The sequence below is a fragment of the Citrobacter sp. Cc139 genome (genome assembly GCF_030334645.1).
Classification (GTDB): Bacteria; Pseudomonadota; Gammaproteobacteria; order Enterobacterales; family Enterobacteriaceae; genus Citrobacter; species Citrobacter werkmanii.
Genome location: NZ_JAOWDM010000095.1, coordinates 144,464 through 202,134 on the forward strand (window position 1 = coordinate 144,464; position 57,671 = coordinate 202,134).

Annotated in this window: 49 protein-coding genes (2 of these 49 running past the window's edge); 35 read left to right on the plus strand and 14 right to left on the minus strand. The window is 52.9% G+C overall.

From position 1 onward, the window contains the following. Both acnB and OGV69_RS24035 read left to right on the plus strand, forming a co-directional pair. Positions 1-1,253, plus strand: partial view of a bifunctional aconitate hydratase 2/2-methylisocitrate dehydratase gene (gene acnB, locus OGV69_RS24030; protein WP_069324827.1) — the final stretch only. Its footprint begins 1,342 nt before the window's first position; the window shows 1,253 of its 2,595 coding nt (coding positions 1,343-2,595); its start codon lies off the left edge, out of view; it ends in the stop codon at positions 1,251-1,253. Between the two features lie 95 nt (positions 1,254-1,348). Beyond that, positions 1,349-2,788: an anion permease gene (locus tag OGV69_RS24035; RefSeq protein WP_038633412.1), complete on the plus strand. Its 1,440-nt coding sequence runs from the start codon at positions 1,349-1,351 to the stop codon at positions 2,786-2,788. Positions 2,789-2,971: 183 nt separating this feature from the next. Here OGV69_RS24035 and OGV69_RS24040 read toward each other — a convergent pair whose 3' ends face one another. Then, the gene (locus tag OGV69_RS24040; RefSeq protein WP_038633410.1) at positions 2,972-3,508 is read right to left on the minus strand and encodes a GNAT family N-acetyltransferase; all 537 of its coding nucleotides are present in this window, start codon (positions 3,506-3,508) and stop codon (positions 2,972-2,974) included. A gap of 808 nt (positions 3,509-4,316) precedes the next feature. Here OGV69_RS24040 and pgaA point away from each other — a divergent pair. The 6 genes from pgaA (at position 4,317) to OGV69_RS24070 (ending at position 11,239) form a co-directional block, all read left to right on the plus strand. Next, positions 4,317-6,779, plus strand: a complete 2,463-nt coding sequence (gene pgaA / locus OGV69_RS24045; RefSeq protein WP_069324828.1) for a poly-beta-1,6 N-acetyl-D-glucosamine export porin PgaA — start codon at positions 4,317-4,319, stop codon at positions 6,777-6,779. Between the two features lie 9 nt (positions 6,780-6,788). Next, on the plus strand, positions 6,789-8,810 hold the full coding sequence (gene pgaB / locus OGV69_RS24050) for a poly-beta-1,6-N-acetyl-D-glucosamine N-deacetylase PgaB (RefSeq protein ID WP_034167706.1): 2,022 nt from the start codon (positions 6,789-6,791) through the stop codon (positions 8,808-8,810). Beyond that, complete coding sequence (pgaC, locus tag OGV69_RS24055) at positions 8,807-10,141, plus strand: poly-beta-1,6-N-acetyl-D-glucosamine synthase (RefSeq protein WP_069324829.1); 1,335 nt, start codon at positions 8,807-8,809, stop codon at positions 10,139-10,141. Before pgaB ends, pgaC begins: the two co-directional genes overlap by 4 nt. Next, entirely contained in the window at positions 10,138-10,644 is a 507-nt protein-coding gene (gene pgaD / locus OGV69_RS24060) for a poly-beta-1,6-N-acetyl-D-glucosamine biosynthesis protein PgaD (RefSeq protein WP_034167704.1), read from the plus strand. The genes pgaC and pgaD overlap by 4 nt, the downstream gene beginning before the upstream one ends. 65 nt (positions 10,645-10,709) lie before the next feature. After that, the gene (yjdI, locus tag OGV69_RS24065; protein WP_160955400.1) at positions 10,710-10,955 is read left to right on the plus strand and encodes a 4Fe-4S mono-cluster protein YjdI; all 246 of its coding nucleotides are present in this window, start codon (positions 10,710-10,712) and stop codon (positions 10,953-10,955) included. 11 nt (positions 10,956-10,966) lie between these two features. After that, positions 10,967-11,239, plus strand: coding sequence for a GNAT family N-acetyltransferase (locus OGV69_RS24070; protein ID WP_003033869.1), 273 nt, complete (start codon positions 10,967-10,969; stop codon positions 11,237-11,239). Between the two features lie 35 nt (positions 11,240-11,274). Here OGV69_RS24070 and OGV69_RS24075 read toward each other — a convergent pair whose 3' ends face one another. Next, the gene (locus OGV69_RS24075) at positions 11,275-12,204 is read right to left on the minus strand and encodes a LysR substrate-binding domain-containing protein (protein WP_038633395.1); all 930 of its coding nucleotides are present in this window, start codon (positions 12,202-12,204) and stop codon (positions 11,275-11,277) included. A gap of 391 nt (positions 12,205-12,595) precedes the next feature. Between OGV69_RS24075 and OGV69_RS24080 the strand changes: the two genes are divergently transcribed. From OGV69_RS24080 to OGV69_RS24110, 7 genes are all read left to right on the plus strand, one after another. Continuing rightward, positions 12,596-13,201 carry an ankyrin repeat domain-containing protein gene (locus tag OGV69_RS24080; RefSeq protein ID WP_069324830.1) on the plus strand — a complete coding sequence of 202 codons (606 nt, stop codon included), beginning with the start codon at positions 12,596-12,598 and terminating at the stop codon, positions 13,199-13,201. A 15-nt stretch (positions 13,202-13,216) separates the two neighbouring features. Next, a complete protein-coding gene (locus OGV69_RS24085) occupies positions 13,217-14,116 on the plus strand; it encodes an oxamate carbamoyltransferase subunit AllH family protein (protein ID WP_074458533.1) in 900 nt (299 codons plus the stop codon). After that, the gene (fdrA, locus tag OGV69_RS24090; RefSeq protein ID WP_069324831.1) at positions 14,094-15,641 is read left to right on the plus strand and encodes an acyl-CoA synthetase FdrA; all 1,548 of its coding nucleotides are present in this window, start codon (positions 14,094-14,096) and stop codon (positions 15,639-15,641) included. Before OGV69_RS24085 ends, fdrA begins: the two co-directional genes overlap by 23 nt. After that, positions 15,641-17,056: a YlbE family protein gene (locus tag OGV69_RS24095; RefSeq protein WP_038633386.1), complete on the plus strand. Its 1,416-nt coding sequence runs from the start codon at positions 15,641-15,643 to the stop codon at positions 17,054-17,056. Before fdrA ends, OGV69_RS24095 begins: the two co-directional genes overlap by 1 nt. 120 nt (positions 17,057-17,176) lie before the next feature. After that, entirely contained in the window at positions 17,177-18,727 is a 1,551-nt protein-coding gene (locus OGV69_RS24100) for a hypothetical protein (protein WP_038633383.1), read from the plus strand. A 26-nt stretch (positions 18,728-18,753) separates the two neighbouring features. Next, positions 18,754-19,704 (plus strand): carbamate kinase family protein, encoded by a 951-nt coding sequence (locus OGV69_RS24105; protein WP_069324833.1) that lies wholly within the window; start codon positions 18,754-18,756, stop codon positions 19,702-19,704. Positions 19,705-19,716: 12 nt separating this feature from the next. Beyond that, positions 19,717-21,099 (plus strand): amidohydrolase family protein, encoded by a 1,383-nt coding sequence (locus OGV69_RS24110; protein WP_069324834.1) that lies wholly within the window; start codon positions 19,717-19,719, stop codon positions 21,097-21,099. A gap of 45 nt (positions 21,100-21,144) precedes the next feature. Here the strand turns inward: OGV69_RS24110 and OGV69_RS24115 are convergent, their stop codons facing one another. Beyond that, complete coding sequence (locus tag OGV69_RS24115; RefSeq protein ID WP_069324835.1) at positions 21,145-22,026, minus strand: nickel/cobalt efflux protein RcnA; 882 nt, start codon at positions 22,024-22,026, stop codon at positions 21,145-21,147. A 120-nt stretch (positions 22,027-22,146) separates the two neighbouring features. Between OGV69_RS24115 and rcnR the strand changes: the two genes are divergently transcribed. Further along, positions 22,147-22,419, plus strand: a complete 273-nt coding sequence (gene rcnR / locus OGV69_RS24120; protein WP_069324836.1) for a Ni(II)/Co(II)-binding transcriptional repressor RcnR — start codon at positions 22,147-22,149, stop codon at positions 22,417-22,419. A gap of 859 nt (positions 22,420-23,278) precedes the next feature. On the opposite strand, the gene OGV69_RS24125 is transcribed toward rcnR, so the two are convergent. Together OGV69_RS24125 and OGV69_RS24130 are read right to left on the minus strand one after the other, a co-directional pair. Continuing rightward, positions 23,279-24,508 (minus strand): amino acid permease, encoded by a 1,230-nt coding sequence (locus OGV69_RS24125; protein WP_069324838.1) that lies wholly within the window; start codon positions 24,506-24,508, stop codon positions 23,279-23,281. Positions 24,509-24,650: 142 nt separating this feature from the next. Continuing rightward, positions 24,651-25,106 (minus strand): multidrug/biocide efflux PACE transporter, encoded by a 456-nt coding sequence (locus OGV69_RS24130; RefSeq protein ID WP_038633369.1) that lies wholly within the window; start codon positions 25,104-25,106, stop codon positions 24,651-24,653. 101 nt (positions 25,107-25,207) lie between these two features. Between OGV69_RS24130 and OGV69_RS24135 the strand changes: the two genes are divergently transcribed. The 5 genes from OGV69_RS24135 (at position 25,208) to araE (ending at position 31,244) form a co-directional block, all read left to right on the plus strand. Beyond that, complete coding sequence (locus OGV69_RS24135; protein WP_069324839.1) at positions 25,208-26,092, plus strand: LysR family transcriptional regulator; 885 nt, start codon at positions 25,208-25,210, stop codon at positions 26,090-26,092. A 102-nt stretch (positions 26,093-26,194) separates the two neighbouring features. Continuing rightward, the gene (locus OGV69_RS24140; RefSeq protein WP_006686936.1) at positions 26,195-27,373 is read left to right on the plus strand and encodes an acetyl-CoA C-acetyltransferase; all 1,179 of its coding nucleotides are present in this window, start codon (positions 26,195-26,197) and stop codon (positions 27,371-27,373) included. A 480-nt stretch (positions 27,374-27,853) separates the two neighbouring features. Next, positions 27,854-28,690 carry a 5-dehydro-4-deoxy-D-glucuronate isomerase gene (gene kduI / locus OGV69_RS24145; protein ID WP_042310807.1) on the plus strand — a complete coding sequence of 279 codons (837 nt, stop codon included), beginning with the start codon at positions 27,854-27,856 and terminating at the stop codon, positions 28,688-28,690. Between the two features lie 58 nt (positions 28,691-28,748). Beyond that, positions 28,749-29,510: a 2-dehydro-3-deoxy-D-gluconate 5-dehydrogenase KduD gene (gene kduD / locus OGV69_RS24150; protein WP_003033923.1), complete on the plus strand. Its 762-nt coding sequence runs from the start codon at positions 28,749-28,751 to the stop codon at positions 29,508-29,510. Positions 29,511-29,825: 315 nt separating this feature from the next. Continuing rightward, positions 29,826-31,244, plus strand: coding sequence for an arabinose-proton symporter AraE (gene araE / locus OGV69_RS24155; RefSeq protein ID WP_038633360.1), 1,419 nt, complete (start codon positions 29,826-29,828; stop codon positions 31,242-31,244). 55 nt (positions 31,245-31,299) lie between these two features. Here the strand turns inward: araE and OGV69_RS24160 are convergent, their stop codons facing one another. Beyond that, the gene (locus tag OGV69_RS24160) at positions 31,300-32,187 is read right to left on the minus strand and encodes an Rpn family recombination-promoting nuclease/putative transposase (RefSeq protein WP_038633357.1); all 888 of its coding nucleotides are present in this window, start codon (positions 32,185-32,187) and stop codon (positions 31,300-31,302) included. A 196-nt stretch (positions 32,188-32,383) separates the two neighbouring features. After that, positions 32,384-32,710, minus strand: coding sequence for a cupin domain-containing protein (locus tag OGV69_RS24165; RefSeq protein ID WP_038633354.1), 327 nt, complete (start codon positions 32,708-32,710; stop codon positions 32,384-32,386). Positions 32,711-32,851: 141 nt separating this feature from the next. Between OGV69_RS24165 and OGV69_RS24170 the strand changes: the two genes are divergently transcribed. Then, positions 32,852-33,559: an aspartate/glutamate racemase gene (locus OGV69_RS24170; protein ID WP_069324840.1), complete on the plus strand. Its 708-nt coding sequence runs from the start codon at positions 32,852-32,854 to the stop codon at positions 33,557-33,559. Here the strand turns inward: OGV69_RS24170 and OGV69_RS24175 are convergent. Continuing rightward, positions 33,531-34,466, minus strand: a complete 936-nt coding sequence (locus tag OGV69_RS24175) for a LysR family transcriptional regulator (RefSeq protein ID WP_110498789.1) — start codon at positions 34,464-34,466, stop codon at positions 33,531-33,533. The two genes, OGV69_RS24170 and OGV69_RS24175, sit on opposite strands and share 29 nt — an antisense overlap. A gap of 118 nt (positions 34,467-34,584) precedes the next feature. On the opposite strand from OGV69_RS24175, the gene lysA reads away from it, so the two are divergent. Continuing rightward, positions 34,585-35,841 carry a diaminopimelate decarboxylase gene (lysA, locus tag OGV69_RS24180; RefSeq protein WP_069324841.1) on the plus strand — a complete coding sequence of 419 codons (1,257 nt, stop codon included), beginning with the start codon at positions 34,585-34,587 and terminating at the stop codon, positions 35,839-35,841. A gap of 101 nt (positions 35,842-35,942) precedes the next feature. Here the strand turns inward: lysA and OGV69_RS24185 are convergent, their stop codons facing one another. Together OGV69_RS24185 and galR are read right to left on the minus strand one after the other, a co-directional pair. Next, complete coding sequence (locus tag OGV69_RS24185) at positions 35,943-36,953, minus strand: LacI family DNA-binding transcriptional regulator (RefSeq protein ID WP_069324842.1); 1,011 nt, start codon at positions 36,951-36,953, stop codon at positions 35,943-35,945. 13 nt (positions 36,954-36,966) lie between these two features. Then, positions 36,967-37,995: an HTH-type transcriptional regulator GalR gene (galR, locus tag OGV69_RS24190; protein ID WP_038633343.1), complete on the minus strand. Its 1,029-nt coding sequence runs from the start codon at positions 37,993-37,995 to the stop codon at positions 36,967-36,969. A 596-nt stretch (positions 37,996-38,591) separates the two neighbouring features. On the opposite strand from galR, the gene aas reads away from it, so the two are divergent. Together aas and lplT are read left to right on the plus strand one after the other, a co-directional pair. Continuing rightward, positions 38,592-40,751 carry a bifunctional acyl-ACP--phospholipid O-acyltransferase/long-chain-fatty-acid--ACP ligase gene (gene aas, locus OGV69_RS24195; RefSeq protein WP_069324519.1) on the plus strand — a complete coding sequence of 720 codons (2,160 nt, stop codon included), beginning with the start codon at positions 38,592-38,594 and terminating at the stop codon, positions 40,749-40,751. Continuing rightward, positions 40,744-41,937 carry a lysophospholipid transporter LplT gene (lplT, locus tag OGV69_RS24200; protein ID WP_110496955.1) on the plus strand — a complete coding sequence of 398 codons (1,194 nt, stop codon included), beginning with the start codon at positions 40,744-40,746 and terminating at the stop codon, positions 41,935-41,937. The genes aas and lplT overlap by 8 nt, the downstream gene beginning before the upstream one ends. An 84-nt stretch (positions 41,938-42,021) precedes the next feature. Here the strand turns inward: lplT and OGV69_RS24205 are convergent, their stop codons facing one another. From OGV69_RS24205 to mutH, 4 genes are all read right to left on the minus strand, one after another. Beyond that, positions 42,022-43,062, minus strand: coding sequence for an NADP(H)-dependent aldo-keto reductase (locus tag OGV69_RS24205; protein WP_038633335.1), 1,041 nt, complete (start codon positions 43,060-43,062; stop codon positions 42,022-42,024). A gap of 106 nt (positions 43,063-43,168) precedes the next feature. Next, positions 43,169-43,387 (minus strand): lipoprotein YgdR, encoded by a 219-nt coding sequence (gene ygdR, locus OGV69_RS24210; RefSeq protein ID WP_038633333.1) that lies wholly within the window; start codon positions 43,385-43,387, stop codon positions 43,169-43,171. Positions 43,388-43,532: 145 nt separating this feature from the next. Further along, entirely contained in the window at positions 43,533-44,246 is a 714-nt protein-coding gene (locus OGV69_RS24215) for a TerC family protein (protein WP_038633330.1), read from the minus strand. 75 nt (positions 44,247-44,321) lie between these two features. Then, positions 44,322-45,017, minus strand: coding sequence for a DNA mismatch repair endonuclease MutH (gene mutH, locus OGV69_RS24220; RefSeq protein ID WP_038633327.1), 696 nt, complete (start codon positions 45,015-45,017; stop codon positions 44,322-44,324). A 684-nt stretch (positions 45,018-45,701) separates the two neighbouring features. Here mutH and rppH point away from each other — a divergent pair. From rppH to ptrA, 10 genes are all read left to right on the plus strand, one after another. Continuing rightward, positions 45,702-46,232, plus strand: coding sequence for an RNA pyrophosphohydrolase (gene rppH, locus OGV69_RS24225; RefSeq protein ID WP_003825602.1), 531 nt, complete (start codon positions 45,702-45,704; stop codon positions 46,230-46,232). A 12-nt stretch (positions 46,233-46,244) separates the two neighbouring features. Next, positions 46,245-48,491, plus strand: coding sequence for a phosphoenolpyruvate--protein phosphotransferase (gene ptsP, locus OGV69_RS24230; RefSeq protein WP_038633322.1), 2,247 nt, complete (start codon positions 46,245-46,247; stop codon positions 48,489-48,491). A gap of 188 nt (positions 48,492-48,679) precedes the next feature. After that, positions 48,680-49,555: a prolipoprotein diacylglyceryl transferase gene (gene lgt, locus OGV69_RS24235; protein WP_038633319.1), complete on the plus strand. Its 876-nt coding sequence runs from the start codon at positions 48,680-48,682 to the stop codon at positions 49,553-49,555. Between the two features lie 6 nt (positions 49,556-49,561). After that, the gene (thyA, locus tag OGV69_RS24240) at positions 49,562-50,356 is read left to right on the plus strand and encodes a thymidylate synthase (protein ID WP_038633316.1); all 795 of its coding nucleotides are present in this window, start codon (positions 49,562-49,564) and stop codon (positions 50,354-50,356) included. A 184-nt stretch (positions 50,357-50,540) separates the two neighbouring features. Continuing rightward, on the plus strand, positions 50,541-51,011 hold the full coding sequence (locus OGV69_RS24245) for a prepilin peptidase-dependent protein (RefSeq protein WP_038633313.1): 471 nt from the start codon (positions 50,541-50,543) through the stop codon (positions 51,009-51,011). Then, positions 51,002-51,565, plus strand: coding sequence for a prepilin peptidase-dependent protein (locus tag OGV69_RS24250; protein WP_069324521.1), 564 nt, complete (start codon positions 51,002-51,004; stop codon positions 51,563-51,565). Before OGV69_RS24245 ends, OGV69_RS24250 begins: the two co-directional genes overlap by 10 nt. Further along, the gene (locus OGV69_RS24255) at positions 51,562-51,969 is read left to right on the plus strand and encodes a DUF2509 family protein (protein WP_069324522.1); all 408 of its coding nucleotides are present in this window, start codon (positions 51,562-51,564) and stop codon (positions 51,967-51,969) included. Before OGV69_RS24250 ends, OGV69_RS24255 begins: the two co-directional genes overlap by 4 nt. Beyond that, complete coding sequence (locus tag OGV69_RS24260; protein WP_069324523.1) at positions 51,954-52,277, plus strand: prepilin-type N-terminal cleavage/methylation domain-containing protein; 324 nt, start codon at positions 51,954-51,956, stop codon at positions 52,275-52,277. Before OGV69_RS24255 ends, OGV69_RS24260 begins: the two co-directional genes overlap by 16 nt. 12 nt (positions 52,278-52,289) lie before the next feature. Further along, entirely contained in the window at positions 52,290-55,658 is a 3,369-nt protein-coding gene (gene recC / locus OGV69_RS24265) for an exodeoxyribonuclease V subunit gamma (RefSeq protein WP_227408997.1), read from the plus strand. A 179-nt stretch (positions 55,659-55,837) separates the two neighbouring features. Then, positions 55,838-57,671 carry the 5' portion of a pitrilysin gene (ptrA, locus tag OGV69_RS24270; protein WP_038633297.1) on the plus strand. It continues 1,055 nt past the right edge of the window, so only the first 1,834 of its 2,889 coding nucleotides appear in the window; it begins with the start codon at positions 55,838-55,840; its stop codon lies beyond the right edge, outside the window.

The following is a 57,671-nucleotide window of genomic DNA, read 5'->3' on the forward strand; positions in this document are numbered from 1 at the left end:
ATCCTAAGCCAGTAGATGTTCAACTCCATGAAACCCTGCCGCAGTTTATCACCAGCCGTAACGGGGTTGCGCTGAAACCGGGCGACGGCATTATCCACTCATGGCTTAACCGCATGCTGCTGCCGGACACGGTTGGTACAGGCGCTGACTCCCATACTCGCTTCCCGCTGGGGATCTCCTTCCCTGGTGGTTCTGGGCTGGTGGCGTTCGCTGCCGCGACGGGCATTATGCCGCTGGATATGCCTGAATCAGTACTGGTGCGCTTTAAGGGCGAGATGCAGAAAGGGATCACCCTGCGCGATCTGGTGCATGCCATTCCGCTGTATGCCAAAAAGCAGGGGCTGTTAACGGTCGAGAAAAAGAATAAGCGCAATATTTTCTCGGGCCGGATCCTCGAAATTGAAGGGCTGGAAATGTTGAGTGCAGAGCAGGCGTTTGAACTGGCTGATGCCTCTGCCGAGCGCTCCGCTGCGGCCTGCGTTATGCGTCTGGCGGAAGACAATGTCGCGCAATATTTGCGCTCCAATGCGGCCCTGCTGCGCTGGATGGTTAAGCAGGGTTATGAGAACGCCGCTACGCTTGAACGCCGTATTGCTGAGATGGAGGCATGGCTGGCTAGCCCGTCGCTGCTGTCTGCCGATCCTGACGCGGAATATGCTGCTGTCATTGATATTGATCTTAATGAAATCACCGAACCGGTAGTCTGTGCCCCGAACGATCCGGACGATGCCCGGTTACTTACTGAGGTTGCCAGCACGCCCATTGAAGAGGTCTTCATTGGTTCCTGCATGACAAACATTGGTCATTTCCGCGCTGCGGGTAAAATCATGGCCGGTGGCAGCGAAAACCAGGCGCGCTTGTGGCTGGCGCCGCCGACTAAAATGGATGCCCAACAACTCTCCCGTGAAGGCTATTTTAGTCAGTTTATTAAATCAGGGGTGAGAATCGAGCCTGCGGGCTGTTCCCTGTGCATGGGAAACCAGGCGAGGGTTCGCGAAGGGAGTAACGTGGTATCGACCTCGACGCGAAATTTCCCGAATCGTCTGGGAACGAATGCTAAAGTATTTCTTGCCTCCGCAGAATTAAGCACCGTCGCGGCCATGTTGGGTAAAATGCCCACCGTTGAAGAATATTTTAGCTATACCGATAAGCTTTATGACGCACATGAGGATATCTATCGCTATCTCAGTTTTGATACCTTAGGTGAATATCAAATCACGGAAGGCGATAATATCAAGGTTGTGAATCTGTAATATTTATCATTTGTTTAATAAATGTATTTAGTGTGTGGAGGCTCCTCTGCGGAGCGGCCTCTGCTATTCAGGGACCCTTTTCTCATGGGTGAGATATGCTTAAATCGAATATTTTAAAAACAATCTTGCTTGCCGTGATAATATTATTATCAATATTTATTCCTCCGCCTGATGGATTAACTAAAGAGGCGTGGATACTGGCAGGAATATATTTATCCGCTATCGTTGGGCTGGTTATTAAACCCTATCCTGAACCCGTCATTATGCTGGTTGCGGTTGCGTTAACCTGTTTTACCGTGACAAAATTTCCGGATTCACCCGTCAAATCACTGGATGTGCTGAGCGGGTACGCGTCAGGCACCACCTGGCTGGTGTTTAGTGCCTTTACGCTGAGTGCGGCATTTGTCACTACAGGCCTCGGGAAACGGCTTGCATACTGGTTTATCCTTAAATTTGGCAGTACGACGCTGAGACTGGGGTATGTTACCGCCTTGCTGGATTTGGTGTTGGCGCCTGCGACGCCCTCAAATACCGCGCGGGCAGGTGGGGTGGTTTTCCCTATTATTAACAGCATCGCGACAGTATTGGGCTCAACGCCAAAAGAGTCACCCAGCAAAGCTGGCCGTTATTTAATGGTCAACGTCTATATGGTCACGAAAACGACCAGCTATATGTTTTTAACGGGCTTTGCCGGTAACGCGTTAGCGCTACAGCTCATTTCAGATATCTTTCATATTCATATTAGCTGGATCGGCTGGATGCTGGCGGCAGCACCGTTGGGGTTATTGATGCTGTGTATCATTCCCTATATCTGCTACCGGGTTGCTTCCCCGGAAATTAAAAAAATTGATAATGTCGCTATTGCGACCAACGGACTTCAAAGTCTTGGGGCAATGAGCCTCAAAGAGAAAGGGCTGGTGGTCATTTTTGTCGCTGCATTATTGGGCTGGATCTTCTCACGTAAACTTGGACTCAATGAATCTGCGGTCGCCATTATCGCAATGGGAGCGGCACTGCTGTTTAATATTATTGGCTGGAGTGATGTCCAGAAAAATAAAGGTGGCTGGAATACCCTGATGTGGTACGGGGGCATCATTGGTCTGAGCGCAACCCTGAGCAAGGAGGGATTTTTCCGCTGGCTGGCCGATTTCATGTCAGCACATCTGGATTTTCTCAGTGCCGGGAATATGACTATTGTGATTATTGTGTTTCTCAGCGTGCTGGTGCGCTATTTCTTTGCTTCCGGCGGGGCATACGTCGCAGCAATGGTACCGGTCTTTGCCACTGTAGGTCTGGTCACCGGAACGGCACCTGTTTTGCTGGCGCTTGCCATCCTATTTTCCAACTCCTACGGCGGTTGCATCACTCACTATGGTGGCGCGGCGGGGCCGATTATCTTTGCCGCAGGGTATAATGACATTAAGTCGTGGTGGACAATCGGTACTATCGTGGCATTGTGCACGTTTGTGCTTCACATGCTCGTCGGTATTCCCTGGTGGGGGTTCCTGATACAGCACGGTATGCTGCAGTCTTAATCGCCCGGTGGCGGCTACGCCTAATCTTGCCTGGAAAGGCTAAAACTGTAGGTCGGGTCAAGCGTAGCCGCCACCCGACCACATCACTATTGTGACGTATTCGTAAACAATAAATTACGTGGCTTGCTCTCAGCCCTTCGCCCGCTCCAGATTTCCTTTTCCTGAAGTCATCCCTTAGAAAAGTTAAATAGCAGCATCGACATCCGCTGGTAGTGTACTGTTCCCTTCCCCCAGAGCGCGTTGCAGCAAAACAGTATCCAGCCAGCGACCATGCTTGAAGCCAACGTTTTTCAGCGTGCCTATTTCTGTAAATCCGACCTGCTGATGAACTTTTAACGATCCCTGATTATTGCTGTCGCCGACCATGGCAATTAATTGTCGATAGCCGTGCGTTTCGGCCCAGTCAATAACATGGCGCAGTAACGCACTTCCCGCCCCTTGACGCTGTGCCGCCGGGTCAATGTAAATCGAATCTTCGAGGGTATAGCGGTAAGCGTAGCGTTCACGATAACGAGTGAGATAACAATATCCGATGACCTTGTCTTCCTGCAGGGCGACAACCCACGGCAGCCCCAGACTATGAATTTTTTCCAGACGAGCCAGCATTTCGTGGGTATCCGGTGGGGTGGTTTCAAAGCTGCCAGTACCGTGAATAACGTGGTGTGCATAGATATCGCGTATGGCGGGGATGTGTTTTTCTTCTGCATTAACGATTTTCATTAGACCTGCTCCCATTGGCGTCTTTTTTCAGATTACCTGAAAGTCTGAAGGGAAGGTAAGCGCAAAAAGTTATGCTTCAATCAGCTGTTCATAATGAAATTAGGCTTGTTAATTGTAAGGGTAAGGAATTGATTATGGCTGATGCTGACGATAGCAAGTCAGGGTGATAAATAAAAATATTAAATAGGAAAACTGATAATTTCCCACACCGACATTGGCGGATGGGAAAATACTAACGTTCAATCATAAATTAATAAAGTACTTTAATATCATAATATTATCACTGTACCTAATTATTATTGCGGCTGTACCCTTAATTTTATTTCATCAACACTGCCTGCAACCTAAAAATACGTTATAGTGCTTATCTTGTTATCTGAGTACCTGTTATCAGAACTTTCTCTATTCATACCAAATAGTTACCATGCAAACAGTTACAGAGGGTAGTTATGTCATCCGGCAATAGTTAACATCGTCACATGACTTCTCCACGGGAAATTAATCTAAATCCAGAATTCAATCCCAAGAGTATTAGAATAACTTAGTCTAAAATTCTTTTTTTGCCTAAGCATTATCTTATTACATAGCCACGAACTACGCTGAGTGATAAAATTCTCGAGTTTATGCCTTCTTTCCAATGATTAGAGGACGAGGCACGGGTAGTCAATAAGACGAAAGAATTAATTGCTTCATAACCCTATTACGAAATAAGCGGCAGTGCGTCTTACATGGTCGGCAACCGTCAGGGATTGACTGTAACTTATTGAAAACGCTTATTTTCACTATGATGTAAGATATAAGGGCAGATATGTTAAGTATGCGTCGACATGCCAACTTCATTAAACGTTTTAAGTCTGTAAGCTGTTTATTTACGGCAAGCATTCTTTTCCCGATGCCAATCTCTGCGGCGGTATCAGATTATGACGCTTTGGTTATTGAAGCGCGGGGAGGTAATAGCGCACCGCTATTACGTTTCCTTGAGGATCAGGGAAAGAAAAGCGCGCTAACGCCAAATCAGGTTGCCGACTGGCTGCAAGTTTCCAGTTGGGTCGATAACAACGATAAAACCACAATTGAAATCTGGCAGCAGTATCGTGGACAGATGAATGTACCTGCCCGGGGCAAAGTCGCCGCTGCACGAGCATATCGCAACCAGAAGAACTGGAATGATTCTTTAGCCATCTGGGAAAGCGTTTTACAGGAAGAGCCTGATAACGTAGATGTACGTACCGGCTGGATAATGACGTTGGCGGATGCTCGCTACAATCAGCAAGCCCTTACTGAAGCGAATAAATGGGCGCAGGCGCATCCCGGGGCTGATTCTGATGCGCTACTTGCCTATGTCTACCATTCGCAGGGAAAAAACTGGGATGCATTGTTAGTTGCCAGCCAGGCGGATGACGTCGATCCAGGCAACAAAAATGCAAAATCCACATTGCTGTCTGCGCTGTCAGCAAACCGCGTTTCCGGGCCCGCCTTAAATATGGCAGAGGTGGTACCAACTGCCGATCCGGTGAAGCGTCGCCTTGAGCTTGATGCGGCGGCTGAAATGGTACGTTCCTCTTATACCTCTGCGCGTAATGAAGAAGAGCGTTTTATCGTGGCTGATAAAGCGCTAGCCCGTTATGACCAGTTGCTGACTGCCTGGAAAGATGAGCCTTCTGCGCAGAATGATGTCCGTCGGGCCAGAATTGACCGCATGGGCGCCTTGCTGGTCCGTAAACGCACTTCTGAAGTGATTAGTGAATACGAATCGCTGTCTGCGAGCGGCGAGGTGCCAAACTACGCAAAACGCTGGGTAGCATCGGCATGGTTAAGCGAACGGCAGCCGGAAAAAACCGAAGCGATGCTGATGAGCATCTACTATCCGAACGGACCGATTCCGGTTACGCCGCTCGGTCCTGAGGATCAACAGGATCTGTTCTACGCGCACATCGATAATGAAAACTTTGATGCAGCTAAAAAACAGGTCGATGCGTTAATTAAAGACAGCCCATATCTGCGACGCATCTATGGTTCGCCAACGCCGCAGCCAAACGATAACTGGCTGCTGGGACAGTCGCTGCTGACGCAATATCATATCGCTGCCAATGAACTGCCGGAGGCAGAAAAACTCGCAGAGCATCTGGCGCGAACAGGCTCGGGTAACCAAGGGCTGCGCATATCCTATGCTTCTGTTCTTGAAGCCCGTGGACTGCCGCATGCGGCGGAGAAAGAGCTTAAACTGGCGGAAGTGATTGAGCCCAGTAACCTGGAACTGGAGCGTCAGCAGGCCTATGTGGCGCTGGATCTCCAGGAGTGGAAGCAGGCCGATGAACTGACGGATGACGTTATTGCTCGCAGTCCGGATGATGAAGCGACCCTGCGCCTCGCACGCATACGTGATGTGCATAAAATGTCGGAAGTACGTATTAGCGGCACGCAGGGGATCTCGTCCGATAGCCCGGTCAGCGGTAAGAATGATTTCAACATCAACACGGCCATTTACAGCCCGCCAATTAATGACAACTGGCGACTGTTTACCGGATTCAACTTCGCGACCGGCGAGTTTGAGGAAGGGAAAGGGATTAGCCGCGATCTGGCGGCAGGTGCGGAATGGACTTCCCGTGATTACTGGGCCGAAATGGAAGTATCTGGCCGAAATTATGGCGATGGGCAGAAAATCGGCGGTCGTCTTTCCGCCTGGCATGATTTCAACGATAACTGGCGCGTGGGCGGTTCGGCCGAGCGTCTTTCGCGCAACACGCCACTGCGCGCGCTGCGTAGCGGCGTGTATGCCAACAGCGGCGATTTGTTTGTTCGCTGGTATCAAAACGAACGACGTGAATACCAATTGTCGTTTGCCGCATCACATTTCTCGGATGGTAACGATCGCATCGAATATGGGCTGAGCGGAAAAGAGCGCATGTGGACCACGCCGCGCTTTACGCTGGACTTTACCCCGGGTATCGGTGGGAGCACCAACACTAAAGAGAATGTGCCGTATTACAACCCTAAGAGTGATTTTTCCGTTGTGCCAGGCCTGAGCGCGGAACAGGTTCTCTACCGCCATTATGACACCGTGTGGACCCAGCAAGGCATAGCCGGAGTGGGTGGCTACTGGCAGCAAGGGGAAGACGTTGGCGCTATCGTTCAGGTGGGATATGGACAACGGCTCAAATGGAACAACGTCGTAGATGGCGGGGTGATGCTGGTTTGGGATAAACGCCCCTATGACGGTAAACGTGAGCGGAATATCTCCCTCGCTTTCGATTTAAATGTCAGGTTTTAAGGATTGTTCATGCTGAAAAGATGCCTGTGGCTTAGCGCATTAATCGCTGGCTGGTTGATGATTACCGCGTGCAGTAGCGCGCACAATACAACGCCTCGCTATGTTCCTCCCGCAGAGAGAACGCCGTTGACGGCAGATCATCCATGGCCGAAAAACAGCTTCCTGGTGCTCGGCTATCATGATGTTGAGGATGGCGCCGCCGACCAGCGCTACCTCTCCGTGCGCACCAGCGCGTTGAGCGACCAAATGGCTTGGTTGCGTGATAATGGCTATAACCCGATTAGCGTGCAGCAAATTCTGGACGCTCATGACGGTAAAATTGTGTTGCCGGAAAAAGCGGTCTTACTCACCTTTGACGACGGATACAGCAGTTTTTATACCCGCGTCTGGCCGCTGCTGAAAGCCTACAACTGGCCTGCGCTCTGGGCTCCTGTGGGCAGTTGGGTTGATTCTCCAGCCAATAAAAAAGTCGATTTTGGCGGCTTAATGACGGCGCGAGATAAATTTGCCACCTGGAAGATGGTCGAGGAAATGGGCAAATCGCCGTTGGTGGAAGTGGGGGCGCACACCTGGAACTCGCATTTCGGCGCTGAGGCGAACCCGCAAGGAAGCAAAGAACCTGCGGTGGCGAATCGCCTTTTCGATAAGAAAACAGGGACTTACGAAACCGACGAACAGTACAATCGTCGCATTAATACTGATATCTCGCTGATCACCAATAAGATTAAATCGGTAACCGGGAAATCGCCGCGCGCGTGGGTGTGGCCTTATGGTGCGGCTAACGGCACCACCTTAAAGCTGGCCAAAGAACATGGCTATAAGATGGCCTTTACGCTCAATGAAGGGCTGGCGAACGCTGCGTTTCTTGATGATATCCCGCGCGTACTGATCTCTGATAACCCGTCTCTCAAGCGCTTTGCCAGTCAGGTCGCTCAGGTACGTGAACCACAAACGATGCGTGTGATGCACGTCGATCTGGATTACGTGTATGACAAAGATCCTGCCCAGCAGAAGCGAAACATCGACAAGCTGATCCAGCGTGTTTATGACATGCGCATTTCTCATGTCTTCCTGCAGGCGTACGCCGATCCTAAAGGCGACGGGAATATTCGCGAACTCTATTTCCCTAACCGCTGGCTGCCGATGCGTGCCGATCTCTTTAACTATATCTCCTGGCAGTTACAAACGCGGGCCGGGGTGACGGTATATGCCTGGATGCCGGTACTGGCTTTCGACCTCGATGCTTCCATTCCACGCGTGACGGCATGGGATCCGAAAACAGGACGCACTGCGATCAATCACGAGAACTATGTGCGTCTGTCTCCCTGGGACAGCGAAGCGCGTAAACGTATCACTGAAATCTATGAAGACCTGGCGAAGCATGCCAGCTTCAAAGGGATTTTGTTCCACGACGATGCTTTCCTGACGGACTTTGAAGATGCGTCACCGGAGGCGTTAGCCGCCTACCGCGCCGCAGGGCTTCCGGGAAGTATTGAGCAAATCCGTAGCAACCCTCAAACCTTCGAACGCTGGACGCGCCTGAAAAGTAAGATGCTGATCGACTTTACTAAGCAACTGACGCAATCGGTACGCAATATTCGCGGTCCGCAGGTGCAAACTGCCCGCAATATATACGCCATGCCGGTACTGGAGCCTGAAAGCGAAGCCTGGTTTGCGCAAAACCTGAATGATTTCCTCAATACCTATGACTGGACGGCACCCATGGCGATGCCATTCATGGAGCAGATCCCGGCTAATGATGCCAATGCCTGGCTCGACAGATTAGTCAATGCCGTTGCACAAACGCCCGGCGCGCTGGACAAAACCGTGTTTGAACTGCAGGCACGAGACTGGCGTAAATCCGGGGACGAGGCAGAAATCAGTGGAAAACAAATAGCCGAATGGATGCGCCAACTGAAACTAAGTGGTGCAGGTAACTACGGCTATTATCCGGATGATTTCATCAGCGACAAACCTGAGATGTCAGAGATTCGCTCGACGTTCTCCTCATACTGGTACCCGCAAAAATGACCGATCGCATTATTGCTTTCCTGATACTTTGCCTGATGTTCAGCCTGCCGTTTGGCGTGGCTGTCATCTTTACAGGTGAAGTCATGTTGAACTTCGTCTTCTTCTGGCCTTTATTCATGTCTGCATTATGGATAAGCGGCGGGGTCTATTTCTGGTTTTATCGTGAGCGTCACTGGAAATGGGGAGACGATACACCGCCACCGATGCTGGAGGGAAATCCGCTGGTTTCCATTTTGATCCCCTGCTTTAACGAAGGGATCAACGCGCGGGAAACCATCGGCGCTGCGATGGCACAGCGCTACAAGAATATCGAAGTGATTGCCATTAACGACGGTTCAACGGACGATACGCACGATGTTCTGGAACAGTTGGCGATTGAGTACCCCAGCCTGCGCGTCATTCATCTGGCTGAAAACCAGGGCAAAGCGCTGGCGCTCAAAACGGGCGCGGCCGCTGCGCGCAGCGATTACCTGGTGTGTATTGATGGCGATGCGTTACTGGATCGCGATGCCGTGGCGTATCTGGTCGCTCCGCTGATCCAGTTCCCACGCGTTGGGGCGGTAACCGGCAACCCGCGTATTCGCACCCGTTCCACGCTAATCGGTCGTGTGCAGGTCGGTGAGTTCTCTTCCATTATCGGCTTAATTAAGCGTACTCAACGAGTCTATGGTCAGATCTTTAGCGTCTCTGGCGTAGTTGCGGCGTTTCGTCGTCGCGCGCTGGCCGAGGTGGGGTACTGGAGCCCGGACATGATCACCGAAGACATCGATATCAGTTGGAAGCTGCAATTGCGCCATTGGTCGATATTCTTTGAGCCGCGCGCGCTGTGCTGGATCCTGATGCCTGAAACGTTAAGAGGGCTGTGGAAGCAGCGCCTGCGCTGGGCGCAAGGCGGGGCGGAGGTGTTTATTGTTAACATGCGCCGTCTGTGGTCGTGGGAGTTCCGCCGCATGTGGCCGCTATTTTTCGAGTTCTGCTTTTCTACCACGTGGGCATTTGCCTATGCGATCAGTATCGTGCTGTTCCTGCTGGGACTGATGATCCCGATGCCGGACTCGCTGTATGTTCAACATCTGTTCCCGCCAGCCTTTACCGGACTTATTCTCGGCGTGGTCTGCTTAATACAGTTTGCGATAAGCCTGATGATTGAACGACGCTATGAAAAAGGCATTGGCGCTTCATTGTTCTGGATAATCTGGTTCCCGGTGGTGTACTGGCTGTTGAGCCTGTTTACCACGTTGGTGTCATTCCCGAAAGTGATGCTCAAACGCAAACGCGGCAGGGCGCGCTGGGTGAGTCCTGACCGTGGAATAGGGAGGATCGAATCATGAGTCAGCCGCTGATCTTTACGGAGCGGCGTCTGCTGCCGCGCATCATTGACGTTCTGTTAACGATTTTTGCCTGGGTTGGATTTTTATACTTAATCTACAAAGGGCTGATTACGGCCCTGGCGCATTCACCGTATATGGGCGTGCGTCCCTTTTTCACCACGCTGGATACGGTCACGTTTTACATCCTTGTCGCGCTGGTCAACGGACTGGTGCTGATCGGCTGGGCGAAATACAACCAGTTTCGTTTTCGGGTGGAGCGTCGCAGTCGCAGACCAGGACTGGAAGACCATGAGCTGGCGGAAAGTTTACGTATTACCCGTGAACTGGTTACAGAGTTGAACAAAGCGAGGGTGCTGACGGTCCATCACCATGAGAATGGCGAAATCAGTCATATCGATGTGGACAAGCACATCGCCGATAACCGCCTGCCGCCGCCGACGCCTGCAATGCTGGAATATTTGCCGCCGGAGCGGGAGCCATTGTTACAGAAAAGGCCCGAGTGATATTTCTGCTACCCGCCACTTCCTTCAGCCTCGCATCGGTCTATGATTAGACTCAGACAATAAAAATGCGAGGTAATGTCGTGGAAAAGGAACTACTGGAGGCAGGTTACCGGGCCTATACCGGCGAGAAGATTGACGTCTACTTCAACACGGCGATATGTCAGCATTCAGGAAACTGCGTGCGGGGAAGCGCGAAGCTTTTTAATCTGAAACGCAAACCCTGGATAATCCCCGATGAAGTGGATGTCGCGACGGTTATTAAGGTCATCGATACCTGTCCAAGCGGTGCGCTGAAATATCGCCAGAAATAAATGAGGGAACCATGGAAATTCTTGCAGGCCACAACAAATTTTATGTCAACGATGCTGAAGGCAATCAGGTTGCCGAGATTGTCTTTGTGCCGACGGGCGAGCACCTGAGCATCATTGAACATACCGATGTTGACCCCAGTCTGAAAGGTCAGGGCGTCGGCAAACAACTGGTGGCGAAGGTGGTGGAGAAAATGCGCGCTGAAAATCGCAAAGTGATTCCGCTGTGTCCGTTTGCCAAACATGAATTTGATAAAACCCGCGAGTACGACGATATTCGCGCCTGAAGTCTGATTTCCGCCGGATAGCCTTATCCGGCATATCACTCCCGATGCAACAAATCCTGATAAATGCCCGTCAGTACCCCTTGCGGGCCAAACTCTTTTTTAATCCACTGTGTGACTCGACCGGTTGCCGAATGCTGGGTTGCCAGCAGCATCCGTGAATCCTGACGCGGATTGTGGATCTGTCGCGTGACCAGCAGCGACTTTTCCATCGCTTCGCGCACCATATAATCCGGTAAAAAACCGATGCCTTCGCCCAGAATTTGGCACTGACATTTGGTATTAAAATCTGGAACCAGAATCGACTCCTGACCGTGTAATAGCCACCCGACCTTTTTGTTAATGGTGTGGGCGGTGTCTTCCACCATAATGTTCGGATACAAACGCAACTGGCTCTCAGAAATCGGTTCAGGCATAAAAGCCAACGGATGATCCGGGGCAATGGCAAACGACCAGCGAATCGCGCCGATCTCGGTATAATCAATCCCGCCGCCGTCCAGTAACGTATCGGGCGCGCCAATGGCGATATTGGCAAGATTGTTGATAATCGAATCCCAGACGCCGTTATAGACCTCGGTGGTGACGGTTATCTGGCAGGTAGGGAACTGTTTCTTGAGTACCTGCAGCAGCCGCGCCGTATGCTGTGGGGTGTACAACAACTGGTTAATACAGATGCGCACCCGGGCTTCAATGCCCTGAGCGATGGTATCAATGCTGCGCTTAATCGCGTGGAAGTCGTTGAGCAGGTCGGAGGCCTTGCGAAACAGATAGCGACCAGACTCGGTCAACTCAATGCTTCGGGTGCTACGCGTAAACAGCACTACGTCGAGCCCCATCTCCATGCGCTTAATGGTGTAGCTAATAGCCGATGTGGTTAAGCCCAGCTCCTCCGCAGCTTTGCTGAAGCTGCTGTAGCGGGCTGCCATAGTAAATGCCAGCAGATTTTCCTCGGTAAAAATGGAATTCATCTTTTCTCCCCTCAGGCTACCAACACGCCCCGCCACATAATGATTGTTGAATGTATTTGTAATCCTTATACAGAGCAATCAGTTTTGAACAGAATTTAACACTAGTTTTACATTTGATTTGAAGGCAATCACACTTCTGCATATTAATTGCAGGCCGCTATCCGCGCAGCATACCGCTTGTTTTACCCGACTATTCATGAGTGGCAAAAAACGCCCCAGCCATAAGGGAAAGATTGCACTACAGCACGCTTTGCTCTCATTGTTAAATTTTATTCAATAATTGACGCGCTTACGATGAATGAAATTTAAGCGGATGTTATTCTCTACACTCTGTTGCTATTCTCAGCTTATCGGATATTTAGAAAGTCTAAAAAACTGCAGGAGAGCAATTATGTCAGAGAACGAACTCATTACTGAATTTCTGCTGGCGGCAGAACAAGGTAATGCCGATGGATTAAAATCCTGTCTGGCAAAAAATGTGGATATTAATGCCACGAATCGCCAGGGACGTACCGCCATTATTATTGCCAGCCTGAATAAGCATTATGACTGTGTTTCTTTATTGATTGCCGCCGGTGCCGATATTAATAAACAGGACCAAACCTGTTTTAATCCTTTCCTGATTAGCTGCCTGACTAACGATTTAACGCTGCTGCGTACCGTATTACCTGCTAACCCCGACCTTAACTGCCTGAGTCGTTTTGGCGGCGTAGGCATTACGCCAGCCAGTGAAAAAGGTCATGTGGAGATCGTGCGCGAGCTGCTGCTGCGTACCGATATCAATGTCAACCATACCAACTTCGTGGGCTGGACGCCGCTTCTGGAAGCCATTGTGCTTAATGATGGCGGCGCGAAGCAGCAGGAGATCGTCAAGCTGCTACTTGACCATGGCGCAAACCCGCATATGACGGATAAATACGGTAAAACCCCGCTGGAACTGGCGCGGGAGAAAGGTTATCACGAAATTGCCGAGCTGCTGATTGCCGCCGGAGCCTGACAGAGGAGCGCCGCTATCGCTACGCCATCACGGCGATGCGTACAGGCGCTAACCGCAGATAGCGCGTTTCTCGCTTTCCGGGGGACGGGGCAAGTTGAACAGGTTTTTTCCCGCGCGGTGAACCTGTTGATACCTGACCAGCAGCGACTGTTGACGTTGCTGAGTGAAGGTTGTGATAACGCGCCTAATAGCTGTCGGCTGGCGCTGACGCATTGCGCGAACCTGTTTCTCCCCGGTGAGCAGGTCAGATTTACCGAGTCGGGGATAGCCGTTGGCAAAGATAAATGGATAGAGACCTCTGGTTGCCTGCCGTGGCGCATACCACAGTGGACGGCAGATACAGTCACCCTCGCCGCAGTCCGCTGGCAGCGCTGGGAAGAGGTAATCCGCCAACAGTTAAGCAGCGACGACACATTATTTTTGTATCAGGGGGACAACCCGTTTTATCAGGAAATCACCCGTCAGTTACTCAACCGCCGACAAACACTAATAGCGGCGCTATATACGGGAGTAAATATTTCAACAGCGGCCAGCCATTTAATTGGTCTGGGAATTGGCCTGACGCCATCATCCGATGATTATTTAGTGGGCTTAAGTGCCATTTTATTAATCCCAGGACATCCGCTGGAGAAATATCGTGGAGATTTTTTAGCAGCATTACAATGCGCCGGAAATAATACGACGCTACTTAGCAAAATAACGCTCGAAGAAGCTTTGCATCAACGTTATCGGGAAAGCGTCGTGCGGCTGCTGCAGCATATTATTACTGAGCAACAACCCGTTTCTACGCAATATATTACTGACATTAAAAATATCGGCTCAAGTTCTGGCTGCGACATGCTGTATGGCATGGCGGACGCCTGCGCCCTGAGCCACAGGTCCGGAGGGAATTATGTCGATCAGGATAGTTGTTAAAAAGAACACGTATTTTGATTCCGTTTCACTGATGTCTATCTCCACACGCGCCAATAAGCTCGATGGCGTTGAGCAGGCATTCGTGGCGATGGCTACGGAAATGAACAAGGGCGTGCTGAAGAATCTCGGCCTGCTGACGCCTGAACTGGAAGAGGCGAAAAGTGGCGACCTGATGATTGTCATTAAAGGCACCAGCGAGGCGGCGAACGACCAGACATTGGTCGCAATTGAAGATCTGTTTACGCATAAAGAGCAGGGCGGCCAGCATGAAGCGCGCTATGCCACGCTCGCCAGCGCGAAAAAGCATGTTCCTGACAGCAATCTGGCGGTGATCTCGGTCAACGGTTTGTTTGCGGCGCGTGAAGCGCGTCAGGCGCTGCAAAATAACCTCAATGTGATGCTGTTTTCTGACAACGTTTCTCTTGAGGATGAACTGGCGCTAAAACAGCTGGCGCACGAAAAGGGGCTGTTGATGATGGGGCCAGACTGCGGAACCGCCATTATTAACGGCGCGGCGCTGTGCTTTGGCAACGCGGTACGTCGCGGCAACATTGGGATTGTGGGCGCATCCGGCACCGGCAGCCAGGAACTGAGCGTGCGCATTCATGAATTTGGCGGCGGGATTTCCCAACTGATTGGCACCGGTGGTCGCGATCTGAGTGAGAAGATTGGCGGCCTGATGATGCTTGATGCGATTGGCATGCTGGAAGCCGATCCGCAAACCGAAATCATTGCGCTTATCTCTAAACCTCCTGCCCCAGCGGTGGCGCGCAAGGTGCTGGAGCGTGCGCGCGCCTGCCAAAAGCCAGTCGTGGTGTGCTTCCTCGGACGCGAAGCCGCGCCTGCGGATGAAAAAGGTCTGCAGTTTGCACGCGGTACCAAAGAAGCGGCGCTGAAAGCGGTGCTGCTGACCGGCGTGAAAAAAGAGAGCCTGGACCTGCATCCGCTCAACTGGCCGCTGATTGAAGAGGTCCGCGCCCGCCTGACCCCGCAGCAAAAGTACATCCGTGGCTTATTCTGCGGCGGCACGTTGTGTGATGAGGCGATGTTTGCCGCCATGGAAAAACACGCGCAGGTTTACAGCAACATTCACCCCGATCCGGCGTTCCGCCTGAAAGATCTCAACCGCAGCGTGGCGCATACCTTCCTTGATTTCGGTGATGACGATTTTACCAACGGTAAACCACACCCGATGATCGATCCCACCAACCGTATCAGTCGTCTGCTGCAGGAGGCGCGCGATCCTGAAGTGGGCGTGATCGTGATGGATTTCGTGCTTGGATTTGGATCGCATGAAGATCCGGTCGGGGTGATGCTGGACGCGATCGTTGAAGCCAAAGCGATCGCCGCCGCAGAGGGTCGTCCTCTGGAAATCCTCGGCTATGTACTGGGAACCGATCTCGATACGCCGTCGCTGGAAAAACAGTGCCAGATGCTGACCGATGCCGGGGTTATCTGGGCGAGCAGTAGTACCAACACCGGATTGCTGGCGCGTGAATTTATCTGTAAAGGGGAGGAAGCCTGATGAGCCAGACACTGTTTAACCAGCCGCTGAACGTGATTAACGTCGGCATCGCGATGTTCAGCGATGACCTGAAAAAGCAGAACGTACCGGTAACCCAGCTTGACTGGACGCCGCCGGGCCAGGGCAACATGCAGGTGGTCGCGGCGCTGGACGACATTGCTGATTCGCCGCTGGCGGACAAAATCGCGGCCGCTAACCAGCAGGCGCTGGAGCGCATCATCCAGTCGCATCCGGTGCTGATTGGTTATGACCAGGCCATCAACGTGGTGCCGGGCATGACCCGCAACACCATTTTGCACGCCGGCCCGCCGATCCGCTGGGAAAAAATGTGCGGCGCGATGAAGGGCGCGGTAACCGGGGCGCTGGTGTTTGAAGGGCTGGCGAAAGATCTTGATGAAGCCGCCGAACTGGCCGCCTCGGGGGAGATCATCTTCTCTCCGTGCCACGAGCATGACTGTGTTGGCTCGATGGCGGGTGTGACGTCGGCGTCGATGTTTATGCACATCGTGGAGAACAAAACCTACGGCAACCGCGCATATACCAATATGAGCGAGCAGATGGCGAAGATCCTGCGCATGGGGGCGAACGATCAGAGCGTTATCGATCGCCTGAACTGGATGCGCGATGTGATGGGACCGATGCTGCGTGATGCCATGAAACTGGCGGGTGAAATCGATCTGCGTCTGATGCTGGCGCAGGCGTTGCACATGGGCGATGAATGCCATAACCGTAACAACGCCGGGACGGCGCTACTGATTCAGGCGCTAACGCCGTGGATCATCCAGACCGGTTATCCGGTTGAGCAGCAGCGCGAGGTATTCGAGTTCGTCCTCAGCAGTGATTACTTCTCCGGGCCGACCTGGATGGCGATGTGTAAAGCCGCGATGGACGCCGCACACGGCATTGAATACAGCACCGTGGTCACGACGATGGCGCGTAACGGCGTCGAGTTCGGTCTGCGCGTCAGCGGGTTGCCGGGGCAATGGTTTACCGGTCCGGCGCAGCAGGTGATTGGCCCAATGTTCGCGGGCTATAAGCCGGAAGATTCCGGGCGCGATATTGGCGATAGCGCGATTACCGAAACCTATGGCATTGGCGGTTTTGCCATGGCGACGGCGCCTGCCATTGTGGCGCTGGTCGGCGGTACGGTCGAGGAGGCGGTCGATTTCTCTCGCCAGATGCGCGAAATCACCCTCGGTGAAAACCCCAACGTTACCATTCCGCTGCTCGGTTTTATGGGCGTACCGACTGCTATCGACATTACGCGCGTGGGCAGCACCGGCATTTTGCCAGTGATCAACACCGCCATTGCGCACAAAGATGCGGGGATCGGCATGATCGGCGCCGGAATCGTTCACCCGCCGTTCGCCTGTTTTGAAAAGGCGATCCTCAACTGGCGTGACCGCTACTGCTAATAACAACAACCGGGGCTAACGGCGTTAGCCCCACAGTAGCAAAGCGCAAAACGTTGCTTACCTGCAGGGCTGGGCGATCTCCGCGATCGCAAACGATGCTTAACCTGTTAAGGATATTCCATGAACAGCATAAAACTAGAATGGAAACGTGGTGACTGGGCGGCTTACTTTGGGCTGATGACCAACAACCTGACGAACCTGCTGACAATGATGGGGCTGCTCATTTTTGTCGTCGGGATCCCAACCGAAATAGTCTATGGCCGCATTGCGCCTGCCTTTGGCCTGGCGGTGCTGGTGGCCAGCGTCTGCTACGCCTGGTTTGGCCTGCAAATGGCAAAACATACCGGACGTAATGACGTAACGGCGCTGCCGTCCGGGCCGAGCGCACCGTCGATCTTTACCGTGACCTTCCTGGTGCTGATGCCGGTTTATCAGCAAACCAAAGATGCCAACTTCGCCATCCAGATTGCGCTGGTATGGTGCTTTGTGGAAGCGTTAATCCTGGTGGGCGGCTCCTTCCTGGGCGAGACCATCCGCAAGATGATCCCACGAACGGTACTGCTCTCTTGTTTATCCGGCCTGGGCCTGCTGCTGTTGGCGATGAACCCAATGCTGCAGGCATTTGAAGCGCCAACCGTTTCTTTCATCGTCCTGCTGCTGATCTTTATTAACTGGTTCGGTAAGAAGCCGATTTTTGCCCGCATTCCTACCGGTTTGCTGCTGCTGATTGCCGGGACGGCCCTGGCGTGGATCTCGGGTTTGCAAAGCCCGGAAGCGATTAAAGCGTCGATGTCTTCTTTTGGCTTTAACCCGCCGGAAATTCATGTCGACAGCTTCCTGCAAGGGTTGCCGCACGCGCTGCCGTATCTGGCGTCTGCGGTGCCTCTGGGTCTGGCGAACTACATTTTTGACCTCGAAAACATAGAAAGCGCGCACGCCGCAGGCGATGAGTACAACACCCGTAAGGTCATGATGGCGAACGGTTTTGCCTCCATGCTCGGTTGCATGCTGGGCAACCCGTTCCCGGTGACCGTGTATGTCGGCCATGCAGGCTGGAAGGCGATGGGCGCCAGCATTGGTTACACCCTCGCTTCAGGCATCACCATGTTCCTGGTACCGCTGTTTGGTCTGGGGGCGTTTATGCTCGCCATTATTCCGATGACCGCGATAGTGCCGATTTTGGTGTTTATCGGCGTGGTGACCGCCAACCAGGTGGTGCGAGAAACGCCCAAAGTCGAGGTTCCCGTTATCTTCATCTGTCTGTTCCCGTGGATCGCTAACTGGGCGCTAACCATCGTTAATAGCGTGATGGGCGCGGCTGGTACGTCAGCCGGTAAGCTCGGTAGCGACCTGCTGCACAGCAAAGGCGTCTATTACGACGGGCTGGTGCATCTGGGAAGCGGCGCGCCGCTGGCCAGCATGCTGTGGGGCTGTGTCGCCATCTTCGCCATTATGAATAAGCCATTGCGTGGGGCGATTGCCGCCGCCTTTGGCGCACTGCTGTCGCTGTTTGGCGTGATCCACTCCCCGGCGGTCGGCTTTGCAGAGGGCAGCTCGATGATGTTTGTGCTGGCCTACCTGATGATGAGCGGCATGTTTGTCCTCAAGCACGTGCTCGACAGCCGTGAAGCGGTGACTGCGCCTGAGCAGCAACCGACAAAATCCACCTGAATCGCCTGCAAGCGGAAGATGACACTATGAAAGAACTTGTGGTCGTTGCCATTGGCGGCAACAGCATTATCAAAGATAACGCCAGCCAGTCGATTGCGCACCAGGCTGAAGCGGTGAAAGCGGTGGCGGATACGGTGCTGGAGATGCTGGCATCGGACTACAACATTGTGCTGACGCACGGTAACGGACCGCAGGTGGGGCTGGATCTGCGACGGGCGGAAATCGCGCATGAGCGTGAAGGTTTGCCGTTGACCCCGTTGGCAAACTGTGTCGCCGATACCCAGGGCGGCATCGGTTATCTGATCCAACAAGCGCTGAACAATCGTCTGGCGCGGCGCGGCGAGCAGAAAGCGGTCACCGTGGTGACCCAGGTGGAGGTCGATAAAAACGATCCGGGCTTCGCGAATCCAACCAAACCTATCGGGGCGTTCTTTAGCGCAGCCCAGCGCGATGAACTACTGCGGGTCAATCCCGGCTGGCGCTTTGTGGAGGATTCCGGGCGCGGCTACCGTCGGGTGGTCGCTTCGCCAGAGCCGAAGCGCATCGTTGAAGCGGAGGCGATTAAGACGCTAACCCGGCAAGGCTTTGTGGTGATTGGCGCGGGCGGCGGCGGGATCCCGGTGGTGCGTGGTGAGCAAGGTGATTACCAGAGCGTGGACGCGGTGATTGATAAAGATCTCTCCACGGCGCTGCTGGCCCAGGAGATTCACGCCGACATTCTGGTGATCACCACCGGTGTTGAGAAAGTGTGTATTCACTTTGGCAAACCTGAGCAGCAGGCGCTGGATACGGTGGATGTCGCCACGATGACCCGCTACATGCAGGAAGGTCATTTCCCGCCGGGCAGCATGCTACCCAAAATCGTTGCCAGCCTGACATTCCTGGCACGCGGAGGTAAGCGGGTAATCATCACCACGCCGGAATGTCTGCCCGCCGCACTCCGCGGCGAAACGGGTACCCACATTGTCCATTCCTGAGAGGAGATGCGAATGAAAGAAAGTAACAGCCGCCGCGAATTTTTAAGCCAGAGCGGAAAAATGGTGACCGCTGCCGCGCTGTTTGGCGCGGTGGCCCCGGTCGCGTATGCTGCTAATTCTGTCGGGAACACCTGCGGGTCGAAGAGCACAATGACGATTAACGATAAACACTATTACCTGGACAACGTTCTGCTGGAAGCAGGGTTTGATTACGAAAACGCGGTGGCAGTCCATACCCGTACCGCGCTGCAAACCATCGAAATCCAGGACGGAAAAATCGTTGCGTTGCGCGAGAATAAGCAGCATTCGGATGCGACACTGCCGTACTACGATGCGGGCGGCAAGCTGATGCTGCCCGCTATGCGCGACATGCACATCCACCTGGATAAAACCTTTTATGGCGGTCCGTGGCGCTCACTGAACCGTCCGGCTGGCACCACTATTCAGGATATGATCCGCCTGGAGCAAAAGCTGCTGCCTGAACTCCAGCCTTACACCCAGGAGCGCGCGGAAAAGCTTATCGATTTGCTGCAATCCAAAGGTACCTCGATCGCCCGCAGCCATTGCAACATCGAACCGGTTTCCGGGCTGAAAAACCTGGAAAACTTGCAGGCGGTGTTGGCGCGTCGTCAGCCGGGTTTTGCCTGTGAAATCGTGGCATTTCCGCAGCATGGCCTGCTGTTATCAAAATCTGAACCGCTGATGCGTGAAGCGATGCAAGCGGGGGCGCATTACGTTGGCGGTCTGGACCCAACCAGCGTGGACGGGGCGATGGAAAAATCCCTCGACACCATGTTCCAGATTGCGCTGGATTACGATAAAGGCGTGGATATTCATCTGCACGAAACCAGCCCGGCGGGCGTGGCGGCGGTGAATTACATGGTGGAAACGGTAGAGAAAACGCCGCAGTTGAAGGGCAAACTGACCATCAGCCACGCTTTCGCGCTGGCAACGCTGAACGAACAGCAGGTTGACGCGCTGGCGACTCGTATGGCGGCTCAGCAGATTACCATTGCCTCGACGGTGCCGATTGGCACGCTGCATATGCCGCTCAAACAACTGCGTGACAAAGGCGTGGAGGTGATTACCGGGACCGACAGCGTGATTGACCACTGGTCGCCGTACGGGCTGGGAGACATGCTGGAGAAGGCGAATCTGTACGCGCAGCTCTATATTCGCCCCAACGAGCTTAACCTGTCGCGCGCGCTGTTTCTTGCCACCGGCGATGTGCTGCCGCTAAACGATAAAAGTGAACGCGTGTGGCCGAAAGCGCAGGATGAAGCCAGCTTTGTGCTGGTGGATGCCTCCTGTTCGGCAGAAGCGGTTGCCCGCATCTCGCCCCGCACCGCGACCTTCCATAAAGGACAACTGGTGTGGGGGAATGTCGCAAGCTAGTCTGGATTTACGCGCAGCGGCAACTGCTGCTGCGCACACTGCTCGTTAACCGACGATCCCCATATAGCCGTGGATCCCCATATATAAGCCGACCATCGCAATGAGCGCACTGGAAAAATAAGGCGCTTTGCGTGCCAGCGTATTAAATCCACTCCAGCGTTTGGCCGCCTGCTGTACGCTGATTGCTGCGCCCACACCCACCGTCACCAGCGTCAACGCCAGCCCTAGGCTGAAGCACAGCACCATAGTCGCGCCCAGCGTGAAGGCTTTGAGCTGGATGCATATCAGCAGCACCGTAATGGCGGCTGGGCACGGGATAAGCCCGCCGGTCAGGCCGAACAGTAATATTTGGCCGTTGGTGACCTCTTTGCCCGCAAAGCGGCGCTGAATATCAGTGGCATGCGCCCGTTCGTGGGCATCCTGATACTCTTTTGAACCCTCGCTCAGCCCTGCCAGCGCGGCATGGTCATGATCGTGTTCGTGGTGATGATGGTGATGATCATCATCGTGGTCATGATGATGGTGGTGATGATGATGATCGTCATGATCATGGTGATGCTCGTGATGCGTCCGGGCCAGCCAGTTCTGCTCTCCCTGCCAGGTGCGCCAGAACATCCAGAATGCAGTGCCGAGAATAATAATCGCCGAGACAAACTGCAGCCAGGGCTCAACGGCCTGGGCGGTAAACGCTTTGCTGATATACATCCCGCCCAGTGCTATCAACCACACCACGGCGGTATGCGAGAGTGTAGCCGCCAGCCCCAGCATCACCGCCTGTTTGATGGTGCCTTTAATGGCAATAATAAAGGCCGCCATCATCGTTTTCGAATGTCCCGGTTCCAGACCGTGTAACACACCCAATAAAATCGCGCTGGGAATGAAAAACCAGGCATTGCCTTGCTGAAGAAGTGTAGAAAACTCACCCATGAGAATGATTCTTAGTTGTTTAATTTTGCCCGATTCTACTCCCCCCCAGTATGAAATACTACCCCCCAGTAGAATGTCGATGGTATTGTCGCTACGGCAAGACGTTAAAAAGGTAAAGCTATGTCACATACGATCCGCGACAAACAAAAGCTGAAAGCCCGAACCAGCAAGATTCAGGGGCAGGTAGCGGCGTTGAAAACCATGCTGGATGAACCGCATGAATGCGCGGCAGTATTGCAGCAAATCGCGGCGATCCGCGGTGCGGTAAACGGGTTAATGCGTGAGGTGATTAAGTGGCATCTGACCGAGCACATCGTGCATCAGGGCGATGAAATAAAGCGCGAAGAAGATTTGGATGTGGTCCTGAAAGTACTGGATTCGTATATCAAATAAGTCAGTTGAACGGCTCATCCACGTTCAATACCGTCAAGTTAAACATGTAGGGTGAATATGTGATTCTTGCTCAGGGTTCCGTTCACCTCAGCAGTGTCATTTATCTGAAGCATCGATACCCGTGAACGTGTAAAGGGCGTTCTTCGCCACGCCCTTTACAATCCCGGCTCCCGGCGGGAAAATTGCCGCTCCGCGGTCCCCTCCGCTCATTCCTCCAGGCTACCGGGCCGGGCGCGAGGTAGCGTCCTTGCAAAGCGCGCCCTGAGCCAGCATCCATGCTGGCTCTCCCGGCCTTACGGAAACACGTCGGCAATTTTCAGCCGGACCAGCCCACACCTGACCATTTGCGTTTTTTGTTTAAACAGCAAAACAGATTTAACTGGAAGTCAGAGCGTTGAAGCGATGACTCCGGTCCGGCTGAAAATCGATGAGTTGTTGACGGCTGACCGGGGCTGTCCGCAGGGATGCGGACAGAGGGGACGGCCTGCATGGACGCAGGCTCCGCCCCGACCCGACAGGCAGACGGCATAAGACGAATGACAAAATTGCCGGGAGCAATTTTGAACAGCGCTTGCGCTGGCCCCGAAGGGGTGAGCCCCAGGGATGGGGCGAATAATCGCGTAGCGACGATTTTCCCGCCGGGAGCCTGGGTTGCAAGGGAGGCGGCGGTGAGCCTCCCTTGCACGTTCACAGGAATCGGTACTTCAGAGAAACAATGAACATGAGGTGAACGGAACCCTTTCTCTGAGATAGCATGTTCATTACTTCCGCTAACACAGGTTGATACTTTCTGAAACTGAGTCGTTAAATGAGCGGCATCGCACCCAATTTCAGGAGAATGAGCCGTTAACTATACGTTCTAGCCAAAAAACATCACAGATACACACAGCAACCCGACAATCAGAGTGATCAGATTACCCACTGAACGGTACGGCTTTAACGCCGGTATCAGATAAGTGGAGAGAGTCGGCATGATAAACAAAATCATGGCGATGAGTGGCCCGCTAATGGCGTAAATCATTGAAATCGCATTAGGATTAATGCAGCAGACGATAAACGTAATGGCCGAAACTAACATAATGGACAGGGCGCGGTTAAAAGCCCGGCTTTTCTTCACGCCCACCTGATGCAGCGACGTTTTTACCACTTCTGTTGCCCCTTCAATCACGCCAAAGTAGGTGCCAAGGAACGATTTTGACATCGCCACAACGGCGACAATAATCCCGGAAATCGACAGCCATGCCGGTGCGTTTGGCATCATCGATAACGCTGACAGAATGGTCACGCCTTCATTTTTCGCGTCTTCGATATAGTTTGTCGGAATCGAAAGCAAACAGCTGAAGACAAAAAACAGTACGCTCAGGCAGATGATGACGTAGGCGACCTTCATGATTTTTTTGCATTTACCCATGGCCTGCTCGCCGTATTTCTCACGTCGATCAATGGCGAACGTAGAGATAATTGGCGTATGGCTAAAAGCGAAAACCATCACGGGAATAGAGATCCAAACCTGATGAAGCGTGTCCTGATCGAAAGACATCTGGCCGGTGAGTAGCGTTGGCTGCCAGCTTCCGGTCAGGTAGAGCGAAAGGAACAAAAAGTACGCGATGAGCGGGAATACCAGAAAGCCCATAACCCGAATGGTGGCTTGTCGGCCCATCAGAAAAATCAGGTTTAGTACCAGCACCACGCCGAGACTCACCAGCACGCGAACACGCAAATCGATGGCGATATGTTTTGCCAGTTGTTCGGTGAGTGAATTGGTTATCGCCACGGCGTAGATCAGCACGACGACAAAGAAGGCAATAAAATAGAGAGTGGTGATCAGGTTACCGATCTTCTTGCCGTAGTAATGGGTGACTGCACCGGTGATGCCTTCGCCTGCTGACGTTTTTGACGACAGGATAAACTGGCACAGCGCCTTGTGTGGCCAGTAGGTTAAAGGCCAGGCCACGAGGGCGGTGATAAACAGCACCACCGCGCCTGCAGAACCCAGCTGTATGGGGAGGAAGAGGGTTCCTGCGCCGACGGCAGTCCCATATAGTGCGAAGCTCCAGAGAGTCTCTTCTTTTGACCAAATTTTCGACATTATTTGAACGTATCAACTATAAAATAAACAAAAAGAAGCGCAATTTACCACAAATGAGAGGGGCTGGGGGAAGTGTGAACAAGCGGGCTGGTGAATGGATGAATAGCCGGAATCAAGATAATTCCGACTATTTATTGAATTATCAGGCAGTAACGCGCTGCTGGCGGCGCTTCATCATGCGCTCGCGTAATGTGTCATACGCCCAGTTATAGAACATGGTGTACGGCAGGAAGAACAGGAAGAAACCTATTTCCAACGTGAATGCCTGAAGCAGGCTGACGTTCAGCACGAACGCCACGATACTCACCCCGATCACAATAAACCCGCTCTCGAAGCCTAAGGCGTGAAAGGCGCGAACTTTAGCCGTACGTTTTACCCGATGCGACGGCCATAAGCGGTCAAACAGGGCGTTATAAATGATATTCCAGATCATCGCCGTGGTAGCCAGAATAATGGTCAGTCCGCCCATTTCCAGCACTGAACGCTGCATCAGCCACGCGGTAGTCGGCGCAAGGATCGCGGTGGCTATGCCTTCAAAACAAACGGCATGAAAAATTCGCTCTACTAACGAGCGGCGCTGGACTGTATCGTGTTGCATAACCTCAAACCTTCTTTGATGCCCGGATAACGGAATGGTGGCAATTTTATCGTTTTATGTGATATCTAAAAGATAGTATCCATCGATAAAGTAGATAGTTCATGCGTTACTCTCCTGAAGCGTTAACGGCATTTGTAGAGACCGTTTCCTGCGGCTCATTTTCTGCGGCGGCCCGACGGCTGCGTAAAAGCCAGTCCACTATCAGTACGGCAATTGCGCATCTGGAAGCCGATCTCGGTTTTGCGTTGTTTGACCGATCCTCCCGTCAGCCAACGCTGACCGAAGAAGGTAAACGGGTGCTGGGCTATGTGCAGGCAATTTTGACGGCCAGCGAACGTCTCGATGAGGCGGCAATCTCGCTGTCGGGTGAGACGGAGGCGCGCCTGACCTTCGTGCTTTCGGACACGCTGCACCCGGATGTGCTGGAAGAACTGATGGTGCAGTTTGACCGCAAGTTTCCGCATACCGAGTTTGAATGTCTGATTGGTGAAGATGAAGACGTGATCGATCTGCTGCAAAAAGGGCGCGCGCAGGTCGGATTGATTGAGGCAAGAGAGGATTACCCGACCGACATGGGCGTGACGCGGCTGCCGATGCAATCCTGGATGGGGTTGTACGTTGCGGACTCGCATCCGCTGGCGAGTCAGGAAAAACTACAATGGGAACAACTCCACACCTGGCGCGAACTGCGCCTGAATACCTACCTGGAAAGCGGTACTAACGTGGCGCGCGGACCGGTCTGGTCAGCACCTAACTATTTGTTGTTGCTGAGTATGGCGGTTCAGGGATTCGGTTGGTGCGCGCTCCCTTGTGCGCTGGTGGAGGAGTTTGCCGCGGAAAAACCGCTGGTTCAGCTACAGGTGCCCGGCTGGCCAAAGGCTATCTCTATCGATCTGTTGTGGAATAAGAAATCACCGCCTGGCGTGGCGGGAAGTTGGCTGCGCGACCATTTACAGCAGAGTGGCGTTCAGATGACCAATAAATGATACGAAATTCCTTTGTGATAAAAATCACCATTTTTAAACAACTTTGATAACTACTTTTAACAATCATCTACTATTGCGGTGTTATTTTGCGCTGAGGTCGTGATGAAAGAGGTTGTGATAGTCGGGGCGTTAAGGACACCGATCGGCTGCTTCCAGGGAACACTGGCGCGCCACTCTGCCGTTGAGTTAGGCAGCATGGTGGTCAGAGCGTTGCTGGAACGCACGGGCGTGGATGTTCACGCCGTGGATGAAGTGATCCTCGGGCAGGTGCTTACCGCAGGTGCCGGGCAGAACCCGGCCCGTCAGTCCGCCATCAATGGTGGGCTACCTAATACCGTTTCCGCCATCACCATTAACGATGTTTGCGGTTCGGGGCTGAAAGCGCTGCATCTGGCGACCCAGGCTATCCAGTGCGGTGAAGCTGACATTGTGATTGCCGGCGGGCAGGAGAATATGAGCCGTGCGCCGCATGTCCTTACCGATAGCCGCACTGGCGCACAACTGGGGAACAGTCAACTGGTCGACAGCCTGGTGCATGACGGTCTGTGGGATGCTTTCAACGATTATCATATGGGCGTCACTGCGGAAAACCTGGCGCGGGAATATGGCATTAGCCGTGAATTACAGGATGCCTACGCGCTGCACTCGCAACACAAGGCTCGGATGGCCATCGACGCCGGACGCTTTAAAGATGAAATCGTGCCGGTGGTGACCCAGCGTAATGGTCAATCATTCGTAGTGGATACCGATGAGCAACCGCGTACCGATGCCAGTGCGGAAGGGTTGGCGCGTCTGGATCCTACCTTCGACCGGCTCGGTTCGGTCACTGCGGGGAACGCCTCATCCATCAACGATGGCGCCGCCGCGGTGATGATGATGAGCGAAGCCAAGGCGCAGGAGCTGAATTTGCCGGTGCTGGCCCGCATTCGCGCGTTCGCCAGCGTCGGGGTCGATCCCGCACTGATGGGGATTGCGCCAGTGTATGCTACGCGCCGCTGCCTTGAGCGTGTGGGCTGGCAACTGGCTGATGTTGATCTGATCGAAGCCAACGAAGCGTTCGCCGCGCAGGCATTGTCCGTTGGGAAAATGCTGGAGTGGGATGAGCGGCGGGTAAATGTGAACGGCGGCGCTATTGCGCTTGGCCATCCGATTGGCGCATCGGGTTGTCGTATTCTGGTTTCGCTGGTGCATGAAATGGTGAAACGTCGGGCGCACAAAGGGCTGGCAACGCTGTGTATAGGCGGTGGTCAAGGGGTGGCGCTCGCTATCGAACGAGACTAACGATCTTAGATTTCCCTTCTTAAACACCTTTTTAGTGTGTTACCCCGGCATCCATAAAAAAGCCCTCCAACAGGAGGGCAAGGCCAGTTACAGAAACATACACTCTAAACGCCGTCAATATATCAAAACATTGTTTCATTTCATGTGATTGACTGCGCACTTTGTCAGCAAAGGTGTGCGAACATCGTATGTGCCCGGCTGTATTTTCAATGTCTTATCCCTGCCACTCATGATTATCTCCTTTGCATTTTGTCTATCTAATTGTTTTAAATGATTTTATTTGAATTGCTCCCGCGATTTATTTGCCGAGCGTGATCGCAATTACACTTTTGATAATAAGCTGCGGAAAAAGTGAAACAACGTTTCATTTGCAATTGAAAACCCTATCCGGGAGGGCTATCATGAGCGCATTAGATAAAACGGAACAGCGTTTTGCTATTCGTTAAAGTATTCACGGTCAATTTATCACTGGAGGTAAATGTGGACGTAAGACAAAGCATCCATAGTGCGCATGCAAAAACCCTCGACACTCAGGGGCTGCGTAATGAGTTTTTGGTCGAAGAAGTATTTGTCGCAGATGAATACACCATGGTTTACAGCCACATCGACCGTATTATTGTCGGCGGTATTATGCCTGTGGCCAAAACCGTCTCTGTGGGTGGCGAAGTCGGTAAACAACTGGGCGTAACCTATTTTCTCGAACGCCGTGAGCTGGGTGTGATTAACATCGGTGGTCCGGGCACGATTACCGTTGACGGTCAGTGCTATGAAATTGGTCATCGTGATGCGCTGTACGTCGGCAAAGGGGCAAAAGAAGTCGTGTTTGCCAGCGTTGATACGGCGAAACCGGCGAAGTTTTACTACAACTGCGCGCCGGCCCACACGACTTATCCAACCAAAAAAGTCACGCCTGCTGACGTTGCGCCAGTGACGCTGGGCGACAACCTCACCAGTAATCGTCGCACCATCAATAAATATTTTGTGCCGGATGTGCTGGAAACCTGCCAGTTGAGCATGGGCCTGACTGAACTGGCGCCGGGCAACCTGTGGAACACCATGCCGTGCCATACCCATGAACGCCGTATGGAAGTCTACTTCTACTTCAACATGGAAGAAGATACCTGCGTCTTCCACATGATGGGACAGCCCCAGGAAACGCGTCATATTGTGATGCACAACGAGCAGGCGGTGATTTCGCCGAGCTGGTCTATTCACTCAGGCGTTGGCACAAAAGCTTATACGTTCATTTGGGGCATGGTTGGTGAAAACCAGGTCTTTGATGATATGGACCATGTCGCCGTCAAAGATCTGCGCTAGTTGCGGGCGACAGCCGTGCCTGTCTGCGGCGGGCATTATAAAAAATTAAGGATTTACAATGATTTTGAATGCATTCTCTCTTGAAGGTAAAGTCGCCGTTGTGACCGGTTGCGACACCGGCCTGGGTCAGGGTATGGCGCTGGGGCTGGCGGAAGCGGGTTGCGATATTGTCGGTATCAACATTGTTGAACCGACGGAAACCATCGAACGTGTGACCGCACTGGGCCGCCGTTTCTTAAGTCTGACCGCCGACCTGCGCCAAATTGATGGTATTCCAGCGCTGCTGGAGCGCGCAGTGGCAGAATTCGGCCATATCGATATTCTGGTCAACAATGCGGGCCTTATCCGTCGTGACGATGCGATCGACTTCAGCGAAAAAGACTGGGATGACGTGATGAACCTGAACATTAAGAGCGTATTCTTTATGTCTCAGGCCGCGGCGAAGCACTTTATCGCTCAGGGTAACGGCGGCAAAATTATCAATATCGCCTCTATGCTCTCTTTCCAGGGCGGTATCCGCGTTCCGTCTTACACCGCGTCTAAAAGCGGCGTAATGGGCGTCACCCGTCTGATGGCGAACGAGTGGGCAAAACATAACATCAACGTCAACGCGATTGCGCCGGGTTATATGGCGACCAACAACACTCAGCAACTGCGTGCTGATGAGCAGCGTAGCGCAGAAATCCTCGATCGTATTCCGGCAGGACGTTGGGGACTGCCGAGCGACCTGATGGGGCCTGTCGTGTTCCTGGCGTCCAGCGCGTCTGACTATATTAACGGCTATACCGTTGCGGTAGACGGCGGCTGGCTGGCACGTTAATACATACTCTGAACAACAAACCCTGTCATCTGGCAGGGTTTTTTTTGGTTTTAAGTTATTTTAATCCATATTCTGTCTATAAATTAATCCATACATAATTATATATGTATGAATTTGTAATGTTTAATCCTCTTTAATATCAATAAATTAAATTTAATTGAGTGGTTGCTGATAAATTTTAAAATTGGAATATCCATCACATAACGAGGTGGTGTAGCTATTTCATCCATGTTTTTGCCGTTTCCCGCCTGACGCTCCATGTAAGGGATCCCTTACTTTCAGGGACATGGTTTACTCTGTATCTGGCAGGAAAAAATGGTCTCAATAAATAATGATGCTGCTTTAGCGCCGCGCCCTGTGCGCGATACGCGACGTATGAATATGTTTGTCTCTATCTCTGCGGCTGTCGCAGGATTGTTATTCGGCCTGGATATTGGCGTGATAGCGGGCGCGTTGCCTTTCATCACCGATCATTTTGTCCTGACCAGCCGCCTGCAGGAGTGGGTGGTGAGCAGCATGATGCTGGGTGCGGCAATTGGCGCACTATTTAATGGTTGGCTGTCATTCCGCCTGGGACGTAAATACAGTCTGATGGCGGGCGCGATCCTTTTTGTCGTCGGATCTCTGGGATCGGCGTTTGCGTCCAGCGTTGAAATGCTTATTTTTGCCCGCGTGGTACTGGGCGTTGCGGTGGGTATCGCGTCTTACACCGCGCCGCTCTATCTTTCCGAAATGGCCAGTGAGAATGTGCGCGGTAAGATGATCAGTATGTACCAGTTGATGGTTACGCTGGGTATTGTGCTGGCCTTTTTATCTGATACGGCATTTAGCTACAGCGGTAACTGGCGCGCCATGTTGGGGGTGCTGGCGCTCCCGGCGGTTTTACTGATTATCCTGGTGGTTTTCCTACCGAACAGTCCGCGCTGGCTGGCGGAAAAAGGTCGCCACATCGAAGCCGAAGAAGTATTGCGTATGCTGCGCGATACGTCAGAAAAAGCCCGCGATGAGCTGAACGAAATCCGTGAAAGCCTGAAGCTGAAGCAGGGCGGCTGGGCGCTATTTAAAATTAACCGTAACGTGCGTCGCGCGGTTTTCCTCGGAATGTTGTTGCAGGCGATGCAGCAGTTCACCGGGATGAATATCATCATGTACTACGCGCCGCGCATTTTTAAAATGGCGGGCTTTACCACCACCGAACAGCAGATGATTGCCACGCTGGTGGTCGGCTTAACGTTCATGTTCGCCACCTTTATTGCTGTTTTCACGGTTGATAAAGCCGGACGCAAACCGGCGCTGAAAATTGGTTTCAGCGTGATGGCCATTGGGACGCTGGTACTCGGCTATTGCCTGATGCAGTTTGATAACGGCACGGCTTCCAGTGGTCTATCCTGGCTGTCAGTCGGTATGACCATGATGTGCATTGCAGGTTACGCGATGAGCGCCGCGCCGGTGGTGTGGATCCTCTGTTCGGAAATTCAGCCGCTGAAATGCCGCGATTTTGGTATTACCTGCTCGACCACCACCAATTGGGTGTCGAACATGATCATTGGCGCCACGTTCCTGACGCTGCTCGACAGCATCGGCGCGGCGGGTACATTCTGGCTGTATACCGCGTTGAACGTCGCTTTTATCGGTATTACATTCTGGCTTATCCCGGAAACCAAAAACGTCACGCTGGAACACATCGAGCGCAAGCTGATGTCGGGTGAGAAGCTAAGAAATATTGGGGTGTAAGTGAGCAGAGAGCCCGATAGATCAACTCATTATCGGGCTCCCATTGCTACCTGTTTCAATGTGGAGAGGCCTGCCTGGCGAGGATGTCCTTAGCAGACAGCCCGGTTATCTTTAGTATAATTTCATGACTAATACCATTCGCTAACATCATCTGGGCAATGCGTAATGCCTCTTGTTGTTTGGCTTCCTGTTGCAATACTTCCGCGATAGTCATCAGACGTTCCTTTTGCTGTGGTACCCGATAGGCAACCTCACGGATAAATTTATCAACGTGAGGCGTATTTCCAAACTGCATCATGTAATTAAATAGCGTTTTGAGCTGGCTGTCATTAGCGTATCCCGTAGCCAGCAACGAGACCAGTTGTTCCACTAATCCCATTAAATCACGCTTGCGGATATGTTTTTGCATCAATTCCAGCAGTGCTATACGGCGATGTTGCATAATTTCGTCATCGGGTATTACGGTGATATCTACCAGCGGAAATGTTGCTGAGTATAACTGTCGTGCCAATGCGGGATCGTCAAACTCATCCAGCCAGCAGAGTGAAAAGGGGTAGGGGCTGAGAGCGCCATGATAAAACAGCATCGGTATCACCAAAGGTAATGTTTTATGGCCAGCATCCAGATGGCGTTGCATTGCAGCCATGGCGTAGCGCATTAGCCGAAATGCCATGTGAGCGTCTGGCGAACTCTGATGCTCAATAACAACATAGATATATCCAACGCCTTCGTTTGTTTTTAATGACCACAGTACGTCGGAGTAGCTGGCTCGCAGGCTATCCTCAATAAAACTGCCTGATTCCAGTTTTAGTGTTTGCAGATCACATAGCTCCCGCAAGGTTGATGGAAGATAGATATCCAGAAAATCTCTTGCGGTATCGGGATGGTACAAGAACTGTTTGAAGACCGCGTCATGTGGAGTGGCCGTTGTCATTTTTGTCATGGCGATCCGTCACCGTTAATTAAATTAACGTGACTGTAATAGCCCACATGGCGGGGCGCATCTCGGAATTAACGCTTATGCGAGCTGGTATCGAAGGAAAATACCCCACCTTGTAACGTATGCATTTTTAGGGAACTGAGTACGCATTTTAGCGTGTTCTCAGACCGGTCAGTAGCATGGTTTGAGAACAGCGAAATTACCCGTGCAGAAAATCGTCGCGCATCGGAGTGAACGTATCGAGTAATGTTCCTGCTTTTAAGCAGACGCAGCCATGCATAATGTTGGGCTGTTTATACAGGGTGTCACCTGCGGAAACGACATGCTTTTCTTCCCCAATAGTAAATTCAAACTCACCGGATAAAACGTAAGTCAGCTGTTCATGCGGGTGGTTGTGCAGCGGACCAATCGCGCCCTGCTCGAAGTTCACCTCAACCGCCATCATTTTACCGTCGTGAGCAAGAATGCGACGGGTAACGCCATTGCCCAGATCTTCAAGCGTGGTCTCTTTATGAAAAATAAACATCCGACATTCCTGTAAGTTAGTGAAACGGTGTTTTATTAAATTTATATCAGCAAAGTATAAAAAGAAATGCACACCAACAGATGTGGAAAGTTGATCACATCTTTGGTTCACTGAAGAGGTAACAACAAATGAGGGGAAGCGATGAAAACGATCGGTCTGTTAGGCGGTATGAGCTGGGAATCTACCATTCCTTATTATCGACTCATTAATGAAGGGGTAAAACAGCGTCTGGGTGGCCTGCATTCGGCACAGATTCTGTTGCACAGCGTAGATTTTCATGAGATTGAAGCCTGTCAGTCCAGCGGCGACTGGCAGCGGGCCGGGCAGATCCTCGCGCAGGCCGCCAGAGGGCTACAGGAGGCGGGAGCTGAGGGCATCGTGTTGTGTACCAACACGATGCACAAGGTTGCTGAGGCGATTGCAACCGCCTGTGATGTACCGTTCCTGCATATTGCTGATGCCACTGGTCGCGCCATACAAAAGCAGCAGATGAGCAACGTGGCGCTGCTGGGTACGCGCTACACCATGGAGCAGGATTTTTACCGTGGGCGCTTACAGGCTGAATTTGGCATTAGTACGCTTATCCCTGACGCTAACGACCGGCAAAAAATAAACCTGATTATTTTCGATGAGCTGTGCCTCGGCGAATTCAATGAAACGTCCCGCGATTATTACCTCAGTGTGATTGCTCAGCTGGCTAAGCAGGGCGCGCAAGGGGTAATTTTTGGCTGTACCGAGATTGGTCTGCTGGTACCAGCCGAGCTAAGCCCACTACCGGTTTTCGATACTGCGGCTATCCATGCGCAAGATGCGGTGGAGTTTATGCTTTCGTCTGTGGATGCAAAATAGCGTTCAGCGGATCGATTAGCTTCGGCAGATGGGCTTGCAGATGTGCGGTGAAAGCATCTACCAGCGCCGAGGCGGGGCGATGAAGCGGGTGAATCAGGCTGACCGTAAACGGTACCGAAATACTGAAACGGCGGATAACGATCCCGCTGCTGGCGTAATCCAGCGCCGTTAATGGATTGACCACCGAGATCCCCACACCCGCCCGCACCATTGCACAAATTGAAGCAGCGCTATGGGTTTCTATTACCATGCGGCGTTTCACTTGGTGCTCATTAAACAGGGTATCCAGAAGCTGACGGTAGCTGTCGGTCCGCGACAGGCTGATGTAGTTTTCGCCCTGAAAATCCTGCGGTGTGAGCACGGATTTCTCGGCCAGCGGATGTCCCTGTGGCAGCACGCATACTTCATCCAGCGCCAGCAATTCTGTACGTTTAGTTCCTGCTGGGGTATGCAGAGTTTCTGTGATCCCCAGATCGTGGCGTTGCGCCGACAGCCACTCTTCCAGCAATGGTGACTCCTGCGGCACTATCTGAATATTGACCTGCGGGTAGCGTGTGAGGAATGGCTCCAGCAGCGGCGGTAAAAAAGACTGCGAGAACACCGGCAGGCAGACAATCGATAATTCGCCCTGACGAAATTCGCGCAGACTTTCGGCGGCGCTCACAATCCTGTCCAGACCATACCAGGAACGTTGTACCTCTTCAAACAGACGTAACCCTTGCACGGTCGGATGCAGCCTGCCACGCGAACGTTCGAACAGCGTTAATCCCAGCACTTTCTCGAATCGGGCCAGTTCCCGACTGACGGTCGGCTGCGATGTATGTAGCATCCGCGCGGCTTCCGTCAGATTGCCTGCGGTCATGATGGCGTGAAAAATTTCAATATGGCGCAGGTTAACGGCGGGCATGGCGAATCCTCGAATGATGTAATCCATATCATTTTTGCATAGACTCACGATAAAACGATATTTTTTATTCTTTTCGGGCTGTGGCGTAATCATAAAAAAGCCAATACCGGAGCACACCATGCCACGCCCACTCAACAGCACTGATACCGATCTCACCGCCGACAACCTGCTATGCCTGCCCGCTGAATTTGGCTGCCCGGTGTGGGTGTATGATGCGCAGATTATCCGCGCGCAGATTGCCAAACTGAGCCAGTTTGACGTGGTGCGTTTTGCCCAGAAGGCATGCTCAAATATTCATATTCTGCGCCTGATGCGCGAGCAGGGCGTGAAGGTCGATTCCGTCTCGCTGGGCGAAATTGAACGCGCGCTGGCGGCGGGTTTTGAGCCGGGAAAAGATGAGATTGTCTTTACCGCCGATATGATCGATGGCGCGACGCTCGCCCGGGTGCATGAATTGAGCATTCCGGTAAATGCCGGTTCAGTGGATATGCTGGAACAACTGGGTCAGCTTTCGCCGGGCCATCGCGTGTGGCTACGCGTGAACCCTGGCTTTGGTCATGGACATAGTCAGAAAACCAACACCGGCGGCGAGAACAGCAAACACGGTATCTGGTACAGCGATCTACCGGCGGCGCTGGAAGTGATCCAGCGCTATCAGTTGAAGCTGGTTGGCATTCATATGCATATCGGATCCGGCGTCGACTACGGCCATCTGGAACAGGTGTGCGGCGCGATGGTGCGTCAGGTTGTCGAGTTTGGTCAGGATCTGGAGGCGATCTCCGCGGGCGGCGGGCTGTCGATCCCATATCGCGAGGGCGAAGAGGCGATCAACACCGATCATTATTTTGGGTTATGGAACGCCGCGCGCGATCAAATTGCGCGTCATCTGGGTCACGCTGTTAAATTGGAGATCGAACCGGGCCGTTTTCTGGTGGCGGAATCCGGCGTGCTGGTGGCGCAGGTGCGCAGCGTAAAAGCGATGGGCAGCCGTCACTTTGTGCTGATTGACGCAGGCTTCAACGATTTGATGCGCCCGGCGATGTACGGTAGCTATCACCATATCTCTGCACTGGCGGGAAATGGCCGTTCTCTGGAGCAAGCCGCGCAAATAGAAACCGTAGTAGCCGGGCCGCTGTGTGAGTCCGGCGACGTCTTTACCCAGCAGGAAGGCGGAAATGTGGAAACCCGTCTGCTGCCAGCGGTGGTGCCGGGGGATTATCTGGTGCTGCATGATACCGGGGCGTACGGCGCGTCAATGTCGTCAAACTACAATAGCCGCCCGTTGCTGCCGGAGGTGTTGTTTGATCACGGCGTGGCGCGACTGATTCGTCGTCGTCAGACTATTGATGAGCTACTGGCGCTGGAATTAATCTGAATACAGCGTTGTGAAAAGCCGGATGGCGCTACGCTTATCCGGCCTACGAAACTCTCTGTGGGGTTGTAGGCCGGATAAGGTGCTTGCGCCACCATCCGGCACTATTTGTAATATGGCCCCGTTGTCACCGATTCCCGCAACACCAGTTTGCCAGTAAACGGTGGGATCGGCTCTACGCTCTCACCGTTGGCCAGACGGATAGCCTGGTCAATTGCCGTTGTTATCATGGCGTCAATCGGCAGATAGACGGTAGAGAGTCCCGGCTCCAGCCATTTAGCGCTGGGCGCATCGTCAAAACCAAACAGCGAGACGTCCGTCGGGATCTTCAGGCCAGCCTGATGCAACGCTTTTGATGCACCTAATGCCATGTCATCGTTACAGGCGAACAGGGCGCTGAATGTCACCCCTTCCTCCAGCAGCTCACGACAGGCTTCATAGCCACGCGTCATCGTTGAATCGCCGTATTTAACCTTGCCGGGATCCCAGGGAATACCGTTTTTTTCCAGCGCTTTACGATATCCCATCAAACGTGATTTACCGGTAGGGGTATGGCCCGGCACGGTGATGCAGGCAATATCGCTATGCCCCTGGGAGATCAGATAATTGACCGCCTGGAACGCGGCTTCTTCCTGTTCAAAGAAAATCGCGCGATCGCGGGCCTGACTGACATCACGGTTAATGACCAGCAACGGCATAGCAATGCTGTTCATCAGTGACATAATCGCCTGCTCACTCATATAACGGGTATAGAGAATAATGGCATCACACTGCCTGTCGGCCAGCATTTGTACGGCTTCCTGTTCACGCTCCGGCGTGTCGTGACCGTCGGTGACGATCAACTGCTTACCGTGAGATTCCGTCTGGCGCGAAGCCTGTTGCAGCAGGCGGCCAAAGTAGAATCCATCAAACGTGGAAACCACCAGGCCAATGCTATTGCTGGTACGGTTCGCTAAAGAACGCGCTAAAAAATTGGGTCGATAATCAAGTGCCTGCATGGCCTTAAACACTTTCTGGCGCGTGCTCTCTTTTACCTGACCCGTACCATTCAGCACGCGCGAAACGGTCGCTTTTGAGACGCCAGCGTGTCGTGAAACGTCCAACATCGTGGTCATGACGCTATCCTGGTTAATCGTTTGACGAAGAATTGCCCGGCTCTGTCAGCGTCGAAACGGAATGGCGGCGCACCAGAGTTGGGTTAAATACGTGGGTGATTTCAGGCGCGGGTCGCTTCTCCGCCAGCGCAAGCGCCAGTTCAGCGGCCTGGGTTGCCATCGTCACTATCGGATAGCGTACCGTGGTCAAACGTGGACGCACATAGCGGGAAACCAGCACATCATCGAAGCCGATCAGGGAAATTTCGCCTGGTACATCAATGCCGTTATCATTTAACACGCCCATCGCGCCAGCCGCCATTGAGTCGTTATAGCAGGCTACAGCCGTGAAGTTTTTACCACGGCCAAGCAACTCGGTCATGGCCTGCTCACCGCCGCTCTCATCCGGCTCGCCAAAGGTCACCAGCCGATCGTTAATCGGTATATTGCTCTCCGTCAGCGCATCGTAATAGCCTTGCAGGCGATCCTCCGCATCTGAAATGGTGTGATTGGAGCACAGATAACCGATACGGGTATGGCCCTGCTGAATAAGGTGTCGGGTAGCCAACCACGCGCCGAAGCGGTCATCGAGGGCAACGCAGCGTTGTTCGAATCCTGGCAGAATTCGGTTGATCAATACCATGCCGGGGATTTGCTTCATTAATGAAGCCAGATCTGCATCCGGGATGATTTTGGCGTGGACAACAAGCGCAGCGCAGCGGTGGCGAATAAGCTGTTCAATTGCCTGACGTTCCTTCTGTTCATTATGGTAGCCGTTGCCGATCAGTAAAAAATTACCGGTGTTATAGGCCACCTGCTCGACAGCTTTAACCATTGCCCCAAAAAATGGATCTGACACATCACCAACCACCAGTCCGACGGTTTCGGTAGATTGTTGCGCCAGCGCACGCGCGTTGGCGTTGGGGTGGTAGCTGAGTGATTCCATTGCACTCGTTACGGCCAGACGCGATGCTTCGCTGGCTTTGGGGGAATCATTAATCACTCGAGAAACGGTGGCGACTGATACACCAGCTAGTCGGGCTACATCCTTTATGGTCGCCATGATAGTACCTGTTGTGGGTAAACGCTTACATTGTGTCAGTGTTACGGAAAACGGCTGGCTGTTCAAGCAGATTGCCTGTCAGGACGTCGCAAATGTGAGCGCGCGCGAGCGAAGTAAGACAGAAAATAGAAAACACTAATTTTTACTTACACTTTGCGATGTGCTGTTGCGATTGTTTGCTGGTGAGGGCACTGAGCAGATTGCTAAAGTTGGGATCCCAGAGGTATTGATAGGTGAAATCAACTTTCGGGTTGATCACTAGATTTACACCAGCCTGCGCAGATGCGCAGGTTTTTTTTGTCTTCGGCCTATCTGTAACAGTAACCGATAATTTACACAACTCGTTGCATTTGGGTTCATTCCTTTGCGTTTTCGCACTGGCGTATCTGGCTGCTGACGACCACAATCAAGATCCCAGAGGTATTGATTGGTGAGATTATTCGGTACGCACTTCGTACCTGTCTCTTGCACCGACCTGCGCGGATGCGCAGGTTTTTTTTCGGATTGTATTCACCAGTTACCTGTCGCGCCCATTCCCCAACTCGTATACTCTCTCACCATTAATGTTTATGTAATTAATGGCACAGGGAGTTGAGATGCTATTTGGCTTTTTTCGTAATCTGTTTCGCGTGCTTTTCCGCGTTCGCGTCACGGGCGATATCAGCGCGCTACAGGGAGAACGCGTTCTAATTACTCCCAACCATGTCTCATTTATCGACGGCATCCTGCTGGCGCTTTTTTTACCGATCCGCCCCGTTTTTGCTGTTTACACCTCTATTAGTCAGCAATGGTATATGCGCTGGCTGACCCCGCTGATTGATTTCGTGCCGTTAGACCCGACCAAACCGATGTCGATTAAACATCTGGTTCGCCTGGTCGAGCAGGGGCGTCCGGTGGTTATTTTCCCGGAAGGGCGTATTTCGACCACCGGTTCATTGATGAAAATCTATGACGGCGCCGGGTTTGTCGCGGCAAAGTCAGGGGCCACGGTGGTTCCTGTGCGCATCGAAGGCGCGGAGCTGTCACGCTTTAGTCGCCTGAAAGGTCTGGTTAAACAGCGATTCTTCCCGCGTATTCGCTTGCACATCCTGCCGCCGACCCATATGCCGATGCCGGAAGCGTCGCGTGCTCGCGATCGCCGCAAAATCGCGGGTGAAATGCTGCATCAAATTATGATGGAAGCGCGCATGGCGGTACGTCCGCGTGAAACGCTTTATGAGTCTCTGCTGGCGGCGAAATATCGCTTTGGCGCAGGCAAAAACTGCATTGAAGATGTTAACTTTACGCCGGACAGCTATCGTAAACTGTTGACTAAGACGCTGTTTGTGGCCCGTATTCTGGAAAAATATACCTCTGAGGGTGAAAAAATTGGCCTGATGCTGCCAAACGCGGGGATCAGCGCGGCGGTCATTTTTGGCGCTATTGCGCGTCGACGCATTCCGGCCATGATGAACTACACGGCAGGTGTAAAAGGGCTAACCAGCGCCATTACTGCATCAGAAATCAAAACTATCTTCACTTCCCGACAGTTTCTCGATAAAGGCAAACTTTGGCATTTACCGGAGCAGCTCACACAGGTGCGCTGGGTTTACCTGGAAGACCTGAAAGCCGATGTGACGTTTAGCGATAAGCTGTGGATTTTCTCACACCTGCTGGCGCCGCATCTGGCGCAGGTGAAACAGCAGCCGGAAGAGGCCGCGGTAATCCTCTTTACCTCTGGCTCGGAAGGTCATCCAAAAGGTGTGGTACACAGCCACAAGAGCATTCTGGCGAACGTCGAGCAGATTAAAACCATCGCCGATTTCACCGCCGACGACCGCTTTATGTCTGCGTTGCCGCTATTCCACTCCTTTGGTCTGACGGTGGGATTATTCACGCCGCTGCTGACCGGCGCAGAAGTGTTTCTTTATCCCAGCCCGCTGCATTACCGCATTGTGCCGGAGCTGGTCTACGACCGGAACTGCACCGTACTGTTTGGTACGTCAACGTTCCTTGGCAACTACGCGCGTTTCGCGCATCCCTATGATTTTCACCGTCTGCGCTATGTGGTGGCGGGAGCGGAAAAACTGCAAGACACTACAAAACAGCTGTGGCAGGAGAAATTTGGTCTGCGCGTCCTTGAAGGCTATGGCGTGACGGAATGTGCGCCAGTGGTGTCGATCAACGTGCCGATGGCGGCGAAATCAGGAACGGTAGGGCGCATCTTGCCCGGTATGGATGCCCGACTGTTAGCTGTTCCAGGCATTGAGGACGGAGGGCGTTTACAGCTAAAAGGCCCTAATATTATGAGCGGCTATTTGCGCGTCGAAAAACCTGGCGTGCTGGAAGTGCCGACGGCAGAAAATGCGCAGGGTGAGATTGAGCACGGCTGGTATGACACCGGAGACATCGTGCGCTTTGATGAAAACGGCTTTGTGCAGATCCAGGGACGCGCCAAGCGTTTTGCTAAAATTGCCGGAGAGATGGTCTCTCTGGAAATGGTTGAGCAACTGGCGCTGGCGGTATCTGCGGATAAAATGCACGCCACGGCGATCAAAAGCGATGCCAGCAAAGGCGAGGCGCTGGTGCTGTTCACCACCGACAGCGAACTGACGCGCGAAAAACTGCAGCAGTATGCGCGAGCGCACGGCGTGCCTGAACTTGCCGTGCCGCGTGATATTCGCCACCTGAAACAACTCCCATTACTCGGCAGCGGTAAGCCGGATTTTGTCACGCTGAAAAGCTGGGTAGATGAGCCGGAAAAACAACATGAGTGAGTCAGTGCACACTAACACTTCTATCTGGTCCAAAGGGATGATGTCCGTTATCGCCGCGCAGTTCCTGTCGGCGTTTGGCGATAACGCCTTACTGTTCGCCACGCTGGCTTTGCTTAAGGAACAATTTTATCCGGACTGGAGTCAGCCGATCCTGCAAATGGTGTTTGTGGGCGCTTACATCCTGTTTGCGCCCTTTGTCGGGCAGGTGGCAGACAGCTTTGCCAAAGGCCGGGTGATGATGTTCGCTAACGGCATGAAACTGCTGGGCGCGGCGAGTATTTGCTTCGGCGTTAATCCGTTTCTCGGCTATACGCTGGTGGGGATCGGCGCGGCGGCGTATTCACCAGCCAAGTATGGCATTCTCGGTGAACTGACCACTGGCGACAAACTGGTGAAAGCTAACGGCCTGATGGAAGCCTCCACCATTGCCGCGATTTTACTCGGTTCTGTGGCGGGGGGCGTGCTGGCCGACTGGCACGTGATTGCTGCGCTTTCTGCCTGTGCGCTGGCCTATGCGGGCGCCGTGGTGGCTAACCTGTTTATCCCGAAGCTGGCCGCGGCTCGCCCTGGCCAGTCCTGGCATTTGGGGAAAATGACCCGCAGTTTTTTCTGTGCGGCCATTTCGCTGTGGCGTAACGGTGAAACGCGTTTCTCATTGGTGGGAACCAGCCTCTTTTGGGGCGCTGGCGTCACGCTGCGTTTTCTGCTGGTGCTGTGGGTGCCGGTGGCGCTGGGCATCACCGATAACGCCACACCTACTTACCTGAATGCCATGGTGGCGATTGGGATTGTGGTCGGCGCGGGTGCGGCGGCGAAGCTGGTGACGCTGGAAACCGTGTCGCGCTGTATGCCTGCGGGGATCCTGATTGGCGTCGTGGTGCTGATCTTCTCGCTGCAACATGCGCTGCTTCCGGCCTACGCGTTGCTGATGCTTATCGGCGTGTCAGGCGGGTTCTTTGTGGTGCCGCTGAATGCGTTGTTACAGGAGCGGGGCAAGAAAAGCGTCGGTGCGGGTAATGCGATTGCGGTGCAAAACCTGGGTGAAAACAGCGCGATGCTGCTGATGTTGGGTATTTACTCGCTGGCGGTGCTGGTGGGGATCCCGGCGGTAGCGATTGGTATAGGGTTTGGCGCGTTGTTCGCATTGGCGATTGCGGCGCTATGGATTTGGCAGCGCCGACATTAGTCTGTTACGTGTAGTTGCCTTATCGGGCCTACAGGGAATGCTTTCTGTAGGCCTGATAAGCGTAGCGCCATCAGGCACTAACCGTCATGGTGCAGGATAGGTATACACCTGATGCACCGCTTCAATCTCGGCCAGAACTTCTTCGCTCAACGCCAAATGCAGGCTTTCAACGTTGGTTTTTAACTGCTCCATCGTCGTTGCTCCCAGCAGGGTGCTGGCGACAAACGGCTGACGACGCACGAATGCCAGCGCCATTTGCGCAGGATCCAGATTATGGCGTTTCGCGATATCCACATAGGCTGCAACGGCCTTTTGCGTTTGCTCACCGCTGTAGCGTGTGAAACGGCTAAACAACGTATTACGTGCGCCGGCAGGCTTGGCGCCGTTCAGATACTTACCGGTTAGCGTACCGAAGCCCAGGCAAGAATAGGCCAGTAGTTCAACCCCTTCGTACTGGCTGACTTCTGCCAGTCCAACTTCATAGCTACGGTTCAGCAGGCTGTAGGGATTCTGGATAGTGGCGATGCGCGGCAGATCGTGTTTGTCCGCCAGATGCAGATAACGCATCACGCCAAACGCGGTTTCATTGGAAACGCCGATGTAGCGAATTTTTCCCGCGCGCTGAAACTCAGCCAGCGCATCCAGCGTATCCAACAGGGAGACGACCGGCGCGGAGTCCGTCCAGCTGTAGCCTAACTTACCAAAGCAGTTGGTGGGGCGCTGCGGCCAGTGAACCTGATACAGATCCAGGTAATCGGTTTGCAGTCTTTTCAGACTATCGTGCAGCGCTTCACGGATATTTTTACGGTCCAGCGCCTGATTTGGTCGAATGCCGCTGTCGTTGTTACGTGATGGTCCACTGACCTTCGACGCCACGATTAGCTTTTCGCGGCTACCGTGTTTGGCTAGCCAGTTGCCCACGTAAGTTTCGGTGAGCCCCTGGGTTTCAGGACGCGGCGGTACCGGATACATCTCGGCAACGTCGATCAAATTTATGCCTTGTGCCACGGCATAATCGAGCTGTGCATGGGCGTCGGCTTCGCTGTTTTGTTCACCAAACGTCATTGTGCCCAGCCCCAGTGTACTGACTTCCAGCGAGCTGTGGGGTATACGGTGATATTGCATAGCCGTTTCCTTTTTATAATCACAACATAAGGATTATAAAAATGGCTGAGGGAAGAGAAAAAGGGAAGTAAAATTGTTAAGGCCAGCGCGCTGCTGACCTCAACCATCAGCGTTCAATGATTTGAGATACATCGTCGCGGTTGATCTGCATCGCATTGCCTTGCTGATCGTGGTAGCTCACCAGACCGGTATCGTCGTCAATCTCTGGTTTTCCGTCGGTCAGGATCATCCGGCCATCTTTTGTCGCCATTACATAATCGCTGCTGCATCCAGAAACTACAAAAGCCAGTCCTACGGCGGAAATCAAAACTGCCCATTTTTTCATCTGCTTATCCTCTCATGGCCTGCGTCTGACAATAGTTTAGTAATAACGCGAAGTTATGCATGACGAAAGCAGTAAAATCTTAAACTGTGAGAAGAGGTAGGTCCGGCGCGGTATTCGCTCCCCTTGCGGGGAGCGACAGATTTCATCAGAGCGGATTTTTTTTATTACGCCACAGGTTCAGTGTCTCTACCGCGATAGAGAAGAACATGGCGAAATAGATGTATCCTTTCGGAACGTGGACGTCGAAACTTTCCAGAATTAGCGTAAAACCGACCAGAATCAGGAAAGAGAGCGCCAGCATTTTCACTGAAGGGTGACGATCGACAAACTCACCAATTGGGCGAGCAGCAAACATCATCACGCCCACGGCAATCACCACCGCCGCCATCATGATAAACAGATGGTCAGACAAGCCTACCGCTGTAATTACGGAATCCAGACTGAAGATAATGTCTAACAACATGATCTGCACAATCGCGCCCAGGAATGAAGAGACACGGGTTTTCAGTCCCTCTTCCTCACCTTCAATGGATTCGTGGATCTCTTTACTGGCTTTCCAGATCAGGAACAACCCGCCGAGCAGAAGGATCAGGTCGCGCGCCGAAATCGCCTCGCCAAATACCTCGAACAACGGGTTTGTCAGCCGTGTTACCCAGGCGATAGAGGCCAGCAGCGCCAGACGCATAATCATTGCTGCCGCCAGCCCAATACGTCGGGCATGATTGCGTTGCGCTGTCGGAAGTTTGGCTACAACCAGAGAGAGGAAAATAATATTGTCGATCCCAAGAACGATCTCCAGCAGCGTCAGCGTACCGAGCGCAAGCCAGGCGTTAGGATCGGTTATCCATGCAAATAACATCGAGCAAAGTCCTGCCAAAAAAAAGAAGCGGTAATTATAGGCCCGTAACGCGGCGGGTGAAAGGCCGGACGGTGCCTATTGCGGCTGGAATAAGAAATGCCGCTCAAGCAATGCGCGCGTGAAGTTCTTTTTCAGATAAAACCCGCGCGGCAGGGTCAGGATGGGTTCGCCATGGGCGCCAATCGCTTCGGTAAGCGCTCGGGCATTGGCGGCTTTGGGACGCAGTTGTAACACTTCCCCATGGCGAGCGGTGATGCGTTCGACGTGGCCTAGCACAATCATGTCCATTAGTTCTTCCCAGTCCAACCGTAATTGCTGGTCTTCTTCGTCGTTCGGGCTCCAGAGCAAGGGCGAGCCGACGCGACGTTCAGCCAGTGGAATACTGCGTTCACCCTCTACCGGGATCCACAGTACGCGTTTAAGTTTGTGCCGCACATGGCTGGTTTCCCAGGTGACGCCTGTATTGCCAGTTAACGGCGCTACGCATACGAAGGTGGTTTCCAGCGGTCTGCCAAGACTGTCCACAGGGATCGTTTTCAGCTCCACGCCCAGCGCCGCAAAATCCTGCTCCGGCTTGCTGCCTGCGCTGGCGCCCAGCCAAATCTCCAGCAGGACGCCAATCCAGCCTTTATCACGCTTGAGATCCCTTGGGGTGACGAGTCCCGCCATGGTCGCCAATTCTCCCAACGAGTAGCCCGCAAGCTGCCGCGCCTGAGTCAGCAATTGGGCTTCAGAGTCAGGCGGAGAAAGTAACGGATGGAGTTCTGGCATCGGGTCAACCCTTAGGTGAAAAAATGAGCAATGATTTTATACCGTGTGGACAGAGTTTATCTTTTTCCACATGCTTTATTCAATTATATGATTTATATTGGTTTTTATATTCACGCGCGCGGAGTTGCGCAACAGCAATGTAGGTTTTCCAATTCTGGTCACTGACAATGAACAGGATCTTACACCATGTTATCCACAGAAAGATGGGATAACTGTGAAAAACCCCCACTACTGTTTCAATTTACAGCCTTGACGCGCGACGAAAATCGAATTTTTACACAAATTGTGCCTAACTTATTGGCATAATCTGTGGATAAAACCAACGCTGGTCGATCTTTCATCAGCGTGAAGATCGTGTGCGTGACACACATCACATTTATGTATGTGCGTTGGTACCGATCGTTTTTAACTTAATGAATAAATAAGACTATTTTTTATATGTGACGAATGTCTTATTCGGACTGTTCTGGGTTTTCCCATAGTAATTCCGTACTTCTTCACAACTATATCCACAGAAAAGGTGAATAAAATCGCCCTGAATGCCCTTCTTCTGTTTATAACTCGGGGCTTCGCTGTGAGTTATTCAATTGTTATTAGAATATCGCACCCTTAACAGAGTGGTTTACCGCCTCTCAGGAGTGTGAAACAATCGTTTGTATATAAGGTTTATGTTGAGGTAGTCCGGTGATTGATGACGATGGCTACCGCCCGAATGTAGGGATAGTAATTTGTAACCGCCAGGGGCAGGTCATGTGGGCTCGGCGATTTGGTCAGCACTCCTGGCAATTCCCACAAGGTGGGATAAACGCAGGAGAGACGGCAGAGCAGGCGATGTACCGGGAACTCTTTGAAGAAGTGGGTCTCAGCCGTAAAGATGTACGGATCCTTGCTTCTACTCGTAACTGGTTGCGTTACAAGTTACCGAAACGTTTGGTGCGTTGGGACACAAAGCCGGTTTGTATCGGCCAGAAACAAAAATGGTTTCTTCTGCAATTAGTCAGCAGCGATGCTGAAATTAATATGCAAACCAGCAGTACACCTGAGTTCGACGGCTGGCGCTGGGTGAGTTACTGGTATCCGGTTCGACAGGTGGTGTCATTTAAACGCGATGTCTATCGCAGGGTGATGAAAGAATTCGCAAGTGTTGTCATGGCGCTTCAGGAGAGCACTCCTAAACCGCAAAGCGCACCTGCGTACAGACGTAAAAGAGGTTAAGCTACGCAAATTATGCTCACCCGCCTGCGCGAAATAGTCGAAAAGGTGGCCAGTGCTCCGCGTCTTAATGAGGCGCTCAATATACTGGTTACCGACATCTGTCTTGCGATGGATACAGAGGTCTGCTCGGTCTATCTGGCCGATCACGACCGACGTTGTTATTACCTCATGGCGACACGAGGTCTGAAAAAACCACGTGGTCGCACCGTCGCACTCGCGTTTGATGAAGGTATCGTTGGCCTGGTTGGCAGGCTGGCGGAACCTATCAACCTCGCCGATGCGCAAAAACATCCCAGCTTTAAATACATTCCTTCGGTAAAAGAAGAGCGCTTTCGTGCGTTCTTAGGCGTACCGATTATTCAGCGTCGTCAGCTGTTAGGTGTGCTGGTGGTGCAGCAGCGTGAATTACGTCAGTACGACGAAAGCGAAGAGTCTTTCCTGGTGACGCTCGCCACGCAAATGGCGGCCATACTTTCCCAGTCGCAACTGAACGCACTGTTCGGCCAATACCGGCAAACGCGTATCCGTGCATTGCCTGCCGCTCCCGGCGTAGCCATTGCCGAAGGCTGGCAGGATGCAACGCTACCGCTGATGGAGCAGGTCTATCAGGCTTCAACGCTGGACCCGGTGCTTGAGCGCGAGCGGCTGACCGGCGCGCTGGAAGAGGCGGCGAACGAATTCCGCCGTTACAGCAAACGCTTTACCGCCGGGGCGCAGAAAGAAACGGCGGCGATCTTTGATCTCTACTCGCACCTGCTTTCTGATACCCGCTTGCGCCGCGAACTGTTTGCGGAAGTGGATAACGGCTCGGTGGCTGAGTGGGCCGTTAAAACGATCATCGAAAAATTTGCCGAACAGTTTGCCGCGCTGAGCGATAACTATCTCAAAGAGCGGGCCGGAGATTTACGCGCGCTGGGCCAGCGTCTGCTGTTCCATCTTGACGACTCGATCCAGGGACCGAATGCCTGGCCGGAACGTTTTGTGCTGGTGGCGGATGAGCTTTCCGCTACGACGCTGGCGGAACTTCCCCAGGACCGGTTAGTCGGCGTGGTTGTCCGGGACGGCGCAGCCAACTCTCATGCGGCGATTATGGTGCGTGCGCTGGGTATTCCTACCGTCATGGGGGCTGATATCCAGCCGTCAGTACTACACCGTCGAACGTTGGTGGTGGATGGTTATCGTGGCGAAGTGCTGGTCGATCCGGAACCGGTATTGGTCCAGGAATACCAGCGCCTTATCAGCGAAGAGATCGAGCTGAGCCGCCTGGCGGAAGATGACGTTAACCAACCGGCGCAGTTAAAAAGCGGCGAGCGCGTGAAGGTGATGCTCAATGCGGGTCTCAGCCCGGAACATGAAGAGAAGCTGGGCAGTCGGATCGATGGCATTGGTCTGTATCGCACAGAAATTCCTTTCATGCTGCAAAGCGGCTTTCCTTCGGAAGAAGAACAGGTTGCGCAGTATCAAGGGATGCTGCAAATGTTTAACGACAAGCCGGTGACTCTGCGGACGCTGGATGTCGGGGCCGATAAACAGCTGCCCTACATGCCGATCAGTGAAGAGAACCCATGCCTTGGCTGGCGTGGGATCCGCATTACGCTCGATCAACCGGAGATCTTTTTGATCCAGGTCCGGGCCATGCTGCGTGCAAACGCGGCAACCGGTAACCTGAGCATTTTACTGCCGATGGTGACCAGTATTGATGAAGTGGACGAAGCGCGACGCCTGATTGAACGCGCCGGACGCGAAGTGGAAGAGATGATCGGTTACGCAATCCCGAAACCGCGCATCGGCATCATGCTGGAAGTTCCGTCGATGGTGTTTATGTTGCCGCATCTGGCTAACCGGATAGACTTTATCTCGGTCGGAACCAACGATCTCACCCAATATATTCTGGCCGTTGATCGTAACAATACGCGGGTGGCCAGCATTTATGACAGCCTGCATCCGGGGATGTTACGTGCGCTGGCGATGATTGCGCAGGAAGCCGAAAGAAGCGGTATCGATTTGCGCTTATGCGGTGAAATGGCGGGCGATCCGATGTGCGTGGCCATTCTGATCGGCCTGGGTTTCCGTCATTTATCAATGAACGGTCGATCCGTGGCTCGCGTTAAATATCTGCTGCGCCATATCGATTTTGGCGAGGCGCAAACGCTGGCCCAGCGCAGCCTGGAAGCGCAGATGGCGGCAGAAGTACGCCATCAGGTGGCGGCCTTTATGGAGCGCCGTGGCATGGGGGGGCTGATTCGCGGGGGACTGTAGGCCTGATAAGCGTAACGTTGCCAGGCATTACGGGGGAAAGATTACCTATACAGATCTTTTACATCTTCCCGGCATCCGCTGCGATCCCCTTGTGCTATCATTCGCACCTTTGGAGCGCCTGCTTTATGCAGGCGCGCTTATCAATTGCTGTCTGACTTCAGCGAAATAACAAGAACTTGTGGTGACAGATGACCAGTAGCTATCTGCATTTTCCGGATTTCGATCCGGTCATTTTCTCAATCGGACCCGTCGCGCTTCACTGGTACGGCTTGATGTATTTGGTGGGTTTTATTTTCGCGATGTGGCTGGCGACGCGCCGTGCTAATCGTCCGGGCAGTGGCTGGACTAAAAATGAAGTAGAAAACTTACTGTATGCAGGCTTCCTCGGGGTTTTCCTCGGCGGACGTATTGGTTACGTACTGTTCTATAACTTCCCATTGTTCCTCGATAATCCGCTGTATCTGTTCCGCGTCTGGGATGGCGGCATGTCCTTCCACGGCGGACTTATCGGCGTGATTCTGGTGATGATTATCTTCGCCAGACGCACCAAGCGTTCGTTCTTCCAGGTTTCTGATTTCATCGCTCCGCTGATCCCGTTTGGTCTGGGCGCAGGGCGTCTGGGCAACTTTATCAACGGTGAACTGTGGGGACGCGTCGACCCGAACTTCAAGTATGCCATGCTGTTCCCGGGCTCCCGTACCGAAGATATTTTACTGCTGCAAACCAACCCGCAGTGGCAGTCCATTTTTGATACCTACGGCTCGCTGCCGCGTCACGCCTCGCAGCTTTATGAGATGGCGCTGGAAGGGGTTGTACTGTTTATCATTCTGAACCTGTACATTCGCAAGCCGCGTCCTATGGGGGCGGTGTCCGGTCTGTTCCTGATTGGTTATGGCGCGTTTCGTATTATCGTTGAATTCTTCCGCCAGCCGGACGCACAGTTTACCGGCACCTGGGTGCAGTACATCAGCATGGGACAGATCCTCTCTATCCCGATGATTGTCGCAGGCATTATTATGATGGTTTGGGCGTACCGCCGTAGCCCACAGCAACACGTTTCCTGAGGAACCATGAAACAGTATTTAGAACTGATGCAAAAAGTGCTGGATGAAGGCACAAAGAAAAACGACCGTACCGGAACCGGAACGCTTTCCATTTTTGGCCATCAGATGCGTTTTAATCTGCAGGAAGGGTTCCCGCTGGTTACGACCAAACGCTGCCATTTACGCTCGATCATTCATGAGCTGCTGTGGTTTTTGCAGGGCGATACTAACGTTGCCTACCTGCATGAAAACAACGTCTCAATCTGGGATGAATGGGCGGATGAAAACGGTAATTTAGGCCCGGTTTATGGCAAACAGTGGCGCGCGTGGCCAACGCCGGACGGTCGCCATATTGACCAGATCACCACGGTGCTAAACCAGCTGAAAAATGACCCGGACTCTCGACGCATCATCGTTTCCGCATGGAACGTCGGTGAGCTGGATAAGATGGCGCTGGCGCCGTGCCATGCTTTCTTCCAGTTCTATGTGGCGGATGGCAAGCTCTCCTGCCAGCTGTATCAACGTTCGTGCGATGTGTTCCTCGGTCTGCCATTCAACATTGCCAGCTACGCCTTACTGGTACACATGATGGCGCAGCAGTGCGACCTTGAAGTGGGTGATTTTGTCTGGACCGGCGGCGACACGCACCTGTACAGCAATCATATGGATCAAACGCATCTGCAGCTTAGCCGCGAACCGCGCGCGTTGCCGAAGCTGATCATCAAACGTAAGCCTGAATCTATCTTTGATTATCGCTTCGAAGATTTCGAAATCGAAGGCTACGATCCACATCCCGGTATTAAAGCGCCAGTGGCTATCTAACCGGGCTTGATGCTGTCACAACCGACGCCTTCGCGCGTCGGTTTTTTTTGTCTGTCATTTCATTCTTCGGCGCGGGTTCCTGAAATATTGCAACGCTCTGCAACGCGTCAAATATTCCCCGTAGCTCGCCGTAGAAACCGAATTTCCCGCTCGTTATTCATTTTCCTCACGCCATACTGGCGGCATGAAAAAACAACAAGGCTACACGTTTCTCGAAACCCTGATTGCGATGCTGATTGTCGCGGCGCTTGGCGCGTCCGGGTTGTATGGCTGGCAGTACTGGCAACAGCAACAGCGCCTGTGGCAGACCGCCTGTCAGGTGCGGGACTACCTGCTGCAACTACGTGAAGATGCTAACTGGCGTAACCGCGATCACGTGATAAGCGTGATGGAGGATGGGCCATCGTGGTGTCTGGTCAGTGCTGCGGCTTTACAAGACGGGTGTAAACCAACTTCACCCCTGGTGTTTGCACCGCGCTGGGACGATGTCGAAATGGCAGAGATAACGCCTTCACTGGCCTTTTATGGGCTGCGCAATACGGCATGGGCTGGACATATTCGTCTGAAAAATGCGGCAGGCGAATGGCGCGTGGTGGTGTCAGGCTGGGGGCGGATCAGGCTTTGCGAGCGCGATGAGGCCAGGTCATGTCTGTAAACGAGCGGGGTTTTTCACTGCTGGAGGTGCTCATTGCTATGGTCATTAGCAGCATTTTACTGCTTAGCGCAGCGCGATTTTTACCCGCTCTGCAGCGAGAGATCCTGCGCAATACGCGCCAGCTAGCGCTGGAGGATGAAATATGGCAGCGGGTCTATACCGTGGCAAAACATCTTCAGCGGGCAGGGTATTGCCGGGGAAGCTGTGTCGGAGAGGGACTGGTGATATCGGCTAAGGGTGACTGTGTCATTGCCCGTTGGGATGCCAACAGTAACGGCATTTGGGAGAGCGTTCCCGCGAAAGAGTCCGATACCATCGGATTTCGTTTACAGGACAACGTCCTGGAGACCCAGCGAGGAGCAACGAGTTGTAATGGCAAAGGGTGGGAGAAAATGACCGATCCAGCCACGATAGAGATTCAGGCGTTTAAGGTTGAGCGCCTGAATATTCGCGGATTTCAACCACTCCTTACGTTGCGTTTGCGCGGAGTGAGCAACGTCGAACCGCAAAAAGTCATTGAAGCCTTTTACAGTGTGACAGGTTTCAACCTGTGAATAGTGAGCGAGGTGTTTCGTCCCTGGCGATGGTCCTGCTACTGCTGGTGCTCGGCAGCCTGTTATTACAGGGTGTTAGCCGACAAGAAACGAGTTTTGCATCGCGTGTTACAACGGAAAGTCGGTCTTTGCAACGGCAGGCGGTAGTGCAATCTGCCATCGAATGGGGACGCATGCAGTCCTGGAGCTTACAACCGGCTTTACAGTGTCGGCGTTATACCGGGCAGGATGTCGCGGTTTGCCTGCGACGACTTACTGAGACTTCCGTGCTGCTTATTGCGCATTATGAAGGGGTATCGTTATGGCGTCAGGGAGCGGTTATCGATGGCAATATCGAATTTTCGGCGCATGGCTGGAGCGATTTTTGTCCGTTAAAGGCGGTAGCGTTATGTCTGACTCCCTGAACAGACAACGTGGTTTTAGCCTGCCGGAAGTGATGCTGGCAATGGTGCTGATGATCATGGTTGTGACTGCGCTATCGGGATACCAGCGGGCGTTGATGAACAGTTTTATCGTCAGAAACCAGTATCAGCAACTCTGGCGTCACGCCTGGCAGCAAACCCAGCTGTATCCGTTTTCACCACCTGTGAACTGGCAGGTTAACCGAATGCAGACAACGGAAGCAGGATGTGTCAGCATCAGTGTTAAATTTTCTTCACCTCTGGGCAGGCAAGGTCAAATGACACGTCTGCATTGCCCGAACCGTCAGTAGTCAGGAGCCGCTATGTTAAGGGTCTACCACTCCAATCGTCTGGATGTGCTGGAAGCGTTAATGGAGTTTATCGTTGAGCGCGAGCGGTTGGACGATCCCTTTGAGCCGGAAATGATCCTGGTGCAAAGCACCGGTATGGCGCAGTGGCTACAGATGACCCTTGCACAGAAATTTGGTATCGCCGCCAACATCGATTTCCCGCTACCCGCGAGTTTTATCTGGGATATGTTTGTGCGCGTGCTGCCGGATATCCCGAAAGAGAGCGCGTTTAGCAAACAGAGCATGAGCTGGAAGTTAATGACTCTGCTGCCGCAATTGCTGGATAACGATGACTTCGCACTGCTGCGACACTATCTGACGGACGACACCGATAAACGTAAGCTGTTTCAGCTTTCCTCTCGCGCGGCGGACCTTTTCGATCAGTATTTAGTTTATCGCCCTGACTGGTTAACGCAGTGGGAAGCGGGGCGCCAGATTGAAGGACTCGGCGAGGCTCAGGCATGGCAGGCGCCGTTGTGGAAAGCGCTGGTGGAATACACCGCAGAACTGGGTCAACCGCGCTGGCATCGCGCCAATTTATATCAGCGATTTATTCACACCCTGGAAAATGCGTCTGAATGTCCGCAGGGGCTGCCTTCTCGCGTCTTTATTTGCGGAATTTCGGCGCTACCGCCGGTTTACCTGCAGGCCTTGCAGGCGTTGGGTAAGCACATTGATATTCATCTGCTGTTTACTAACCCTTGTCGCTACTATTGGGGCGACATTAAAGATCCCGCCTGGCTGGCAAAGTTGCTGGCGCGTCAGCGTCGGCACAGTTTTGAAGAACGTCACCTGCCGCTGTTTCGTGATACTCAGAATGCGGCAGGATTGTTTAACAGTGATGGTGAGCAGGATGTAGGCAACCCGATGCTGGCCTCGTGGGGTAAGTTGGGACGTGATTATATTTATCTGCTTTCAGAACTGGAAAACAGCCAGGAGCTGGATGCGTTTGTCGATATAACCCCAGACAATCTTTTGCATAACATTCAGTCGGATATCCTCGAGTTACAAAGCCGGGCCGTGGCGGGCGTTACGCTGGACGAGTATTCCCGGAGCGATAACAAACGGCTGCTTGATGTGAACGACACCAGCGTGACTTTCCATGTCTGCCATAGCCCTCAGCGTGAAGTGGAAATTCTTCATGACCGACTGCTGGCAATGCTGGAAGCAGATCCCACGCTGACGCCGCGCGACATTATCGTGATGGTGGCGGATATCGACAGCTACAGCCCGTTCATTCAGGCGGTTTTTGGCAGCGCGCCAGCCGACCGTTACTTACCCTATGCGATTTCCGACCGTCGGGCGCGTCAGTCTCATCCCGTCTTGCAGGCCTTTATCAGTCTGCTGTCGCTGCCGGATAGCCGTTTTGTCTCTGAGGATGTGCTGGCATTACTGGATGTACCCGTTCTGGCGGCACGTTTCAATATTGATGAAGATGGTCTGCGCTATCTTCGTTTGTGGGTCAATGAATCAGGTATTCGCTGGGGAATTGACGACGATAACGTGCGTGAACTGGAACTTCCGCCAACGGGTCAACATACCTGGCAATTTGGTTTAACGCGCATGCTGCTCGGCTATGCGATGGAAAGCGCCCAGGGCGAGTGGCAATCGGTATTGCCCTACGATGAGTCGAGCGGTTTGATTGCCGAACTGGTAGGGCATCTGGCCTCGTTACTGATGCAGCTTAATCTCTGGCGTCGAGGACTGGCGCAGGAGCGCCCGCTGGAAGAGTGGCTGCCTGTTTGTCGGGACATGCTTAATGATTTCTTCCTGCCGGATGCGGATACCGAAGCGGCGATGACGCTGATTGAACAGCAGTGGCAGGCCATTATTACTGAAGGACTGGGGGCTGAGTATGGCGATGCCGTACCGCTTTCCTTGCTACGTGATGAGCTGGCGCAGCGTCTCGACCAGGAACGCATTAGCCAGCGCTTCCTGGCGGGGCCCGTTAACATTTGTACGCTGATGCCGATGCGCTCTATTCCTTTTAAGGTTGTATGCCTGCTGGGCATGAACGATGGCGTTTATCCGCGTCAGCTTGCGCCGCTGGGCTTTGATCTGATGAGTCAAAAACCGATGCGGGGCGATCGCAGCCGTCGCGATGATGACCGTTATCTGTTCCTCGAAGCATTAATTTCGGCGCAGCAAACGCTCTACATCAGCTACATTGGCCGCTCAATTCAGGATAACAGCGAACGCTTCCCGTCGGTATTGGTGCAGGAACTGATGGATTACATCGGGCAAAGCCACTATTTGCCGGGCGACGAATCGTTGACCTGCGATCAAAGCGAGGCCCGGGTAAAAGCGCACATTACCCGTCTGCATACCCGCATGCCTTTTGACGCACAAAACTATCAGCCCGGCGAACAGCAAAGCTACGCCCAGGAGTGGCTGCCTGCGGCGAGCCTGTCAGGAAAAGCGCACACGGATTTTGTGCAGCCTCTCCCCTTTGAAATGCCAGCCACGTTAACGCTGGAAACGCTACAGCGATTTTGGGCTCATCCGGTACGGGCCTTTTTTCAGATGCGTTTGCAGGTAAACTTTCGTTCTGAAGAAAGTGAGATCCCGGAAACAGAACCTTTTGTTCTGGAAGGATTAACTCGCTATCAGCTTAATCAGCAATTGCTTAACACGCTGGTTGAAGAGAACGATGCTGAACGACTGTTTCGCCGTTTTCGTGCGGCAGGCGTGCTGCCCTATGGGTCATTTGGCGAAATTCTGTGGGATACGCAGCGTCAGGAGATGCAGTCGCTGGCTGAACGCATTATCGCCTGCCGTCAGCCTTGCCAGAGCATGGAGATTGATCTCATCTGTAACGGTGTGCAAATCACCGGTTGGCTGCCGCAGGTGCAAGAGGACGGTTTGTTGCGCTGGCGCCCATCATTAATAAGCATTGCCCAGGGAGTGCAACTTTGGCTGGAACATCTTGTCTATTGTGCCAGTGGCGGTACGGGAGAGAGTCGGTTGTTCCTGCGCAAAGACGGGGAATGGCGTTTCCCGCCACTGGCGGCAGAACAGGCGCTGCTGTATTTGTCGCAACTCATTGAGGGATATCGGGAAGGCATGTCGTCGCCATTGCTGGTATTACCGGAAAGCGGCGGCGCATGGCTAAAAACCTGTTATGACGCTGCAAATGATGCCATGTTAGAGGACGACGATACGCTGCAAAAAGCGCGCAGTAAATTTTTGCAGGCTTATGAAGGCAACATGATGGTTCGTGGCGAAGGCGATGATATCTGGTATCAACGCCTGTGGCGTCAACTGGATGCCGAGACGCTGGAACGCATTGTTTTACAGTCACAGCGCTATCTGTTACCGATTTTTCGCTTTAACCAGTCCTGATGGTTGTATAAAAATTGCGCAATTTGATGGCTTCCACTATGATGCGCATTCTGTCACGGACTGATTCTTAAAAAGAGAAGATGCTGACTTGTTCAGCACGAAGTCTTGCCCTGTTCAGGCCACGTATTGATACGTGGTTTGCAGTGAACAGGTGAATACGTTAATGATGAGGTTTGTGAATGCCCCGCAGCACCTGGTTCAGCGCATTACTGTTGTTCGTCGCCCTTTGGGTTCCCGTAAGTCAGGCAGATACCGGTTGGCAGCCTTTAGCTGAAACCATCCGTAAAAGCGATAAAGATACCCGCCAGTATCAGGCCGTGCGCCTTGATAACGGCATGGTCGTGTTGCTGGTATCCGATCCGCAGGCCGTGAAATCCCTTTCTGCACTGGTGGTGCCTGTTGGCTCGCTGGAAGATCCGGACGATCATCAGGGGCTGGCGCATTATCTCGAACACATGTGTCTGATGGGCTCGAAAAAATACCCGCAGCCCGACAGCCTGGCTGAATTCCTGAAAATGCATGGCGGCAGCCACAACGCCAGCACAGCGCCTTACCGTACGGCTTTTTATCTTGAAGTCGAAAACGACGCGCTGGTGGGGGCAGTGGATCGACTGGCGGACGCGATCGCCGATCCGTTGCTGGATAAAAAATATGCCGATCGCGAGCGTAACGCGGTGAACTCCGAGCTGACGCTGGCGCGTACCCGGGATGGGATGCGTATGGCGCAGGTCAGCGCTGAGACGATCAACCCGGCGCACCCTGGCTCGCGTTTCTCTGGCGGGAATCTGGAGACATTAAGCGATAAACCGGGTAACCCGGTGGTGCTGGCATTACAAAAATTTCATGAAAAGTACTACTCCGCGAACCTGATGAAGGCGGTGATTTATAGTAATAAACCACTGCCAGAGTTGGCGCGGATAGCCGCTGATACTTTCGGCCGCGTACCGAACAGAAATATCGAAAAACCGGAAATCACCGTACCGGTTGTCACCGACGCACAGAAAGGCATCATCATCCACTATGTGCCGGCAATGCCGCGCAAAGTCCTGCGCGTCGAGTTTCGTATCGATAACAACAGCGCAAAGTTCCGCAGTAAAACTGATGAACTGATAACCTACCTGATTGGCAATCGTAGTCCTGGTACGCTGTCCGACTGGCTGCAAAAACAGGGGCTGGTGGAGGGCATTCGCGCCGATTCCGATCCGGTGGTTAATGGCAACAGCGGGGTATTAGCCATTTCTGCGACGTTAACCGACAAAGGGTTGGCGAACCGCGATGAAGTTGTTGCGGCCATCTTTAGCTATCTCAATCTGTTACGTGAGAAAGGCGTCGATAAACGCTACTTTAACGAACTGGCGCACGTGCTGGATCTCGATTTCCGTTATCCTTCAATCACTCGTGATATGGACTACGTGGAATGGCTGGCTGATACCATGATCCGCGTTCCCGTCGAGCATACGTTGGATGCCGTGAATATTGCCGACCAATATGATGCGCAAGCCATTGCGCAACGTCTGGCAATGATGACGCCGCAGAATGCGCGTATCTGGTATATCAGCGCGAAAGAACCGCATAATAAAACCGCTTATTTTGTCGATGCGCCTTATCAGGTGGACAAAATCAGCGACAAAACCTTTGCTGACTGGCAGCAAAAAGCACAGGGCATTGCGCTGTCTTTGCCAGAGCTGAACCCCTACATTCCGGATGATTTCACGCTGATCAAAGCGGATAAAAAATACGCTCACCCGGAACTGATCGTCGATGAGCCGGATTTGCGCGTGGTGTATGCGCCGAGCCAGTATTTTGCCAGCGAGCCGAAGGCTGATGTCAGCGTGATCCTGCGTAACCCGAAAGCGATGGACAGCGCGCGCAACCAGGTATTATTCGCCCTGAACGATTACCTGGCGGGAATCGCGCTCGATCAGTTAAGCAACCAGGCATCGGTGGGTGGAATAGGTTTTTCGACCAACGCTAACAATGGTCTGATGCTTAACGCTAACGGTTACACTCAAC

Excerpts from the sequence above, each read along its gene's own strand:
- OGV69_RS24105 (WP_069324833.1), top strand. The coding sequence starts at position 18,754 with ATGAAAGAACTTGTGGTCGTTGCCATTGGCGGCAACAGCATTATCAAA.
- OGV69_RS24205 (WP_038633335.1), bottom strand. The coding sequence starts at position 43,062 with ATGCAATATCACCGTATACCCCACAGCTCGCTGGAAGTCAGTACACTG.
- lgt (WP_038633319.1), top strand. The coding sequence starts at position 48,680 with ATGACCAGTAGCTATCTGCATTTTCCGGATTTCGATCCGGTCATTTTC.
- mutH (WP_038633327.1), bottom strand. The coding sequence starts at position 45,017 with ATGCCAGAACTCCATCCGTTACTTTCTCCGCCTGACTCTGAAGCCCAA.
- OGV69_RS24160 (WP_038633357.1), bottom strand. The coding sequence starts at position 32,187 with ATGACAAAAATGACAACGGCCACTCCACATGACGCGGTCTTCAAACAG.
- OGV69_RS24100 (WP_038633383.1), top strand. The coding sequence starts at position 17,177 with ATGAACAGCATAAAACTAGAATGGAAACGTGGTGACTGGGCGGCTTAC.
- OGV69_RS24140 (WP_006686936.1), top strand. The coding sequence starts at position 26,195 with ATGAAAGAGGTTGTGATAGTCGGGGCGTTAAGGACACCGATCGGCTGC.
- OGV69_RS24075 (WP_038633395.1), bottom strand. The coding sequence starts at position 12,204 with ATGAATTCCATTTTTACCGAGGAAAATCTGCTGGCATTTACTATGGCA.
- lysA (WP_069324841.1), top strand. The coding sequence starts at position 34,585 with ATGCCACGCCCACTCAACAGCACTGATACCGATCTCACCGCCGACAAC.
- pgaD (WP_034167704.1), top strand. The coding sequence starts at position 10,138 with ATGAGTCAGCCGCTGATCTTTACGGAGCGGCGTCTGCTGCCGCGCATC.
- OGV69_RS24170 (WP_069324840.1), top strand. The coding sequence starts at position 32,852 with ATGAAAACGATCGGTCTGTTAGGCGGTATGAGCTGGGAATCTACCATT.
- OGV69_RS24215 (WP_038633330.1), bottom strand. The coding sequence starts at position 44,246 with ATGTTATTTGCATGGATAACCGATCCTAACGCCTGGCTTGCGCTCGGT.
- pgaB (WP_034167706.1), top strand. The coding sequence starts at position 6,789 with ATGCTGAAAAGATGCCTGTGGCTTAGCGCATTAATCGCTGGCTGGTTG.
- OGV69_RS24080 (WP_069324830.1), top strand. The coding sequence starts at position 12,596 with ATGTCAGAGAACGAACTCATTACTGAATTTCTGCTGGCGGCAGAACAA.
- recC (WP_227408997.1), top strand. The coding sequence starts at position 52,290 with ATGTTAAGGGTCTACCACTCCAATCGTCTGGATGTGCTGGAAGCGTTA.
- yjdI (WP_160955400.1), top strand. The coding sequence starts at position 10,710 with ATGCGAGGTAATGTCGTGGAAAAGGAACTACTGGAGGCAGGTTACCGG.
- OGV69_RS24035 (WP_038633412.1), top strand. The coding sequence starts at position 1,349 with ATGCTTAAATCGAATATTTTAAAAACAATCTTGCTTGCCGTGATAATA.
- thyA (WP_038633316.1), top strand. The coding sequence starts at position 49,562 with ATGAAACAGTATTTAGAACTGATGCAAAAAGTGCTGGATGAAGGCACA.
- OGV69_RS24115 (WP_069324835.1), bottom strand. The coding sequence starts at position 22,026 with ATGGGTGAGTTTTCTACACTTCTTCAGCAAGGCAATGCCTGGTTTTTC.
- galR (WP_038633343.1), bottom strand. The coding sequence starts at position 37,995 with ATGGCGACCATAAAGGATGTAGCCCGACTAGCTGGTGTATCAGTCGCC.
- pgaC (WP_069324829.1), top strand. The coding sequence starts at position 8,807 with ATGACCGATCGCATTATTGCTTTCCTGATACTTTGCCTGATGTTCAGC.
- OGV69_RS24260 (WP_069324523.1), top strand. The coding sequence starts at position 51,954 with ATGTCTGACTCCCTGAACAGACAACGTGGTTTTAGCCTGCCGGAAGTG.
- OGV69_RS24185 (WP_069324842.1), bottom strand. The coding sequence starts at position 36,953 with ATGACCACGATGTTGGACGTTTCACGACACGCTGGCGTCTCAAAAGCG.
- OGV69_RS24130 (WP_038633369.1), bottom strand. The coding sequence starts at position 25,106 with ATGCAACACGATACAGTCCAGCGCCGCTCGTTAGTAGAGCGAATTTTT.
- OGV69_RS24135 (WP_069324839.1), top strand. The coding sequence starts at position 25,208 with ATGCGTTACTCTCCTGAAGCGTTAACGGCATTTGTAGAGACCGTTTCC.
- pgaA (WP_069324828.1), top strand. The coding sequence starts at position 4,317 with ATGTTAAGTATGCGTCGACATGCCAACTTCATTAAACGTTTTAAGTCT.
- lplT (WP_110496955.1), top strand. The coding sequence starts at position 40,744 with ATGAGTGAGTCAGTGCACACTAACACTTCTATCTGGTCCAAAGGGATG.
- OGV69_RS24175 (WP_110498789.1), bottom strand. The coding sequence starts at position 34,466 with ATGCCCGCCGTTAACCTGCGCCATATTGAAATTTTTCACGCCATCATG.
- OGV69_RS24125 (WP_069324838.1), bottom strand. The coding sequence starts at position 24,508 with ATGTCGAAAATTTGGTCAAAAGAAGAGACTCTCTGGAGCTTCGCACTA.
- OGV69_RS24070 (WP_003033869.1), top strand. The coding sequence starts at position 10,967 with ATGGAAATTCTTGCAGGCCACAACAAATTTTATGTCAACGATGCTGAA.
- OGV69_RS24250 (WP_069324521.1), top strand. The coding sequence starts at position 51,002 with ATGTCTGTAAACGAGCGGGGTTTTTCACTGCTGGAGGTGCTCATTGCT.
- kduD (WP_003033923.1), top strand. The coding sequence starts at position 28,749 with ATGATTTTGAATGCATTCTCTCTTGAAGGTAAAGTCGCCGTTGTGACC.
- OGV69_RS24165 (WP_038633354.1), bottom strand. The coding sequence starts at position 32,710 with ATGTTTATTTTTCATAAAGAGACCACGCTTGAAGATCTGGGCAATGGC.
- aas (WP_069324519.1), top strand. The coding sequence starts at position 38,592 with ATGCTATTTGGCTTTTTTCGTAATCTGTTTCGCGTGCTTTTCCGCGTT.
- fdrA (WP_069324831.1), top strand. The coding sequence starts at position 14,094 with ATGTCGATCAGGATAGTTGTTAAAAAGAACACGTATTTTGATTCCGTT.
- OGV69_RS24110 (WP_069324834.1), top strand. The coding sequence starts at position 19,717 with ATGAAAGAAAGTAACAGCCGCCGCGAATTTTTAAGCCAGAGCGGAAAA.
- OGV69_RS24095 (WP_038633386.1), top strand. The coding sequence starts at position 15,641 with ATGAGCCAGACACTGTTTAACCAGCCGCTGAACGTGATTAACGTCGGC.
- rcnR (WP_069324836.1), top strand. The coding sequence starts at position 22,147 with ATGTCACATACGATCCGCGACAAACAAAAGCTGAAAGCCCGAACCAGC.
- OGV69_RS24245 (WP_038633313.1), top strand. The coding sequence starts at position 50,541 with ATGAAAAAACAACAAGGCTACACGTTTCTCGAAACCCTGATTGCGATG.
- ptsP (WP_038633322.1), top strand. The coding sequence starts at position 46,245 with ATGCTCACCCGCCTGCGCGAAATAGTCGAAAAGGTGGCCAGTGCTCCG.
- araE (WP_038633360.1), top strand. The coding sequence starts at position 29,826 with ATGGTCTCAATAAATAATGATGCTGCTTTAGCGCCGCGCCCTGTGCGC.
- OGV69_RS24040 (WP_038633410.1), bottom strand. The coding sequence starts at position 3,508 with ATGAAAATCGTTAATGCAGAAGAAAAACACATCCCCGCCATACGCGAT.
- ygdR (WP_038633333.1), bottom strand. The coding sequence starts at position 43,387 with ATGAAAAAATGGGCAGTTTTGATTTCCGCCGTAGGACTGGCTTTTGTA.